The organism is Vibrio kagoshimensis, assembly GCF_050337535.1.
Classification (GTDB): Bacteria; Pseudomonadota; Gammaproteobacteria; order Enterobacterales; family Vibrionaceae; genus Vibrio; species Vibrio gallaecicus.
Genome location: NZ_JAKJSZ010000010.1, coordinates 1 through 57,671, shown reverse-complemented (window position 1 = coordinate 57,671; position 57,671 = coordinate 1). Strand labels below are relative to the sequence as shown.

The following is a 57,671-nucleotide window of genomic DNA, read 5'->3' as shown; positions in this document are numbered from 1 at the left end:
GGCACACGTCACCAGCAACCTTTGACTGTCGATCAAATCTTAGTCGTGACTTTTACTGAAGCGGCTACAGCAGAGTTAAGAGACCGCATCCGCTCTAGAATTCATGATGCCAGAATTGCTTTTGCCCGTGGAGTTAGCCACGACCCTGTTATTGCACCACTATTAGAAGAAGTCTCTAATCACGCTCAAGCGGCATCGATTTTATTGCAAGCTGAGAGGCAGATGGATGAAGCTGCGGTCTACACTATTCATGGTTTTTGTCAGCGAATGCTAACGCAAAATGCTTTTGAGTCTGGCAGCCGTTTTGACAATGAATTTGTCACTGATGAAAGTCACTTGAAAGCGCAAGTGGTCGCTGATTATTGGCGACGTCAGTTCTACCCATTGCCGATGCAATTGGTTGGTGAAGTTCGCAATATTTGGGGATCACCTTCGGCTTTACTGGCTGATGTAAACCGTTATCTGACTGGCTCTCCACTTAAACTTACTGTTGAAGCGATGAGCGGTGACTTGCAAAGCCTACATAATCAGAACCTAGATAAAATCAAAGCCCTGAAAAAGCTATGGTTAGACTCAGAGGCTGACTTCTTAGCGTTAATATCTGGGTCTGATGTTAATAAGCGAAGCTATACCAAAAAGTCACTACCTACTTGGCTTGAAGCTGTTACGGCTTGGGCGAACAGTGAGACCTATGATTATATTGTTCCGGATAAACTCGAAAAGTTCTCGCAAAGTACATTAAATGAAAAAACACCCAAAGGAACGGCACCGCAGCATGCGGTTTTCGAAGCTATCGAGGACTTTTTAGCGAATCCAGCAGACCTTAAAGCACCTCTATTAGCGCATGCCATCCAACATTGTAGAGAAATGTTGGCAAAGGCTAAGCAGCAAAAGCAATGGTTGTCTTTTGATGACTTGTTGACTCAGCTATCTGCTTCAATCGATATGGATGAGCAATCACTGTTAATTGAACGAATTCGAAGCTTATACCCCGTTGCAATGATCGATGAATTCCAAGATACCGATCCACTGCAATACAGTATTTTTAGCCGTATTTATTTAGACAGCCCAGAATGCGGCTTGTTTATGATCGGCGATCCCAAGCAAGCGATCTACGGCTTCCGTGGGGCGGATATTTTTACTTACATCAAAGCTCGTAACCAAGTTAGTGCTCACTACACGTTAGGGACAAACTGGCGCTCAAGTGCTGATATGGTTAGTGCTGTCAATCAGGTGTTCGCAACGCCTGATAGCCCTTTCATTTATGACCAGGATATCCCTTTCTTATCGGTATCAGCTAGCCCTAGTGCTGATAAAAGAAAATGGGTAATGAATGGTAAAACCCAGCAAGCCATGACCTTTTGGTTACAAGAAGCAGAAGATAAGCCACTGCCGAAAGGCGAATATCATAAGGCGATGGCAGAGGCGACTGCGAGTCAAATTCAAACCATTCTTACGGCTTCTCAGCAAGGGCAAGCTTTCTTTGATTCAGGTAAAGAGCTGCATGCTATTGCTGCTGGGGATATTGCGGTACTCGTTCGTACCGGAAGTGAAGGTAGGTTAGTTAAAAACGCATTAGCAGAGCAAGGTATTGCAAGTGTTTATCTGTCAAACAGAGACAGTGTGTTCATTAGCTCTGTCGCGCAAGATATCCAGCGCCTATTACAAGCGGTACTGACCCCTGAAAACGACAGAGCCCTGAGAGCAAGTTTAGCTTCAGAATTATTTGCATTGGATGCGGCATCTCTTGATGAATTGAATAACGATGAAGTCGTATGGGAAAACGTGGTGAATGAATTCCGCGAATACCGCAAGCTTTGGCAAATCCGCGGTGTGCTACCCATGTTGCGTGGTGTTATCAGTAAGCGCCATTTAGCAGAAAGATTGCTAGAAGAAGAAAATGGTGAGCGCTCACTTACCGACTTAATGCACATCGGTGAACTTTTACAGCAAGCAAGGCAGGAGCTTGATAGTGACTATGGTTTACTGCGCTGGTTAGCAGAATCCATTGTTGATGCGCAAAATGGGTTAGGCGGAAATGAAGATGATATACAACGCCTTGAATCAGAAAGAAACCTCGTTCAGATTGTCACGATCCATAAATCTAAAGGATTGGAATATGACTTAGTCTTTTTACCTTTCGTTGCAAGTTACCGCGAAGCAAGCGAAGGTAAATATTATGACCATGAAACCGATGCCACGGTTTTAGATATTACTGGCAGCCCGCAAGCCCTTGCCCAAGCAGATAAAGAGCGTTTAGCTGAAGATTTACGCTTAATATACGTAGCGCTTACTCGTGCTGTTTATGGGTGTTACATCGGTATGGCACCCTTGAGAAAAGGTCGCTCAACGAAAGAGCCGACTGGTGTTCACCTAAGTGCCATGGGGCATTTAGTACAAAATGGTGAAGAGTTAGGCATTGCAGAACTTACGCAAAAACTAGCGGGTTTAGAAACGAATAGTTCAAGTATTGTTTTAGCAGAAGTTCCAACGGCTCATGCTGATGTTTTTAAAGCTAATGAAGAGCAAGCTGAAGCATTAGAAGCCAGAACTTTACAGACCCACATTGATCGCGGGTGGCGAATTACAAGTTACTCAGGATTAGTAAAACAAGGTCATCACAGTGCAAGTCATGATGCGACTATTGAAGTATCAGGGCTCGATGTTGACTCTGCTGAAGAGCAAGATGAGTTGGAGCTTATTGAACCAGAACGATCAATATTTACCTTTCCCAGAGGTGCTCGCCCAGGAACATTTCTGCATACTTTGTTTGAAGAGGTAGAATTCACAGAACCTGCGACTTCAGAACGTAATGAACAGGTCATTTTACAGCTACTTGAATCTGAGCAATATGAAGCCGAATGGTTGCCAATTTTACAAGAACTGGTCGATACCGTTCTTAATACTCCACTTGATGGAAAAGATTTAAAATTATCCAGTAAAGGAGAGTCTCAGCGGTTGGTTGAGATGGAATTCTTGTTGCCGATAGAAGTGCTTAGTTCTTCAGAATTGAATCGGGTAATTCAATATCACGATCCTTTATCGGCTAAAGCTGGGGATTTAGGCTTTCAAACAGTACAAGGAATGCTGAAAGGCTTTATTGATTTAGTCTTTGAGCACCAAGGAAAATATTACGTATTGGACTGGAAATCTAACCATTTAGGTGACGATGTGAGCGTTTATCATGGTGGAGCCTTGAAATCGGCAATGGCTGATCACCGATACGATTTACAATATCAAATTTATGCACTTGCACTTCACCGATATCTTCGAAGTCGAGTGGCTAACTACCGCTACGACACTCATTTTGGAGGTGTGTATTATCTATTTTTGCGTGGTATCGATGGGCAATCACAACAAGGGATATTTTCAGCTAAACCTTCTCTTGAGCTTCTAGATGAAATGGACCAATTGATTGATGGAAAAATCATTGATAGACGAGATGCACTTTTAAATGATGACGAAGCCGGACAAATGGAGCTTTTATAATGACACCTATTGATTTTAATTCGGCTTCATTACTCGACATTTTAAAACTGTTGGCAGGTAAAGGGTCTTTACGTCAGCTGGATTATCAATTCGCACGATTTATAGCTCAGCAAGGATCGCAAGAACTTGGTTTTATCGCTGGAGTAGTCAGTAATGAATTAGGAAAAGGTAATATCTGTGTCCAACTTTACCTTTTTAACTCCAGTAAAGGCTCAGATTCTAAATCAAATTCTTATATCGACTTTGCTCATTTGCTTGGGTTATACGGCGAGGCTGCCTTACAACTTAACCAAAGGTTAATTAATATTGATTGGCTGAGCATCCTAAATGACTCTCATCTTGTTGGGCTTGACAAATCTGAAGATGCTAAGCCTTTGATGTTTGATGGACAAAGGGTTTACTTACACCGTTATTGGAATTATGAGGTTGTTTTAGCCAACACTTTAAACCGCTTGAGTAAACCCGTTGAATTCAGTTTTGAGCAAAATCAGGCTTTAAGCCAAACGTTAGATCGCCTCTTTTCTCGCAGCTATCATTTCTTATTTAATGCCTTAGCTAAAGCGGCAGCAAGTCATAAAAGTACTCAAGTGTTGAGACAGCAACTTGTGTGTGATCATCTTGATGTTGTTGAAGAGTCGTCATTGAACTGGGCTGCGATTGATGAGCAGTTACAAAATGCAACTCAAGTGCCTGATCTGCAAACTCTTGATACTTTAGTACCATTGTCAGTTTGTTTAAATTGGCAAAAAGTGGCAGCGGCGGTGGCATTAAGCCGGAGGTTTACCGTTATTTCTGGTGGTCCTGGTACCGGAAAAACCACAACCGTTGCTAAGCTATTAGCCGCTATGGTTGAGCAAAGCCTAGGTAAAAATAACTGTGAGTTTACAAACTTACCAATCATCAAACTAGTTGCCCCAACAGGAAAAGCAGCAGCTCGCTTGACCGAATCAATTGGTAAAGCTATTGAGCAATTACCGATATCACCTGAAGTTAAAAATAATATTCCTACAGAATCCAGCACCTTGCATCGCCTTTTAGGGGCAATTCCGAACCGTGCTGAGTTCAGGCATAATCGTAATAACCCATTGCATCTTGATATATTAGTGGTTGATGAAGCTTCAATGGTCGATCTATCTATGATGTATAAGCTGGTGGATGCTTTACCTGATCATGCAAGGCTAATATTACTCGGTGATAAAGATCAGCTTGCTTCAGTGGAAGCGGGGGCAATTCTTGGTGATATTTGTTCGTTTACGGAGTCTGGGTATAGCTCGTCACAAGGTGCGTTAATTGCGTCACTGACAGGGTTTGAGGCTCTGAATAAAGTGTCGAAACTCGCTAAACATCCTTCTATTGCTGATAGCTTGTGTATGTTGCAAAAGAGCTATCGATTTGATGCGCGTTCAGGCATTGGTCAGTTAGCTAAAGCCATCAATATGGGAAGCTCTCACCAAGTTGATAAAGTATTTTATGCTGGGTTTGATGACATCGAAAATCACATGTTGTCGAGTGATAGCTATAACTTAATGCTCCGTACATTAGTGACAGAATATGGTCGTTATCTCAATAAAATTGATGAACCATTAGATGTAATACCTTTAAATATTGGTGAAAAAGAACCTGCTACTGATGAATTTAATGTAATACGCAAAGAACAAGAATTAAGAGTAAAAGCACAAGATCAAAAAGCGAAATCCGTTCTCGAATTATTTAGTCAGTGCCGCTTGTTATGTGCTATTCGAGAAGGTGACTTTGGCGTTTCGGGGTTGAACCACCGTATAGAAAAAGCGCTAGCAGCCAGACGATTAATTCAACCTAATAATGATGAGCTTTGGTACCACGGTCGTCCTGTTATGGTGACAAGAAATGATCATGGTCTTGGTCTTTATAATGGTGACATTGGGATCTGTATGCTGGATGCTACAGACGATAGCCGAGAAGGAGAGGCTGCTCGTTTGAAGGTGTACTTTGAATTACCGGATGGCAACGTGAAATCTATTCTACCGAGTCGAGTTCCAGATCATGAAACCGCTTATGCGATGACGATTCATAAATCTCAAGGTAGTGAATTTGATCTGACCTTAATGATTTTACCACCGGAGTTCAGCCCGATTTTAACTCGTGAATTGATTTATACCGGTATTACACGTGCAAAAAGTCGTTTAATGATGTTCAGTGATACTGGAGTTTTGAAGCGTGGTATTAAAGTGAGAACAGAGCGAATGAGTGGGCTGGTTAGCCGCCTTGTGAACTGAGTAATATGGATGATGTATATATGTCTGGGGAAAATATAGCTAAGTAACATATGGCTAAGTAACCATCCCTGGTTACTCACTCGAGCATTTGCTTAGGTTAGTTAACCCGTAAGTGCTCGTGTAAATGATATGTGGTTTATTTTGTACTGATTTTGACAGTTTAAAATAAACTCTTTTAGGTTCTCACTGGCTGGAAAAACACAGTGGACATCTAAGCCTTCTAAAAACTGGTTATCAGCCATATCCCAAAAGCTTTGCAGCGAATTACAAATAATGGTTCTCATAAAATTTGCTCTTTTTGCTTATAGTTATTAACGCTAGCCTTCACTACTACATCTTGAAAACAGTGAGTTAATGTTTTTAGCAATCCGTGCAGTAACAACTTCTTTTTGAGTTGTCTTTTCCTATTATGAGGGAGCACCCTCAAAAACGAGTAAATTCTATACAAACTTGCTTGTGAATGAAAGTGCATAATTTATAAAAAACAAGCCGTAAACGATTACATTGAATACAAAGCTGTCTTAAAAATGAGACTTAGAGTGTTTACTTTATTTTCATGGTATTTCACGAGTAACAATACAGAAGTATTGAAACTATCTAGACGTTTAAAGCTAAGATTTTTGATTTCCTTTGAAAATTGTACAAACCTTGTTTTTCCATTGGTAATTCATCCACTCCTATTTCATAAAAGCCTTGTTCTCTAAACCAATGAAGGCTGTGAGTGGTAAGAACAAATATTTGGTCAATATCATTAGATTTGGATTGATGTTTCATATAATCAAGCAGCAACAGCCCACGGTTACCATCACGATAGTCTGGGTGAATTGCCACACAAGCCATTTCTGCCATATGGTCTGTCGGGTAAGCATAGAGTGCAGCGCAGCCAATAATTAGCCCATCTTTCTCTATGATAGTGAAACGATGTATCTCTTGCTCGAGTTGTTCACGAGAGCGACGGACGAGGATACCTTGATCTTCAAGAGGACGGATTAAATCGAAGATCCCTCCTATGTCATCAATTTGCGCCTGGCGTACTTGCTCGGCACTGGCCATCACGATTTGTGTTCCAATCCCATCTAATGAGAATAGCTCTTGTATTAACGCGCCATCCACTTTGTAGCTGATTAAATGGCATCGAGGTACACCAGCTCGACAAGCGGATACGGCGGCTTTCAAAAAACGTAAAGTACCCGAACTCTGGTCTTCTGTTGGATTTTGAGTTGTGGTGAGTTCTTCTAAAATATGAAGGGCGTCTTTCGGAAATAGCTCGGCAATTGCGTTGCCATTCTCACCTATCACACCTTGTTCTGAACAAAAGCCAATCAGTTTGTCGGCTTTAAGGCGAATGGCGACTTGGGTTGCGACTTCTTCCGAGAGCAAATTAAAGCTTTCACCAGTGACTGAGCTAGCAATAGGACCGAGTAAAACAATGGAACCTTGGCTTAATGTTCGGTTAATGCTTTCGATATCTATTCTACGAATTCGCCCGCTATGACAGTAGTCTGTGCCATCATCGATTCCTAGTGGCTGAGCCGTGACAAAGTTACCACTCATGACATTCAGTTGAGTTCCTGCCATTGGTGTGTTGTTTAGGCTCATTGAGAGGCGAGCGGTGATGGCTAATTGTAGCTGACCTGCAGCTTGCATAACTAACCCTAATGCATGCTCATCAGTAACACGAATGTTATTGTGATAAGGAGTATGGCAGTCTTGCTTTTCTAGGATCTGATTTATCTGAGGGCGAGCGCCGTGAACTAAGACAATCTTAACGCCTAAACTATGAAGTAGGGCAATATCATTGATAATGTTGCCGAAGTTTTTATCTGCAAAGGCCTCGCCACCAAGCATGATGACCATGGTTTTACCTCGGTGAGCATTGACATAGGGGGTGGACTGTCGAAACCCTTTTACTAGCGCAGTACTTCTAATTTTCACAGTTAAAATCCATGTTGCATATTTATTCTTAAATTTAGCATTTATAATTAATTTATGACAAGCTGTTTTTTGGAATAAAGTGCAAAGTTATCAAAACATACTTTATTCTGTATTTTAACTACGTGTAGAATATCGACGGAACGTTCTACTCAGTGCATGACATGTCAGTATCAGTGAAAAAAAATAAGATAAATGAAGTAACCAAAAGCTTATATGATGAAGCGAATAAGCAAGCGCAAGCTAAATCAGCATTCAAGCGAAAACTGCTAGAGAGAAGCTTAATGCTACTGGCTTTAGTAGGGACGATTGCTGTTGCCGCTTTATTTGTGGACGTCATCACTCGAATGAATCAATCAGACACTCCTAAGAATGTGATTTATGGTACTTGGGTTGAGCAAAAAGTGGCTCATTATGCAAAAGATGAATTCGTACTAAGTGAGCGAGGTGTGTCAGTTTCTGGTTCAATTGTAGCCACAGATTTTAAATTTGATGGCAACCACTTTGAATATAATGCTGGCGATAAAACGTATCGTTTTAGAATGATTAATGCTGAAAATACTGAGATGATTTTAGAATCGGATGGTTATTACAACCCATTATTTAAGCTAGAAGGCAGCGAGAATAATGCACTGAGATAAGGTTAACTTATCGTAAAGTCTTACAAACTAAGATTGTGTTATCCAAGGTATTTTGTCATCCTCAAAGGATAGAATTTTTAGGATAACTCTTGTGATTAAAAAACTATTTCCAGCCATAGCGGTTTCTTTTCTTTTTGGCTGTGCACAACCTACCGAACGCGCTCAACAGTATTTAGATGGCGAGTTTCCTCAAACTTTAAATAAAGTTGAACAAGTCGAATCTGGTGTTCCAAGAGACTACACCGCATTTTCAAAGCAAGCGGAAATGGTTGTCAATAAATCCCCTTCAATGGCAAACATCTTCCAACCACTGTACCAGCAGCTAGAAGCATGGGCATTGCAAAGTGGAGACCCTACCGAACTTGCAAATTATGGCGTAGAAGCAGCTCAGTTTGGCGGTGGTGATGATAAAGGTAATGTGCTGTTCACCGGCTATTTCTCTCCTGTTATTGAATTGCGCCATGAACCAGACGCTGAATATCGATTCCCAGTTTACTCTCTCCCGGAATGTAATAAAGAATGCCCAACTCGCGCTGAAATTTATGACGGAGCTTTAGAAGGGCAAGGTTTAGAGTTAGGTTATGCTGCCAATCGAATTGATCCATTTATGATGGAAGTACAAGGCAGTGGTTTCGTTCATTTTGGAGACGACGACACGCTTAAATATTTCGCTTACGCAGGTAAAAACAATAAGGCATACGTCAGTATCGGAAGAGTCTTGATTGAAAGAGGACTCGTACCTCGTGAGAAAATGTCTTTGAAAGCAATTAAAGAGTGGGTGCTCGCGAATGAACCGGAAGTTGTAAAAGAACTACTAGAGCAAAACCCATCTTTTGTCTTTTTCCAGTCAAAAGACGATCTTTCAGTAATGGGCAGTGCGGGAATTCCTCTATTGCCAATGGCGGCGGTAGCGGGTGATCGCTCTATACTTCCAATGGGGACGCCAGTATTGGCTGAAGTGCCACTGTTGAATGCTGATGGTACATGGAGTGGTGCACATCAACTTCGTTTGCTGCTTGTGTTAGATACAGGCGGAGCTGTAAAACAGAATCACCTAGATTTGTACCACGGGATGGGACCTAGAGCTGGGACAGAGGCCGGTCACTACAAACATTTTGGTCGCGTTTGGAAGCTGGGTTTAAATGGTAGTGCGACTGAAGCACCTTGGGCAATGCCCCCTGAGAAAGCTGAATAGTAAAAGGTCCTATGCTTAACCTAGACTTTTAAACCAAGAGTGCGTATAAAACGCACTCTTTCTTTTTCCATCGAATAAAATTGGCGGCAACATGCGTGAATTAACCACTCCAGCTTCAGAAAATTACGACCAACGTTTTGGCGGTACACGACGTTTATACGGTAATAGTGAAGTGGACATTTTACGAGCTGCACATGTCTGTGTAATTGGTATTGGTGGTGTGGGTTCATGGGCGGTTGAAGCATTGGCTCGTACTGGTTTAGGCGAGCTAACGTTGATCGATATGGATGACGTATGTGTGACGAATATTAACCGTCAAATACACGCTATGTCGGGCACTGTTGGTAAAAGTAAAATTGAAGTAATGGCAGAGCGCGTTAAGCTGATTAACCCTGAATGTAAGGTCAACTTAATTGATGACTTTATTGGTCCTGATAACCAAGCTGAGTATCTGTCTAAAGACTTTGATTATGTACTGGATGCGATTGATAGCATGAAGGCAAAAGCTTCTTTGCTTGCTTATTGCCGCAGTAATAAAATCAAGGTGATTACGACCGGCGGAGCTGGTGGTCAAGTTGATCCAACACAGATCAAAATTGCAGATTTAACAAAAACCATTCAAGACCCTTTAGCGAAAAAGCTGAAGGATACTTTACGCCGTCACCATAACTTTCCGAAAAATCCACAGCGTAAATTTGGTATTGATTGCGTATTTTCTACCGAACAATTGAAATACCCTCAAGCTGATGGCAGTGTTTGCGCCGCAAAAGCGACGGCTGAAGGTCCCAAACGTATGGACTGCGCGACTGGTTTTGGTGCAGCAACTGTAGTTACGGCTTCATTCGGATTTGTTGCAGTTTCTCGTATTGTTGAAAGAATTGTTCAGAAGCACAGCTAAAGTTTGTTTGTATTTAATGAATAGCTTTTAAGATGTGGTCTTCTAAAGATGATGTTTTATTTCTATTTTTGATATGAATACTTGATTGATTTGAATAAGAAATGCCATTTGCCTCTTCGTTACATTAGATATTTCGTTTGATTGGATAAAACAATGACTCAATTCCCAGTATCGCCTTTTGGCACTGAAATTACTCATCAAGATATAGCAGAAAAAATGCAGTCTTTTTCTGGGTGGGAAGATAGATATCGCCAAGTAATACAGTGGGGAAAAAAGCTTCCTGTAATGCCTGAAGATTTAAAAAGCGAGCAAGTCACGGTTGCTGGATGTGAAAGCAAAGTTTGGTTAGTCAGCCAAAAAATCTGTGAGCAATGGTTCTTCTGCGCAGATTCAGATGCCCGAATCGTACGAGGCTTAATTGCTTTGGTTATGGCTGCGTTTGATGGACGAACTGCTCATGAAATACAAGCGTTCGATATTGATGGTTACTTTGAAAAGTTAGGTTTAACTACTCACTTGAGCCCATCTCGTGGTAATGGGCTAAAAGCTATCATTGCACAAATCAAAAGCATTGAGCAGATTAAAGGCTCCGCTGTTTAGGTTTCGCCGTAGAACAACCTTATCTGTAAATAAAATCATTCTGGCACAACTTCAATACATCGCTATATCAGTAAAGATAGGGCGATGAATGTCATCATACATCCTACAAAAAACTCTAGAACCTTCCACGCTTTAGGCTTTGAGAATAATGGAGCGAGTAATCTTGCTCCATAACCTAGGCTGAAGAAAAATACGAATGACCCTGTAATCGCCCCTAATGCAAAGTTTAGCTGTTGCCCTTGGTATTGAGTGGATATAGAGCCGAGTAAAACGACGGTATCTAAGTACACATGTGGGTTTAACCAAGTAAAAGCCAAACAAATCATTGCCGTTTTAATTGCAGAGGTTTGTTCTACCTGCTCATTTCCTATCGCGTGAGAAACAGTAACTGCAGATCGAAAGCTCATAAATGCGTAGACAACAAGGAATGCTGCTCCACCGTATCGAGCGAATACTTCAATGTTTGGGTATTGGGTGACAATCGAGCCAAACCCTGCCACCCCAAGCGAAATTAAAATAGCATCAGACAATGCACAGATCAGGCAGATTAAAAAAACGTGGTGCCTTTTTATGCCCTGCTTTAATACAAAGGCATTTTGTGAGCCTATCGCTAAAATGAGTGATAGGCCTAATGTAAAACCTGAAAAGTACGCCAGCATAATCCGTTACTGCCTTTGATAAATTATTTGCTATTTGCTATTTGCTATTTGCTATCGCGATCATTGTTTGTTCAGCCATCGAGAATAGATCGAAGTTCGGACCTTGTATGGACATTTACCCTTAAAGCATATCGACGGCTTTCTCTATTGCAGAAATGAGCTTATTCACATCATCTTCAGTGTTATAGATTCCAAACGAAATTCTTACTGTTCCTGTCACATTCAGCTTATCCATAAGTGGATGAGCACAGTGGTGACCAGCCCTAACCGCAATGCCTTGCTGATCTAGTAGTGTGGCAATATCTTGGTGATGCACTCCATCCATCACAAAGGTAATCACACTTGCCTTTTCTTGGTAGCCGAGCACCTTAATATCATCAATCTTGGATAAAGCTGCATAAGTTTTATTTTGCAGGTGATGGATGTGAGCTTCCACAGATTGCTGGTCAAACTGATTTAACCACCCAATTGCCGTATCTAAAGCAATTGCGCCTGCAACGTTGGGAGTTCCGGCTTCAAATTTTCCTGGCAGTTCAGAGTAAGTGGTTCCTTCGAAAGACACGCGTTCCACCATCTTGCCACCACCATGCCAAGGCGGCATTGAATCCAATAGCTCTAGCTTTCCGTAAAGTACGCCAATACCTGCTGGAGCATATAGTTTATGACCTGAGAATACGTAAAAGTCGGCGTTTAATTCATGAACATTAAGCGTCTCATGAACGATGCCTTGCGCACCATCGACAACGACAATAGCACCAACTTGATGGGCTTTCTTGATGATGCTCTCAACGGGTAACCGAGTACCGGTCACGTTGGTAATATGGGCAACCGCCACTATTTTCGTTTTATGGCTTAACCGTTTCTCGAATTCAGCAAAGTCTAGCAGGCAGTTGTCATCCATTGGTAGTTTCACAACCTTAGCACCCGTTTGCTCTGCCACGATTTGCCAAGGAACGATGTTAGCGTGATGTTCCATTTCGCTGACCAGTATTTCATCGCCCTCTTTTAGAGTGCTTCTCGCATAAGTTTGAGCGATTAGATTCAGAGCTTCAGTTGCTCCTCTTGTCCAAATGATTTCTTTACTCGAATTTGCCCCAAGGTACTCAGCAACATTGTCGCGAGCGGCTTCAAATTGGCTGGTGGCTTGTGCCGTTAAACTGTGGCTACCTCTATGAACATTGGCATTTTGTTTTGAGTAATACTGGCTGATGGCATCAATGACGACTTGGGGTTTTTGAGTCGTGGCTGCACTGTCTAGGTAAACCAAAGATTGTTCATTGATTTTTTGGTTAAGAGCGGGGAATTGAGCTCGTATATTATTGATGTCAAACATGGGCTTACCTAAATATATGGTTCTTTTATTAATGCAGATATGATGCTGAAAAACGTTTTGTTAATACTGCTCGGCTTGCTTAACGCGCTTATACAAAGCTAAGTTCTTGGGAACGTCAATATTATGCTTGGCAGCCGTAGTTAGTAGATAACCAGTAATGAAGTCTATTTCAGTCGGGCGATGATAAAGCATATCTTGTTTCATTGAAGAGTTATTTTGAGCAGTAGCATGGATAACATGATTGATCGTTTCTTGTAATTCACGCTTACTTGTTGGAATACCTTCAGCAGTCATGACTGCTTCTAACTCTGTAATAAGCGGCTGTAACTCTTCTTGATATTTAGCTTCTGCCAGTTGCCCATTTTTTATTTGATTCAGACCCGTTAATGGATTGATAGCGCAGTTAATGGCGAGCTTTTGCCATAAAGCTTCCTGAATGGACTGATTCCATTTTACTTCAGGCAATGCATGATTCAATACATCACAAAGGAAAGAACATTGATCACCCAATGCATTATAACTCCCTAATTGTGTGGAGCCTTGACCTGTATGAAGCACACTTTCAGGACTTGGTTTAAACGCTGCCTGGGTTGTTGTCGCCAATACAATAGGAAAGTGATGAATATCATTGGAGAGCGTGTCTATTGCTCCCATACCGTTATGCATGAACATTAGAATGGTATCAGGGTGCAGAGTTGTAAGAAGGGGAGTGATAGCACTCTCTACTTGCCATGCTTTGACGGTGACGATGATGAGATCACACTGGTTTAGTAATTGACGGTTATTATTCGTGAATACCACTGGCTGCTGCTGATCTAATGTGATTGACAGCTGTGAGTCTGTTTTGCGGCTATAGAGCGCGACATTATGCCCAGCTTGAGAAAGTTTTATTGCCCATAAAGAACCAATAGCGCCAGGACCGACGATACCAATATTCATAGGGATACCTTAGAGAAATGCTTTGGAACTTAAGAATAACGAGGTAAAAAATGAAAGCAATAAAAATGGCACCCGAGGGTGCCATTTAGGAAGTTTTCTTATCAGTTCTATTAGAACTTGTAAGTAACAGCTACGTAGTGACCTGCGCCTGAAGACTCTGGCTCATGACCCCATGGTAGAGCTTCGCCATCTTTAAAGCCGTATACATCGTTGTATAGCTTAAGACCGTAACCTACAGCAAAACGATCTGAGTGCCAGTAGATACCGTTAAACATTGCGCCGCCGCTGCTTGCACGACCGCTGTCTTGGTCATCCATACCAAATTGGTAATCAATGTAACCTTGGTAAGAAATGAATGAACCGTTTTCGAAGAAGAAGAAAGGCTTGAACCAGTTAGTTGAAACTTGAACGCCGTTCCAGTCTTTCATGTTTGAATCGTAAGTACCGTAGAAGTTAAGACCAATTTTGCCTAACCATGGAACCATTACGTCAGAACCAAGACCGATTTTCTGAGTGTTTACGTCAGCGTTACCGCCCCACTCCATAAGAGTAGAAACGTATAGCTCTTGTACTGGACCGAAAGACAGGTCTTTACCTGTTACTGCGTCAAGAGACATACGTGGTGCGAATTTCATGAAGATTTTTTCGCCACCATTCTTGTCGCTACCAGGATCTGAAGCAAGGTTGAATACGTCAACGTAACCGTAAAGATCGAAAGCTCCAGAGCGACCGCCGAATTCCATCTCTAGGTAATCGTGAGAAGACTCTGAGTAGCCTTTTTCATCAATTGCAGCCATAAGGTTGAATTGCATCCACTTGTAATCGTTTTTGTGGATGTCGCCGTCTGAATAATCAGCAGCCATAGCTGGTGCAGAAGCCGCAGCCATTAGGCCAAGAGCTAAAAGTGATTTGCGCATAATGGAACTCTCTATATTTAAAGTAAGTAACCCGCTATCCATGCGTGTTTGATTTTGTCCGAATGCCGAGCATGATAGCGATTTTGTTCTCAATTAAAAGTGAGAAAGAGTGCAAATTAAAATTATTATGGTGACACTCATCACACTAATGATCGAAATGGCGGAACTTTCAAATGCATATGAGTGCTGATGCACCCTTATTTCTATTGAACGTGTGAAGTCTGGTTATTTTATCGTTTCATTGATTGTTTTATATTCAAAGCAAACGATTTGATCAGTTTTTGTGATGCATCTTACGTAAACAACAGAGTCTAGTTGTTGGCTTTTGGAGCTGCCATTTATTGAATTTTTTTAATATCAAAATGTGAAGTTAAGAGTAATAGCTGGGTATGGATGGAAGATAGTGAAAAGTTTATCGAGACAATGTGAGATCTTTCATTGAGGGCAAAAATTATTAAACCCCAACTCGATGATAAATTCAGGGTGGTGAGTTGAAAGTGGGCTACAGAAAGGCAGCATAATCGACAAACGTAGTTATCGATTATGCTATTTAGTTAGTCTTTTTGGTTACGAGCGTCATCGAGCAACTTCGAGAAGAAGTGTCTTAATGAATAAAGCATGATCAAACTAGGAACAACCATTAATGCCGTTAAGATGAAGAAGGTTGACCAGTCATTAAGGTAATCAACAAGCTCTCCACTAAATGATGCTAACGTCGTCCGTCCAAAGTTACCCAAGGAAGCAAGTAGGGCGTATTGAGTTGCCGAGAAGGCTTGTCCTGTCAGAAGTGTTAAAAAGGAAACGAAAGCAACCGTTGAAAATGCAGTGGTAAAGTTATCGACAATTATTGTTGCTAAGAACAAGGTCTCACTTGGACCTGCTTGAGCTATCCAAGCAAACATCAAATTACTACCTGCCATTGCAACACCACCAATCATCAAGCCGCGTACAATGCCAAATTTCACGTTGAAGACGCTACCTAATAACGTAAAGAATATAGTCGCACCCCAACCAATCAATTTTGAGTAATGACCGATTTGTTCATTACTAAAGCCAATTTCTTTATAGAAGGTGATCGACATTCTTCCTAAGAAGGCTTCACCTATCTTAAATAGGAAAACAAATAGCAACAGAGTGATAGCAACTTGAACACCGTTACGCTTAAAGAAATCATAGAAAGGTTCAATAACCGTAACTGTAAACCAAGCTAGAACTTTAGAACCGACAACCTGATTGTGTCGTTGTTGAGCTTGAGCTTGAAGTTCTTCACGCTGAGTTTTAGGTTCACCGACAAGTAAGGTAAACAGCATTAATAGAGCAACAACACCTGCCATGCCGTAATAAACACCATTCCAACCAATAGAGTCAGCATTAATAAATGCAAGGTAACCAGGGAGTGAATAGCCAGTCCACCAACCAATAACCGCCATAGCAGAAGCTTGAGGGAGTTTAGACGGCTCAGATTTAGGGAAACTGTCGATACGATAAGCATCAATTGCAATGTCTTGTGTTGCTGAAGCAATGGCAACGCCTAAGGCAAGCATTGATGTAAGCACAAGGTCATTGGCTGGGTTAACGCCTGCGATAAAAAAGGTACATACAAGTACGAAGCTTTGGCAGAAAAATATCCAACTACGCCTTTGACCTAAAATGGCATGTAAAACTGGCAATTTTACTCGATCAACCAGTGGTGCCCATAAAAAGTTAATGGCGTAGACAGCAAAGACACTGCCGAAATAACCAATAGCAGTTCGAGTTAACCCCGCATCTTTCAACCAGCCAGACATATTGGAACCAATGAGAACCCAAGGGAAGCCGCTCGAGCAGCCCAGCATGAATACCCAAAGTAGTCGCTTATCAAGATAGCTACGGAAAGTTTGCATCCACGATAGGGATGGCGAACCTGATGACATAAAAACGTCCTTGCGAAGAAAAACGCCCTTGACGGATGTTAAGGGCGTTGGAAGCGTTTACTTAAGAAGGGTTACTTTTGTAATGACGATTGGGTCTACTGGAATGTCTGACATTCTGCCAATTCGTTTTGTTGGAATCATGGCCATCTTTTCAACAACATCAAACCCTTCAACTACTTTGCCAAATACAGCATAACCAGGAGGAGACTGTTCAGCATTCAAAAAGCCATTGTCAGAATAGTTGATGAAAAACTGACGAGTTGCTGAGTCTGGATTATTAGTGCGAGCCATAGCAAGCGTAGCGGGTTCGTTTCTTAATCCGTTGTAGCCTTCATTTTTGATGGGCGCATTAGTTGGTAGGCGGTTCATATCTTTATCAAAGCCACCACCTTGTGCCATGAAGCCAGGAATAACTCGGTGAAATTGGCTGCCTACGTAGCTACCATCTTCAACGTAAGTCAAAAAGTTAGTGACGGAAATCGGTGCTTTCTCTTGATTAAGGTCGATTGTGAAATTACCCAATGTAGTTTCTACTGAAACTTTTGGACCCGCCCAAGAAGCGGCACTGAAGGCAAGTAGAGCAATAGTTGATACTAAACGAAGCATTAGAAGCGCTCCTTCATGTAATTTTGTAGTTCTTGGTCATTCGAGATATCAGCTAAAACAAGGTTAATGACATCATTTAGTACCATTGAAATATCGTCGTTTGAAGCACTTAATGTACCTGTGCGAACAGCCGTGCCTTTGAAGGTTTTTACTAGCTTACCTTGAGGCGTTTCAGCGGTTACTTCTAAAGTCACTTTACCATCCATTTGGTTCTCCATAATGGTGTGCTTTACTGTTACCAGCGCTTCTTGAATTTCTAGTACAACTGAGTTTTCACTATTTACACTAGCGCGATAACCTTGTGATTCAAACTGCTGAGCAATTGCATTTTCTAAAGTAATACGCATATTTTGCTGAGCATGGATAGGTTCAATGTTTGAACGACCGCTATCCACTAAAGCCACATACTGAGCAGCACGTACATCTTTGCTGGAAAGTGTGTAAGTCTTATTCTCTACTAGGTTACTTGTACTCAACGACGCTGTCGGGATGACGCTAATTTGCTCTTTTTGAGGTGCAGAGCAAGCCGTAAGAACAACAAGTGATGCAGCCAAAACTAGTTTTTTCATTCTTCTATCCTTTTAAAATACGCATTACAAATGGTATTTGTGATCATTCTTTGATTCAGTCTTCAATGCTATTTATTAAAGTTAGCAGGTTCTCTAGTCGCTTGTAAAATCTCAAACTTCTGGTTCAATTCGAGAGTCTCGACATTTGCTTCACCAAATAGACGAGCTAATTTCACATCGTATCCGAGGTGTCGGTTCCCAATAACAATTAATTTGCCTCCATTACTAAGAACATGCTTTGCATCACAGAACATTTGCCATGCAATGTGATCTGTAATTGCTTGTTGCTGGTGGAATGGAGGGTTACACATTACTAAGTAGGTACTGTTTTTCTTGAAGCCGTCTAAACAGTTGTTTGCGATAAACTGGAAATTGCCTTCTTCTCCCAAATTATCAATGACATTCTGGCGAGCAGACTCGACAGCCATGAAGCTTTCATCAACACAAGTAATTCGAGCCTGAGGGTTTAATTGCCCAGCTTTGACACTGAGTACACCATTACCACATCCTAAATCAATAATGTGGCGAAGCTCCGGATCTTGAGGGATATGTTCAAGCATGTAACGAGCGCCTTGATCTAGGCTTTCACCTGAATAGACATTCGGTAAATTCTTTAGTTTTATGCTTTCCCCATCTACTTCCCACTCATTGTATGGATCAACATCATGGATAGGTTGGCAGTTTGCAGAAGAGAAAATCAGGCGATGCTTCTTCTTAGCTAAAGAAGTAGTAGTTGCACCTAAATATTTTTCAAAAAGATTCAGCGTAGACGTATGGATCTCTTTCACTTTATTAACACCAATAATTGGGCAAGTTTCAGGTAGGGCTTTACGAAGCTGACTCAACTGCCAAATTAGGTGTCGGTTTGTTTTAGGTAACTGCATGAGTACTAAATCAATACCATGTGGAATCTCTTCCATGGTATTAAGGAAAGTCACGCGGTTACATTGATTTCGTTGTAGGTTTTTAAGTGCACCACGCTGAGAAATAAACGAGTCGCTCATCATGGTGACATCATGTTTTTCAGAGAACCAAGCTGAAAGAGCACCAAAGTGATCATTCATAATCAAAATGTGTTTGCCTGGCTCTAGATTTAGCTCTTCTACATGTTGAATTATGTATTCGTCTCCAGCATCCCAAGCTTGAAGCGTTTCATTTGAACGCTTTGGAAAGCGGTGTAAAGCCAGCGTTCTGCTGTTAAAAGTAAATTCAGTTTTCATTCTTTGGGATACTTATATGAGAAATAACAAAGATATTGTCTCAAATGCTGTTTCAACAAGATAGAAAAAACTGGAGGTAACCGCACTCTCTCTGGAATATTTTGTCAGACAGGTTGCATGTTTAGGTTTATACTGGATGTATAAACAATATGAGAGCGCAATAAAGGAATCATGATGATCCAAGAAATTATTGAGACAAAACTGCACAATGAATTTGATCCAACGCATTTAAACGTTGTGAATGAAAGTTATATGCACAATGTTCCGGCTGGTTCTGAAAGTCATTTTAAGGTCGTTGTAGTGAGTGATGCTTTTGAAGGGTTGCGCTTGATTGGTCGCCATAGGGCTGTAAATAAAGCATTATCTGAAGAGCTGGCTAATAATATTCATGCACTATCTATTCATACTTATACTAAAGATGAATGGCAGAAGCAGTTCAGCAGTGTGCCTGATAGCCCAATGTGCATGGGCGGAAGCAAAGCTGAATAAATTGTAAAATGTGTTTGAATAAGAAAGGTGGCTTAGCCGCCTTTTTTAGTTTTCTATCGATAAAAATGCAACATATTTAGCCTGTTTATGTCGAGATAATGAACATTACAAATACCTACAATGAGTAATGTTTTTATTAACAGTGTTTCAACAAGTGTGTGTTAATTTCAAGTTGTGACAGAGTGTTAAACTCCGTATTTAAAACAGGTTATATGACTGGTTCATCTGTGCGGTATGTCAAAAATATAGACATTCAAAGGGCTATATACTTCAATTCCCAGCAAATAAAACCGCTATTCAAGTTATTGGTCATGGCATCAAGTTCCCAAAAAATGGTAGACTACCGCACCTGATAAATCTCAATCCATTTTTGTGATTGGTTTATTAAGAAATTGTTGCGATTTTGATGTTTCAAACACATCGAAACCGGACACTGTAATGTCGTGTCTAAGGGTGAATTAATAACACCCTGAATTTACGCAATTAAAGAATCTTTTTCCCGATAAAGTAGTGCAAGTGCGTATGATTACAATAAAGAAGGGTTTGGATCTTCCTATCGCAGGAACTCCATCCCAGGTGATTAATGATGGTAAGTCCATCACTAAAGTCGCCTTGCTTGGCGAAGAGTACGTTGGTATGCGTCCTACGATGCATGCCCGCGTTGATGATGAAGTGAAGAAAGGCCAAGTTCTTTTTGCTGATAAAAAGAACCCAGGTGTAGTATTTACTTCTCCAGCAAGTGGTAAAGTTATTGAAATTAACCGTGGTGCTAAGCGTGTACTTCAGTCAGTTGTGATTGAAGTGGCAGGCAATGAGCAAATCACGTTCAATAACTATGCAGCTGACCAACTAGCAAGCCTTGACCGTGAAACGGTTAAAGCTCAACTAGTCGAGTCTGGTGCATGGACTGCTTTGCGTACTCGTCCGTTCAGCAAGGTTCCAGCTATTGATTCTGAAACTCAGGCTATCTTCGTAACTGCTATGGATACTAATCCTTTAGCAGCTGAGCCAGAGTTAATCATTAACGAGCAGTCTGATGCTTTCGTTGCTGGTTTAGACCTCCTTTCAACTCTGACTAGCGGTAAAGTTTACGTTTGTAAGAAAGGCACTAGCCTGCCTCGCTCATCTAAGTCAAACGTTGAAGAGCATGTCTTTGATGGCCCACATCCAGCAGGTCTTGCTGGTACTCACATGCATTACCTTTACCCGGTAAATGCAGAAACTGTAGCGTGGAGCATTAACTATCAAGATGTTATCGCATTCGGTAAGTTATTCCTTACTGGTGAGATTTACACTGATCGTGTTGTTTCTCTAGCGGGCCCTGTGGTTAATAATCCACGTCTAGTTCGTACTCAGCTTGGTGCTAGCCTTGAAGAGTTAACAGACAGTGAGTTAATTCCAGGCGAAGTTCGTGTGATCTCTGGCTCTGTACTTTCAGGTACTGAAGCATCAGGTCCACATGCTTTCCTTGGTCGTTACCACCAGCAAGTTTCCGTTCTACGTGAAGGTCGTGATAAAGATCTATTCGGCTGGGCTATGCCTGGTAAGGATAAGTTCTCTGTTACTCGTTCATTCCTTGGTCACCTGTTTAAAGGTCAGTTGTTTAACATGACAACGACAACAAACGGTAGTGATCGCTCAATGGTTCCAATCGGTAACTACGAGCGCGTAATGCCTCTAGATATGGAACCTACATTGCTGCTTCGTGATCTATGTGCTGGCGACGTTGATAGTGCACAAGCACTCGGTGCGTTAGAGCTAGATGAAGACGATTTAGCATTGTGTACCTTTGTATGTCCAGGTAAGTACGAGTACGGTCAACTACTTCGTGAATGCCTAGATACAATTGAGAAGGAAGGGTAATTTTCATGGGCCTTAAAAAGTTTCTTGAGGACATCGAGCATGATTTCGAGCCAGGTGGTAAACACGAGAAGTGGTTTGCGCTTTACGAAGCTGCAGCGACTGTGTTTTACACGCCAGGTCTTGTAACGAAAAAAAGCTCACACGTTCGTGATAGCGTTGATTTAAAACGTATCATGATAATGGTTTGGTTCGCGGTATTCCCTGCAATGTTCTGGGGTATGTACAACGCGGGTGGCCAAGCTATTGCTGCTCTTAACCATATGTATGCAGGCGCGGAATTAGCATCTGTAATCGCTGGTAACTGGCACTACTGGTTAACCGAAATGCTTGGTGCCTCCTTAGGCGCTGATGCAGGTGTTGGCAGTAAAATGCTACTAGGGGCGACCTACTTCCTACCTATCTACGCAACAGTATTTATTGTTGGTGGCTTCTGGGAAGTTCTGTTCTGTATGGTGCGTAAGCATGAAGTTAACGAAGGTTTCTTTGTAACTTCTATCTTATTTGCGCTTATCGTTCCGCCAACACTTCCTCTATGGCAAGCGGCACTAGGTATTACCTTCGGTGTTGTTGTTGCTAAAGAGATCTTCGGTGGTACAGGTCGTAACTTCTTAAACCCTGCACTTGCTGGTCGTGCGTTCCTATTCTTTGCATACCCTGCACAGATCTCTGGTGACGTAGTTTGGACTGCTGCTGATGGTTTCTCTGGTGCAACTGCTCTTAGCCAGTGGGCTCAAGGCGGTGGTAGTGCACTAATGAACGTAACAACAGGTGAAGCAATCACTTGGATGGATGCATTCATTGGTAACATTCCAGGTTCTATTGGTGAAGTATCGACTCTAGCACTTCTAATCGGTGCTGCGATGATCGTCTACATGCGTATCGCTTCATGGCGTATCATTGCTGGTGTAATGATCGGTATGATTGCAGTATCTACGCTATTCAATGTGATTGGTTCTGATACTAACGCATTGTTCAGCATGCCTTGGCACTGGCACCTAGTTCTAGGTGGCTTCGCATTTGGTATGTTCTTTATGGCGACAGACCCAGTATCAGCTTCATTTACTAATAAAGGTAAGTGGTGGTACGGCATCCTAATCGGCGCAATGTGTGTAATGATCCGTGTAGTTAACCCTGCATATCCAGAAGGCATGATGCTTGCGATTCTATTCGCAAACCTATTTGCTCCTCTGTTTGACCACGTTGTAATCGAGAAGAACATTAAGCGGAGACTAGCGCGCTATGGCAAGTAATAACGATAGCATTAAAAAGACGCTGTTTGTTGTTATCGCATTGAGCCTAGTGTGCTCAATCATCGTTTCAACAGCTGCAGTCGTTCTTAAACCTAAGCAACAAGCTAACGCAGTTCTGGATCAGCAAACTAAGATCCTTGAAGTTGCGGGTATTGACCTTGCAGGTGATATTCCAGCGCTTTACGCAGAGAATATCGTACCTCGTTTAGTTGATTTCGCTACTGGTGAATTCATCGACCAAGACGCTGCTAAATACGACCAACGTAAAGCGGCAAAAGATCCTGCACAGTCTATTAAGCTTTCTTCGGAAGAAGACATTGCAAAGATCCTTCGTCGTGCTAACACAGGTACCGTATACCTAGTGAAAGATGGTGCTGAAACTTCTAAAGTTATCATCCCTGTTCACGGTAACGGTCTATGGTCAATGATGTACGCATTCGTTGCGGTAGAAACAGATGGCAACACTGTTTCTGGTATTACTTACTACGAGCAAGGTGAAACTCCTGGGCTTGGTGGTGAAGTAGAAAACCCAACTTGGCGTGCACAATTCGTTGGTAAGAAGTTATTCGACGAAAACCACAAACCTGCTATTAAAGTAGTTAAAGGTGGTGCTCCTGCTGGTTCTGAGCACGGTGTTGACGGTCTTTCTGGTGCAACACTAACAAGTGTTGGTGTTCAAAACACATTTGACTTCTGGTTAGGCGAAATGGGCTTTGGTCCGTTCCTAGCAAAAGTTCGTGACGGAGGTCTGAACTAATGTCTAGTGCAAAAGAGATTAAAAAGAGCATCTTAGCGCCGGTGTTGGACAACAACCCGATCGCGTTACAGGTTCTTGGTGTGTGTTCTGCTCTTGCGGTAACCACTAAACTAGAAACAGCATTTGTTATGACTATCGCGGTAATGTTTGTTACTGCTTTATCTAACTTCTTCGTTTCTTTAATCCGTAACCACATTCCTAACAGCGTGCGTATCATCGTTCAGATGGCAATCATTGCATCATTAGTAATCGTGGTAGACCAAGTACTTAAAGCATACTTATACGACATCTCTAAGCAGCTGTCTGTATTCGTAGGCCTAATCATTACTAACTGTATTGTAATGGGTCGTGCTGAAGCATTTGCTATGAAGTCTGCGCCAATCCCATCTCTAATCGATGGTCTTGGTAACGGTCTTGGTTACGGTTTCGTTCTTATCACTGTTGGTTTCTTCCGTGAGTTGCTAGGTTCTGGCAAGTTATTCGGTATGGAAGTTCTACCACTAGTGAGCAACGGTGGTTGGTATCAGCCAAACGGCTTGATGCTTCTAGCACCTTCTGCATTCTTCCTAATTGGTTTCTTGATTTGGGCAATTCGTGTGTTCAAACCAGAACAAGTAGAAGCGAAGGGGTAAGGTAGTCATGGAACATTATATTAGTCTGCTAGTTAAATCGATTTTCATCGAAAACATGGCGCTTTCTTTCTTCCTAGGTATGTGTACATTCCTAGCGGTATCTAAGAAAGTTAAAACTTCTTTTGGTCTTGGTGTTGCGGTAGTTGTAGTACTTACAATCGCTGTTCCTGTGAACAACCTTGTTTACACACATATCCTAAAAGAAAATGCGCTTGTTGAAGGTGTCGATTTAAGTTTCCTTAACTTCATCGCATTCATCGGTGTTATCGCGGCACTTGTACAAATCCTAGAGATGGTTCTAGACCGTTTCTTCCCACCTTTGTACAACGCACTTGGTATCTTCCTTCCATTGATCACAGTTAACTGTGCAATCTTTGGTGGTGTATCTTTCATGGTAACTCGTGACTACAACTTTGCTGAATCTGTTGTTTACGGCTTCGGTTCTGGTGTGGGTTGGATGTTAGCTATCGTCGCTCTTGCGGGTATCCGTGAGAAGATGAAATATTCAGACGTACCTCCAGGTCTTCGTGGTCTAGGTATTACGTTTATTTCAGTTGGTTTAATGGCGTTAGGCTTTATGTCTTTCTCTGGTGTTCAACTGTAGGGTAAGCACCCAGTAATAAGGAATAACAAATGCAAAGCATTATTCTTGGCGTAGCGATGTTTACCATTATTGTATTGGCTCTAGTACTAGTGATTCTTTTCGCTAAATCTAAGTTAGTACCATCAGGTGACATCACTATTGCTGTAAACGGCGACCCTGAGAAGGCGATCGTTACTCAACCTGGTAGTAAGCTACTTGGTGCTCTTGCTGGTGCAGGCATCTTCGTATCTTCTGCTTGTGGTGGCGGTGGCTCTTGTGGTCAGTGTCGTGTGAAAGTTAAGTCTGGTGGTGGCGATATTCTACCAACAGAACTTGATCACATCACAAAAGGCGAAGCTCGCGAAGGCGAACGTCTTGCATGTCAAGTTGCTATGAAAACTGACATGGAGATTGAACTAGACGAAGATATCTTCGGTGTTAAGAAGTGGGAATGTACAGTTATCTCTAATGATAACGAAGCTACTTTCATCAAAGAACTTGCGCTAGCTATCCCTGAAGGTGAAGAAGTTCCGTTCCGCGCGGGTGGTTATATTCAGATTGAAGCTGAACCACATCACGTGAAATACGCAGATTACGATATTCCTGAGGAATACCGTGGTGACTGGGATAAGTTCAACTTGTTCCGTTACGAGTCTATCGTTAAAGAGCATTCGATCCGTGCTTACTCTATGGCTTCATACCCAGAAGAGAAAGGCATCATCAAGCTTAACGTGCGTATTGCAACTCCGCCACCAAACAACCCTGACGTAGCTCCTGGTGTGATGTCTTCATACATCTGGTCTCTTAAAGAAGGCGACAAATGTACTATTTCTGGTCCATTTGGTGAGTTCTTTGCTAAAGACACAGACAATGAAATGGTATTCATCGGTGGTGGTGCAGGTATGGCGCCAATGCGTTCACATATCTTCGACCAACTTAAGCGTCTTAACTCTACTCGTAAGATGTCTTACTGGTACGGTGCTCGTTCTAAGCGTGAGATGTTCTACATTGAAGATTTCGACGGCCTAGCGGCTGCGAACGAAAACTTCGTGTGGCACTGTGCACTGTCTGATCCTCAACCAGAGGACAACTGGGACGGTTACACAGGTTTCATCCACAACGTATTGTACGAGAACTACCTGAAGGACCATGAAGCTCCTGAAGATTGTGAGTACTACATGTGTGGTCCACCTATGATGAACGCAGCTGTTATCGGCATGCTTAAAGATCTAGGTGTAGAAGATGAAAACATTCTTCTAGATGACTTCGGTGGTTAATCCATTTAAGTGATTGATATTATGGCTGGCTCTCATGAGCCAGCCATTTGTTTTTCTAAGGATTACCTCAGATATTTCGTTCGAATGATTAATGGTTTATATAACAAAAATAGCTTCTTTTGAGCTGAATTTTTATTATATAAATCCCTTAACTATAGCAGGAGTAAGCAAGTGAGAATTTGGCTTGTTGCAGTAGCTTCTTTAATGTTTCTTTCAGGCTGTGAAAAGCCTAGAGAGCAGGTTCATCTTAGTGGTCCAACAATGGGCACTAGCTATAATATTAAATATATTACAGGTGAAGAGTTTCCAGAATCTAAGGATATTCATACAGAAGTCGATCGTTTACTTGAAGAAGTTAATGACCAAATGTCGACTTATCGTCCAGATTCAGAGCTTAGCCGTTTTAATCAATACCAAGGGAACGATGAATTCCCGGTATCAGAAGAAACCGCAATTGTTGTGAAAGAAGCGATACGTTTGAACGGTCTTACTCAAGGTGCATTAGATGTGACAGTTGGTCCATTAGTGAATCTATGGGGGTTTGGTCCAGAGGCTCGCCCTGAAGTTGTCCCTACTGATGAAGAGCTTAGTGCACGTAAAGCTAAAATTGGTATTCACCATTTAAGTGCTACTAAGACGACCTTAACGAAAGATATGCCTAACTTGTATGTTGATTTATCGACTATTGCAAAAGGTTGGGGAGTCGATGTGGTAGCCGATTATATTGAATCTTTAGGTATCCATAACTACATGGTGGAAGTCGGTGGTGAGATTCGCTTAAAAGGTTTAAACCGTGAAGGTGTGGCTTGGCGTATTGCCATTGAAAAGCCAAGTATCGATGAACGCACTATTCAAGAAATTATTGAACCGGGTGATATGGCTGTCGCTACTTCAGGTGATTATCGTAATTACTTTGAACGTGATGGCATTCGTTACTCGCATATCATCAATCCAGAAACGGGCAAACCGATCAACCATAAAGTCGTGTCTGTAACGGTTTTAGCTCCATCTTCAATGACAGCTGATGGCTTGTCCACTGGGCTAATGGTCTTAGGTGAAGATAAAGGTATGGAAATAGCAAACCAGCATGATATTCCAGTATTAATGGTGGTGAAAACTGCTGAAGGTTTTGAAGAGTTGTCTTCAGAAGCTTTTAAATCATATTTAAATAAATAGAGCTTGCTCTAATAATAATTAGCGAGAGAGTTATGAATACATTTTTTATTACATTCGGTGTTTTTCTTGCAGTAATTTGTGCGATGTCAATCGGCTATATTGTGCAGAAAAAAGTAGTGAAGGGCAGTTGCGGTGGTTTAGGTGCAGTTGGTATTGATAAAGTATGCAACTGTCCAGAGCCTTGTGATGCTCGTAAAAAGCGTGAAGCTCGTGAAGCTTATCGAGCTGAAAAGTTAGCAGCCCGTGAAGAGCAAGTCGCTGCTTGGGAAAAAGATCGCATAGCTTAATACGTATAATGATTAAAACTAGGTTGTTTAAATGCTTAATTTCTTAGAATTATAAGCTGCAGACCACTCAATAAAAAAGCTCAAGAAATAATCTTGAGCTTTTTTTGTTTTTATAAGGTTTACTTAACTTTACATATATTGAGCCATTCTTTATTAACAGCTGTTTTTATTGTTTAACCTTAATACCAAAAACTGTGTGTGATATCGTTTCTCACTGACTAACGGTTTGATTTCGACCATTCCCTTTCGCGACATAAAGTCTATCATCGGCTTCTTTAATCTGTTCATTTAACGTAGCTTTTGCGCCTGTAACACCAATGCTAATTGTGACTTTTATAGTTGTGTCACCATGGCTAATTTCAGCGTCTTCAATTGCTTGTCGCATAGCTTCTAACACGGTAATAAATTCATCAAGAGGTTTGCATGATTGAATGCAAAACTCTTCACCACCGAATCGGACAGTGACTTCATCTTTAAAGAATTCTTTAATAATTTTACTGACTTCTACTAAGACGCGGTCTCCACCATCATGTCCATAGGTATCGTTCACTTTTTTAAAGAAGTCGATATCCATCATCGCAACATTACGGTTTTCACACCCTTTGCAACTTTGGTTAAATAAGAATCTACGATTCCATAAACCTGTTAGTGAGTCTTCATTCGCTAATCTGAATAGTTCGTTTGAGGCTTCTTTCATATCGAGTAACTGATGGATTCGACAGAAAAATTCTTCTTGATTGAAGGGTTTATATAGGAAGTCATTTGCGCCAGCTTTTAGGAATCGAGCTGTCATTGTACGGTCATCGCTGCCTGAAAGACCAAGAATCGCGAGCTGGTGGCGGTCATGATGAACACGTATATCTCGGATCATTGATATGCCATCTTTCTTTGGCATATCATGATCAGTTACCACAAAAGTAATATCAGGGTCATTTTGTAGAATGCTTAATGCTTCTTCACCATCGACCGCTTGAACCGTTTGTATATATTGATGTTCAAGAAGTTGAACAACATAGCGCCTCACGACAGAAGAGTCATCAACTACTAAAGCCTTGTGATTTTTATTATTGGTAATACGCTTGATGAGAGGAAGTAAATAGCTAACAGATGCCATGCTATCTTTTAGAATATAATCTAACACTCCTTTGGCTAGCACACTTTCACGAACATCATCATTAAACATTGCTGTCAGTACAATGACTTTATGTTTGTGGCTCAGGACTAAATCAATAATCTCGCCATCTTGACCGTCAGGGAGGCAATAATCGAGCACAGCACACAGAAAATCCGTGTCATGCGCTAAAATTAATTCTGCTTCTTCAATTGATTCAGCCATTGCGACTTCATAACCGTTACTGCTAAGTTGCTGATAGAGGTAATTTCTAAAAGCTCGGCTATCTTCAACGACCAGTATTTTGTTACTCAAAAGCTATCCCTACTTATCGATCAAATACTAATCTAATAATAATATCAGATACTGATATAGCTATAGAAGATAAAATTTTTTGGGCTCTAGTCGAGGTTATTCCCATTTTTTTGTATTAGATGTATACTGTTTATTTATACAGCTTATAAGTGGCAGTTATGGAATTGAATGTTGTGAGGAAGATCATCCATGTTGATATGGATTGCTTTTACGCAGCGGTAGAAATGCGGGATAACCCTGCATATCGAAATCGTCCTCTTGCTGTTGGTGGGCATGAAAAACAACGTGGTGTGTTGAGCACATGCAATTACGAAGCGCGTAAGTTTGGTATTCGCTCTGCTATGCCTACAGGAAAAGCATTAAAACTTTGTCCTCACTTACTTGTTGTTCCCGGAAGAATGCAAGTTTATAAAGAAGTATCGAAAAAGATACGTGAAATATTTACTCGTTATACCTTATTGATTGAACCTTTATCGTTAGATGAAGCTTATCTTGATGTGACTGATTCTCCTTCTTGCTATGGCTCTGCAACATTGATTGCTGAAGCTATTCGACGCGATATTTGGAATGAGCTCAACCTAACGGCTTCGGCAGGTGTTGCCCCTATTAAATTTTTAGCGAAAGTAGCTTCAGATTTGAATAAGCCAAATGGGCAGTTTGTTATACCTCCCCATGAAGTTCAAAATGTTATTGATAATTTACCGTTAGAAAAGATACCTGGAGTGGGTAAGGTAAGTATTGAAAAGCTGAATCAAGCAGGTTTCTATACGTGTAAAGACATTAAAAATAGTGATTACCGTAATTTACTGCTTCAGTTTGGTAGACAAGGTGCATCATTATGGAAGCGAAGCCATGGGATTGATGACCGAGAAATTGTTATTGAAAGAGAACGGAAATCAGTAGGTGTAGAAAGGACTTTCAGCGAAAATATTTCAACGTATGCAGAATGCTGGAGAGTGATTGAAGAGAAGCTGTTCCCAGAGTTAGAACGCCGATTAGAAAAGGCAAGCCCGAGTAAGTCGATCATCAAGCAGGGGGTTAAGTTAAAGTTTGCAGACTTCCAACAAACTACGATTGAACATATTCAAACCTCCCTTGATTTACAGCACTTTAAACAATTGCTTGAAGAGATACTGAAGCGGCAAGAAGGGCGAGAGATTCGTTTACTAGGGTTAAATGTTATGTTGCAACCCAAAGAGCAAATGAAGCAACTTAGCTTTTTCTAACCCATGAAAAGCGTTTACTTCTCATGGGCGTACTTATGCGACTAGATTCTTCCTAAGCGCTGGACTACCTGTAAAGTTTTACTGAAAGGGTACTGTTCTAATTTTCCATATCCCATCATTTTACTGGCTTTCATCTTGGTTGATAAAGGTGTTGCGATTCCACTCAGAAAACGTGCAATGGCTTCATCGGTAATTAACTGTGTCGCATTAGCTAAAAACTCACTTATCCATTGTTGCGCCATTTCTTCATCAATAGGATCGACAATGTGTCTAGGCAAAGAAGCAATTTCCCCACGACAAACTGAGCAGTGCCCACATTGCGTTGGCGCTTTATCATCAGCAAAGTAACTTGCTAGTCGTGAGCTTAAACATGTATCGGCTTCGAAGAAGTTGAGCATTTGAGCTAATCGCTCAACTTCATTGTTTTCTTTTATTTTGAATAATTCGGTTAGTTGTTCTGATTGAGTGTGAATATCTAACGTTGTATTTTTGACTGCGTAGACATCGGTGATTTGTTTACTCTCAAGTTCTATCCAGCCTTGTTCATGGAAATAATCCATGGCGGCGATCACTCGTTGTCGATCTGCTTGAAAGTGATTCCATAGAGTCTCGAAGTCAATTTGGCACCAAACCCGAGCTTGAGGGGAGCATTGGAAGATCGTTTCTACAAAGTCTTTGCGTTCGCCATGGAATTGATTGAGGATTTGGTCCTTAGAACGAATGAACTTAAATCGATAATCCGCAAAAAAGCTGTATTTGGGCTCAATGACACCCGCTAACTCAAGGTAAACTAAAAGAGTTTTTAGTGGTAGCTGTCTAATGTTGGTTTCTCTAGACAGTTGGTTCAACATGGTTTCCCATTGTTGTTCATGCTGGTAAATTTGTTCTAATACCGAGTGAATAGCAATGTTGTCTGGTGTGTCGCCATAGACAAAGTTTTCTAATGTACTGAGACCATTTTTATTAGCAAGTAAAATGCATTCAGAGCGTTCGCCATCTCTTCCTGCTCGACCGATTTCTTGAGAATAGTTTTCGATCGACTTTGGTAAATCGAAGTGAATAACTCGACGGATATTCGATTTATCCACCCCCATACCAAATGCGATAGTGGCAACGATGCAATGAATGTCATCATGCATAAATTGCTTCTGGATGCTGTCCCTTACTTCAGGTTTCAAACCTGCGTGATAAGCAATGGCATTGATACCTACATTTCGTAATTGTTGTGCCACCCCTTCAGCGGTTTGCTGCAAAGTGACATACACAATGGTTGGCAGTTGAGCTGCTTGGTTCACAACATCACATAAGGTTTCAAGTTTTACAGGTTCGGTGCAGGGCTGAATAGATAAGTCTAAGTTTGGTCGGTAAAAGCCCGTAACCACGACGTTCTTTTCATCTATCGAAAACTTAGACTTCATATCTTCGATAACAGAACTGGTTGCCGTTGCCGTTAATAATAATACTTGAGAGATATTGAGCTGACGTTGGTAATGAGGCAGCTTGAGGTAATCTGGTCGAAAGTTATGTCCCCACTCAGAGATACAGTGAGCTTCATCGACAACCAATAGTGAAATAGGAACCTGAGAAATAAACTGACGAAAACGCTCATTCTTAAGACGCTCTACTGAGATCATGAGGATCTTAGTCTCACCATTTCGTACAGCTTGCATCACTTGCTGAGTCGTTTGTCTATCTTGGCTAGATTCAATAGCAGCCGCATTGATTCCTTTACTGTGTAGAAAAGCCAGCTGATCTTTCATTAAAGCCAGTAAAGGGGAGATCACTAAAGTTAAATGAGGTAATTCTAGGGCTGGCAATTGATAGCAAAGAGATTTTCCTGAACCAGTAGGAAAGATAGCCGCAGTTGAGTTGCCTTCCAGCACATTGTCTATGACTTGTTTTTGCCCGTAACGTAGAGAATCAAAGCCAAAGACTTGTTTTAATGTCTGCTCTATCATTTTTATTCCTATTGATTTGCTACCAAGATGAGTATTGGTGTGAAATATTCAAAGTATTGAACGTTTCTTCATGCGTTAATACCTTTATCTACGCTTGTTCCAACCATAATACTTGCACCTGATTGTACCTAATTCTATTCTGTACCCCCTAAAAAAAGCCCAGCAAAACTATGAATAAATCCGATCTTCGACAAATAATATTAAACAAGCTTGAACAGCGCTTACAAGTTGCCTTATCCGCGACTCAGAGAGCCATTGACGCAGCAACCGATGAAGAAACCGTACCAGAGCATAAATACGACACTTTGGCTTTGGAAGCTTCTTATTTGGCTCATGGGCAAGCTATTCGAGTTCAGGAGTGTGAAGACGATATTCGTAGTTACCGAGAATTAGTGTTTCGTGAAAGTGAATCTATCACAATGACGAGTTATCTCGTTGTCGTTGACGAAGACGATAATGAAAAGCATTTTTTTATTGGTCCAAGTGCAGGAGGTTTATCGGTTGATTGGCAAGGGCATGATGTGTCGATATTGACTGTTAACGCTCCCCTTGGTCAGGCATTGATGGGCAAAGAAGCAGGAGATGAGGCTGAATTTAATGTTGCAGGCACCTCGTATATTTATGAGATTTTGTGCATCATTTAAAGGTAGATATGAGAAGCCCCCGTTAGTGCAGTGAAATGGTGACAATTGCCTGTGAACGTTTCTCTGACATTTAGGTATAGAGAATAGGTATGATTAAGATGTTGCCAAACGAGAGTGTGTTATGAAAAGAATTATATTGATCGCATCGGCTTTACTCAGCCACCCGGCTTTAGCCGCTCAGTGCCGTGTTGATTTAAAGAATGAAATACACATTGATGAACAGCAAGTTGAAATTCACCAAACCAATGGTGACACTGCTGTATTTGATGCTGAGAACAACTTATATATTCATGGGGAAAAAATTGAGCTTGATGATAACCAACAAGCCGCAGTAGAAAAATACCGTGAAAGTATGACTGAATATTTACCACGAGCGAAAGCAATCGCTCGTGAAGGTCTGACACTTGCTAATGATGTGATTGATGATATTGCCGCGAGTTTTGACTCACCAGAAGCATTCGATAATGTTAAGCAATCAATGAAAACATTTTTTGCTGATCTTGAAGCTCGATATTACAAAGATGGTGACTTAGTACTTCCTGCGGAAAGTTTCGATTCAATGGCAAGCAATTGGTCTGAAGACCTTGATAAAGCAATGGAAATTTTCAATGAAGAATTTATTACCAGTGCCTTTAATGCGATGTCAGAAAAAATGTCGAAAGAAGGTGGGCTTAACTTGTCTCAATTAACTGAAGATATGGCAGAACTTAAACAAAAAGTTGAGGAACGATTTGCTGAACATTCAAAGCAAGTTGAAAAAGAAACTGAAGAGTTTTGTGATTCTTTAGATGACATGGCAGAACAAGAGCAGCAACTCCATAAATCTATTCCTAACTTAAAAGATTACCAAGTATTCACTATTTAATAGCGCTTGAGTTTGTATATACCAGTCTTATAAATATTGAGTTAAAAAGCACCTTATGGTGCTTTTTTTATGGGTATAGAGTACCAAGAGTGACTGAATGTAAGCTTTAGCTAGGTATTTAGATGTTCTTGTGTGGGGTTATAATGTTGATTTTGTTGTTCTAGTTGGTTTCTATATCTGCTTTTTGGTTATCAATTGGTTAAATCGGTCTGTTAAAGTGGTTTTTTGGGGTTTATGTGATTATCAGCAGTTGAGAAGTTAAGGGTGTTTCAGTATTGTACTACCAAGCTAGTTCACTGATATAAAATGCGGATTATATGAACCAACAAACTTCACACTCAACAAGGGAGCATTTTAGCTCTCGCCTCGGTTTTATTTTAGCGGCAGCCGGAGCGGCAGTCGGTTTAGGGAATATATGGGGGTTTCCTACACAAGCGGCCAGCAACGGCGGTGGCGCATTTTTGCTAGTTTACTTATTTATGATTTTTGTTGTGGCATTTCCTATGCTGGTTGTGGAAATGGCAATCGGTCGTCATGGTCAAGCCAACCCTGTAGACAGTATGCGTTCATTAACAAGTCATCCACTTGGAAAAAAAGTGGGAGCACTTGTGGGTTGGGTTGGATTAAGTGTGCCAAGTGCAGTATTAGCGTTTTACAGCATCGTCGGCGGATGGTTGATTTGCTTTCTTTTTGGAGCGGTAGCTGAGCTTGTTGGCTTTTCTGAAATAGCAGAATGGTTTAAAGGGTTCAGTGTTGAGCGAAACGTCTTTGGAACGGTTGCGTTTTATGTTTTAACTATTCTCATCGTACAAGGCGGCGTAAAACAAGGTATTGAAAAGTGGTCGACTCGATTAATGCCAGCACTATTTGTCTTATTTGGATTACTCTTCATTTATATCATGACTCAACAAGGCTCAATGGAAGGTTTAAAACATTACCTAGTGCCTGATTTTGAAAAAGTCTGGGACAGAAAGCTGATTTTAGCGGCAATGGGACAAGGCTTTTTCTCGTTGACGATAGGCGGTTGTTCAATGTTGATTTACGGATCTTACTTAAGTAAAAAAGAAAACCTTCCAAAGATGGCTTTGAATGTAACCCTTGTAGATACAGCGGTTGCTTTCATTGCTGGTTTGGTAGTAATGCCTGCAATGTTTGTTGCAATGCAAAAAGGGGTTCAAATCTATGCTGAAGATGGCTCTTTACTGAGCTCTGATACTCTAGTGTTCACCGTATTACCTCTTATGTTTGATAGCTTAGGTTTCCTTGGACAAATATTCTCCATTGTTTTCTTTTTACTGCTTACGATTGCAGCATTAACGTCTTCTATTTCTATGCTTGAATGCCCTGTAGCGTTGGTGAGTGAGCGTTTTAATACTAAGAGAACCCCTACAAGTTGGGTATTAGGGGGAGCGATTGCTTTGTTTAGTATTGTGATTGTTTACAACTTTTCTGCGATGTTTGGTCTTGTTGCGATGATTGCAACCCAGTACTTACAACCAATGGCAGCACTTATGTTTTGTTTGTATGGTGGTTGGGTTTGGAACCGAAACTCAAAGATTAAGGAATTGGAGAAAGGTTGCCCTGAATTTCAACAAGGTTGGTTTGGCAAGGTATGGCCGGTCTACGTGAAGTTTGTATGTCCAGTACTCGTTGCAACGGTCATTTGGGCGTCATTTGGATAAGAATATTTTAAGCCAGTTAACTCATTAGCTGACTTAAGCTTTAATGTAAAAAATACTTTGGAAGTTCATTCCTCTCAAGTTCATTGATGAATTTTGATTCCAATAAAATGAGAAAACAAAAAGGCGCGAACCAAATAATGGTTCGCGCCTTTTTTATATAACTCATTTAGGTCGAGGTATGGATAGAAGCTTCAAAAAGAAGCCTCTAGCTATAGATGGAAAGTGAGCTTACTTAATTTCCATGCCTTGAGCTTGTAGGTCTGCGTGATATGAAGAACGTACAAATGGACCACAAGCCGCGTGAGTAAAGCCTAGCTCTAACGCTATTTCTTTTAACTCATCAAACTCAGAAGGCGGCACGTAGCGTTCTACTGGCAAGTGGTGGCGGCTTGGTGCTAAGTACTGACCAAGTGTCAGCATAGTTACACCATGTTCACGTAAATCTTTTAAAACTTGGATGATTTCTTCTTTAGTTTCACCTAGTCCCATCATTACACCAGATTTGGTTGGGATGCTTGGGTGCTGTTCTTTAAACTTTTGAAGTAGTTGTAGTGACCACTTGTAGTTCGCACCTGGGCGAGCTTTACGGTAAAGACGAGGTGCCGTTTCCAAGTTGTGGTTAAATACATCTGGCGGATTGTCTTTTAGTAGATCAAGAGCAACGTCCATTCGACCACGGAAATCTGGTACTAAAGTTTCAATGCGAATGTTTGGATTTTGTTCACGAATTTCACGGTTACAATCAGCGAAGTGCTTTGCTCCACCATCACGAAGGTCATCACGGTCAACTGAAGTAATAACAACGTATTTTAACTTCATGTCTTTGATGGTTTTCGCAAGCTTCTGAGGCTCTTCAGCTTCAGGTGTCACTGGGCGACCATGGGCAACATCACAGAAAGGACAACGACGCGTACAGATGGCACCTAAAATCATGAAGGTTGCCGTTCCGTGGTTAAAACATTCTGCAAGGTTAGGGCACGAAGCTTCTTCACAAACAGAGTGTAAGTTGTTTTCACGCATTGCTGATTTGATTTCTTGAATGCGCTTGCTGTCTGAAGGAAGTTTAATCTTCATCCAAGCTGGCTTACGCAAAACTTCTTTCTGTTCAGCAGGCATATTCTTTACGGGAATTAATGCCATTTTGTCAGCGTCACGATATTTAACGCCTTTTTCCATTTGGATTGGTTTGCTCATGATTTTATGCTTCTGCTGTAATATTGCTGGTGGCTTGAATGTCTACTTGGTCGTAACCTAATAAGGTAACAAGCTCTTGTATGAGTTGCTGCTCTACTAATTCTAGTCGTTCTGGACCACCTAGTTGGCTTACTTGGATCATTTCCATTCCTTGGTAACCGCATGGGTTGATTCGTAGGAAAGGAGAAAGGTCCATATCAACGTTGAGTGCTAACCCATGAAATGAGCAGCCACGGCGGATTCGTAAACCTAGAGAACAAATTTTCTTACCGTCGACATAGACCCCAGGGGCATCTGGTCGCGCGGTTGATTCGATATTGTATGCTTTCAGAGTGTTGATTACGAGGTTCTCAATATGTGTAACGAGATCTCTCACTCCTATTTTTTTTCGGCGGATGTTGATGAGGAAGTAAGCAACAAGCTGACCAGGACCGTGGTATGTCACTTGTCCTCCACGATCACTTTGAATTACAGGAATATCCCCTGCGTTCAATACGTGTTCAGCTTTTCCGGCCTGTCCTTGAGTAAATACAGGGTTGTGTTCAACCAACCAAACTTGGTCTACATCTTCTGCTGTGCGTTCGTCGGTGAACTTATGCATGGCTTTCCATACAGGTTCATAATCCTGGCGACCTAATTTTTTTACGATTAGTTTATTTTGCAAATCAGCACTCCCTCAAGGATTAATAAAGTGAACGCATTATAAACGTGAAACTTGATTCTAACTACAGACGGACTGCAAGGTTTTTCAACTTTCTTTGTATTTATTGAAATTAAAGTTGAATCAACCTCTGATATTTTAGAGCTGTAAATGAAAAAAGCGGCATAAAGCCGCTGTTTTTAGGAACTCTGTAATTACAGAACCATTCTTACTATTTCAATTTCACCCAGTTCTTTATACAGAACTTCAACTTGTTCAATTGAAGTCGCAGTGATATTAACAGAAACAGAGTTATAGTTGCCTTTTGCACTTGGTTTAACTGTTGGGGTGTAGTCACCAGGAGCGTGGCGCTGAATCACTTCTAGTACTAATTCCGTTAGTTCAGGTTTAGCGTAGCCCATAACTTTGTAAGTGAATGAGCAAGGGAACTCTAAGAGATCTTTTAGTTTTGCATCAGAATTGATATTCATGATTAGCTCCAAAATGAAAGACGTTATACTACTTTAGCATAACGCTGATAAAGCGTGTGAGGTCTTGAAGCCTCAGTAATAAGGGCGGAATATTACTGGTAAACTTCATTGAACTCAAGATCAACAAAAGCCGCATTTGGCGGCTTTTGTTTAAATTACTAGAGTGAACTTAAGTAACTTTATTTAGAACAAGCCCTTGAATAGAAGAACTAGGTAGTCCCAAAGGCGGCTAAATAAGCTACCTTGTTCAACGTCTTCTAAAGCTAGTAATGGGTACTCAGCTACATCTTCGCCATCTACTTGGTAGTATAGCTTACCAACTTGCGTACCTTTGCTAATTGGAGCTTCAAGCTCTTTTTCAAGTACAAAACTTGCTTTAAGGTTTTTAGCTTGACCGCGAGGTAGAGTCACAAATGTATCTTCATCGACACCTAGAGCAAGCGTGTCTTTGTTACCCATCCAGATCTTCTCATCAACGAATGTTTCGCCAGCTTTGTGAGGTGCAACTGTTTCGAAGAAACGGAAACCATAGCTAAGCAGCTTTTTGCTTTCTGTTTTACGAGCGTTTGCATTTTTCGTACCCATAACCACTGCAACTAGGCGCATTTTACCTTCAGTAGCAGAGCTTACTAAGCTGTAGCCTGCATTACTTGTATGGCCGGTTTTGATACCGTCAACGTTCATGCTCTTATCCCATAACAAACCATTTCGGTTGTATTGAGTAATGCCGTTGTATGTGTATTTTTTCTCTGAGTAGATACGGTATTCGTCTGGCACATCACGGATTAACGCTTGACCAAGCAAAGCCATATCATAAGGAGTCGAGTATAGGTTATCGTTATCTAGACCGTGAACATTGGCAAAATTCGTATCTTTCATGCCAATTGAACTTGCCCACGCATTCATTAAATCGACAAATGCATCTTCAGAGCCTGCAATGTGTTCAGCCATTGCTACACAAGCATCGTTACCTGATTGAATGATGATACCGCGGTTTAGGTCATCAACTTTTACTGTTGTGCCCACTTCGATGAACATTTTTGATGAATCAGGGAAGTTTTTTGCCCAAGCATTTTCACTGATAACAACATCATCCGTTAGGTTGATGTTGCCACGTTCCAGTTCTTGACCGATTACGTAGCTAGTCATCATCTTAGTTAAGCTAGCTGGGGAAAGCTTAGTGTTCATCTCCTTTTCAGCAAGAATTTTACCTGAATGGTAATCCATTAGAACAAAACCTTTAGCTGCAATTTGAGGCGCATCAGGCGTTACTATTGGTGCTGCGAATGACGATGAAGCTAAAGTTGCAGAAAGGGCAACGGAAGTAGCGAAAATAGATTTAACAATTTTAGTAGTATTAGTCATTTTGAATGCAATTTTTTGGTTAACTGACGGTATCTTACCAGAATCACTCTGTCACACCAGTGAAGGTAATGCCAGAAGTTGTTCTTGATTATTGACGCGCCATAGTTTGTTTTTTGATGAAAGCTGACGGATAGCCGGCTACTTTAACTTGTTCTAGCGTTTCTTGGGTTAGCGCATAGTCATGAAATGGACCTAGCATGAGTCTATGCTTGCCATTTTCCGATTGTACAAAGCTTCCAACTGACAGTTTTTCACTCATATCGATAGCCAAACGTTCAGTTCGTTCTTTATGAGGTGATGTAGCTATTTGAATAATGTATTGCGGTAGAGCTGCTTTCTTCTTTGCATCAGTCGGCATCTCAACAGTAATGACTTCAATTTTAACGTTGGCTGTACCCGTTTTTAATACGTCTAACTTATACGCCGCTGCGTAACTTAGGTCAATGATCCTGCCTTCGTGAAATGGACCTCGGTCATTCACACGTACGATGGTTGTTTTTCCATTATCGGTGTTGGTCACTTTTACATAGCTTGGAATAGGTAAAGTTTTATGAGCTGCTGACATTGAGTACATGTCATAAATCTCACCATTTGAAGTGAGGTGCCCGTGAAATTTCTCACCGTACCAAGACGCTCTACCTTCTTCAGTAAAGCCTTTTGTATCTTTTACTATGATGTAATCACTGCCACGGAGAGTGTAATTTGTATTTCCACCTAGGCTATAAGGTTCATATTTCGGGTGAGCATCTTCTAAGTGTTCGACTGAAATTGGTGCGTCAGGTGCAATATCTGAATCAATCGAGTAGCGACCTGACGGTGCAGAACAACCGTTGATTAAAATGACCAAACCTGAAATTGCCGCCCATTGTTTAGCAGACGATTTTTTTAATAGCATGGATTAAGTTGCCTTTGAAAATGCTTTTCTGTGTGTATGAATTGACATCAACATGCCAAAACCAGCCATTAAGGTAACCATAGAGGTACCTCCGTAACTGACTAATGGTAGTGGAACACCGACTACCGGAAGAATGCCGCTTACCATGCCAATATTTACAAAAATATAAACAAAGAAGCTCAATACAATACTACCTGCCATCATGCGACCAAAAGCGGTTTGTGCCTGGCTAGCAAGAATTAACCCTCGACCAATGATAAATAAGTAGATAGAAAGTAAGAATAAGATCCCAACCATTCCCCATTCTTCAGCAATAACGGCAAAAATAAAGTCGGTATGTCGCTCAGGTAAAAACTCCAATTGTGATTGAGTGCCTTGCAGCCAACCTTTTCCTGAAATTCCTCCAGATCCAATCGCAATTTTACTTTGAATAATGTGATACCCCGCGCCTAGAGGGTCAGATTCAGGGTCAAACAATGTTCTCACACGTACTTTTTGGTATTCCCTCATCAAGAAGAACCATAAAACAGGGACAAATGCCCCTAAAGCCAAGGCGGCACCAGTGATTATTTTCCAGCTAATCCCAGCTAAGAAAATAACGAAGATACCTGACGCTGCGATTAGAATTGATGTACCAAGATCGGGCTGTTTTGCAATTAATATCGTGGGTACAAAAACCATCACTAAAGAGATAGCCAAAGTTTGCAATGTTGGTGGTAAAGCTCGTTTACCGATAAAGCGTGCAAGCATTAAAGGAACGGCAAGTTTGAGGAGTTCAGATGGCTGAAAACGAACAAACCCTAGATTCAACCAGCGCTGTGCTCCTTTTGATGCTTCACCAAAAAATAGAACCCCTAGCAGTAAAATAATGCCACCAGCAAATAAGATAGGAGCAAGAGTTTCATACGTCCGCGGAGGGATTTGAGCCAGTATTAGCATCACGCCTAGAGATAGAGCCATTCGCATGGCTTGGCGGTCCATCATTGCTAAACTTTGACCACTGGCGCTATACATTATTAGTAACGCGAATCCCATTAGAACAAGGATGCCAAGTAACAATGGGAGATCGATATGGAACCGTTCAAATAAAGCTCGGTTTTGCCCTGTTGAAGGATCAAGTTTCATTATTTTGTTGCCTTATCTTTGGCTTTATCTGAGCCAAGAATAATATGGTCGAATATTCGTCTTACCACTGGTCCACCGTTTGAGGAGCCTCCGCCAGCGTTTTCAAGAACGATGGTAACGATCGCTTGTGGATCTTCAAGTGGAGCAAAGCCAGTAAATAAAGCGTGGTCTCGCAGATGTTCTGCTATTTCATCAGCGTTATACTCTTCATCTTCTTTTAGTCCGAAGACTTGCGCTGTGCCGGATTTACCTGCCGTTATGTACGACATTTTTTGGAAAGATCGACGGGCTGTTCCTTTCTTACCATGGTTAACCAGCATCATGCCGTCTTTGGCTATATTCCAGTATGTTTGAGGTACACCTGAAACTGGCGGATAAGTCTCTACTTCTGATAATTGCTGTGTAGTAAATGCCTGGCTATTTTCGATAGTTGAGCGCAATAGGTGAGGGGCAATAACAGTACCATCATTAACGAGTACTGATGTTGCTTTTGCTATTTGCATTGGGGTTGCCGTCCAATAACCCTGCCCTATACCTACAGGGATTGTATCACCTTGATACCAAGGTGTGCGGTGCCTCGCCATTTTCCAATCACGAGTCGGCATATTAGCTTTGCTTTCTTCGTAAATATCAATGCCGGTGTAATCACCGAAACCAAACATCATCATCCAAGAAGATATGCGGTCAATACCCATATCAAAAGCGATTTGGTAAAAGAAAGTATCTACAGATTCTTCAATTGCTTTGCTTATATCAACAACACCGTGCCCCCAGCGTAACCAGTCTCTAAATGGCTTAGTTTTAGAGTTTGGGATTTTCCAGTAGCCTGGATCATTACGAGTCGTTTTAGGAGTAATCACGCCTTCTTGAAGTGCCGCCACTGCGATGAACGGTTTAATCGTTGATGCAGGAGGGTAGATGCCAAGTGTCGCTCTGTTTACTAATGGACGGTTATTGTCAGTTAGCAGGGCATTGTAGTTTTTACTTGAGATACCATGCACAAAAGCATTTGGATCGTAGCTTGGGCTAGAAACCATCGCTAAAACACCGTTATCTTTTGGATCAAGGACAACGGCTGAGCCTCTTCGACCATCTAATAGTTTGTGAACGTAAAGCTGTAAGTCGATATCTAAGTTTAAGACAATATCTTTACCCGGAATCGCAGGGACAAATTTTAAGGTACGAATCACTCGACCACGGCTGTTTACTTCGACTTCTTGATAGCCAGCCGTACCATGTAGCATATCTTCGTAGTAACGCTCGATACCAAGCTTACCGATGTCTCGAGTCGCTTTGTAATTCGCATCTTTTTCTTCCCTCACTAATCGTTGAATATCGCGATCATTGATACGAGAAACATAGCCAATAACGTGTGTCAGTACATCCCCGAATGGATAGAAACGTTTCAAAGTGCCCGTCACTTCTACGCCTGGAAATTTGTGTTGATTAACAGAAAATACGGCCACTTGTTTTTCTGTTAGCTGAGTAAGTAATGGGACAGATTTAAAGCGGCGTGAATAACGTCGTTCTTTAAAGCGTTCAATACGTTCAGGAGTGATATCGAGAAGAGCTTGAAGACGAACGAGTGTTTCGTCCATATTCTTAATTTTTTCAGGGGTGAGTTCTAGGTTAAAAACAGGGCGGTTTTCTGCTAATAAAACCCCATTACGATCGTAAATAAGCCCGCGGTTGGGGGCGATAGGGACAACTTTTATGCGGTTGTCATTTGAGCGCGTTTTATAGTCTTGGTATTGGTTGACTTGGATATTGTACAAGTTGGCAACCAAGGTGCCCATCATGATTACAATGCCTATAAACGCAACAAAAGCACGGCTAGTAAATAGTCGTGCTTCTGCTTTGTAATCACGGATTTGGCTACGTCTGCGTAACATTAAAGCCTATTCTCTGTGATACGGATGATTGGCTGTGATACTCCAAGCTCGGTATAAGCTTTCTGCCATAATAACGCGCACTAAAGGGTGTGGAAGCGTTAGTGCAGAAAGAGACCAGCTTTGATCTGCTGCTGCTTTACATGCAGGAGACAGCCCTTCTGGACCACCAATCAAAATAGACACATCTCGAGCGTCTAATTTCCAGTTTTCAAGTTGTTCTGCAAGTTGTGGAGTGTCCCACTTCTTACCTGGGATATCCAGAGTCACAATGCGGTTGCCTTTAGGTACTGCGGCTAGCATTGCTTCTCCTTCTTTTTGTAAGATACGAGCAATATCCGCATTTTTTCCGCGTTTGCCAGCTGTGATTTCAATTAGCTCAAGTGGCATATCGTGTGGGAAGCGTCGGCGATATTCTTGAAAGCCTTCTTCAACCCATTTGGGCATTTTAGTGCCAACTGCGATTAGCTGTATCTTCAAAACTTAGCCCCAAAGCTTTTCTAGTTGGTATAGCTCACGGTGCTCTGCTTGCATTACGTGAAGCATGCTTGTACCCATGTCTAGTACAACCCACTCACCTTCTTTTTCTCCATCCATACCTAGAGGATCAAGACCTGCTTTCTTCACTTCATCTGCAACGTGCTGTGCAATGGAAGCTACGTGACGTTTTGATGTTCCAGTACAAACGATCATGAAATCTGTAACGCTTGATTTGTCTTCTACGTCGATAGTAACAATAGACTCGGCTTTCATGTCGTCGGCTTTATCAGCAAGAAAATCTTTTAATTCTTCACGTAACACTTGGTGTTCCTTAAATCTTAATACAATGTTGTTTGGATCATACCATGCTTTTAAGCTGGGTATGGTATCGAAGCTGATGGGAGACAAAACTCCACGCTCAACTGATGAATTAGTGGCCAAGGAGAATGTTCGTATTGCGTTTTTGCATACAATTCAGCTTGGGTTAGCAAAACAAACAGTGAGTGTAGCTGTTTATGCGACACCCTTGTGAGCGCTGCGTTATAAAGCGATTTTTTAGATTGCCATATACGGTACTTATCAAATACTTGTCCAATTGGCATCTGTTTCAATTGCTGCTGCATTTGCAAAAGAAGAGTTAGCTCTCTTTGCAGGCTTCGCAGTAAAATCACAGCTTCTACGCCCTCAGCTTCAAGTTGGCGGAGTATACGCTGAGCACGGTTTCCTTTTCCAGAAAGAAGTGCATCTATCCAGTGAAAAGGTGTGAAATGGTTGTGCCTACTGAGAGATTCTTCTAATCGGACAAGAGTGAGCTGACCATCTGGGTATTGAAGCGCTAATTTTTCTAAGCTTTGAGTGAGTGCAAATAGGTTGCCTTCGTGCCATTGTGCCAGCATTTGAGTGGCTTCAGCATCAGGAGATAAACCTATAGCGCGGCACCGAGTCTGAACAAATTGAGGTAGACGCTGGGCATCTGGTGTTAAACAGCTGACCCAATGACCTTGGTTCGATAAGGCTTTAAACCATTTCGCGTTCTCTTGAGCTTTTGTCAGTTTAGTCCCGACCACAATGAGCATAATATCGTCGTGTATATGATCGGATAGTGCGAGTAGCTCTTTTGCAATAGATACATTTACACCAGATTCAGGCAACTCTAACTCAATGATCTGACGGCTGGAAAACAAACTTAGTGCTTGGGTGCAGTCGTATACTTGATTCCAGTCCATGCTGTTATCAATTGCAAACCTATGACGTTCGTCAAAGCCTTGCTGCTTTGCCACTGTTTGGATAGCTTCTCGACTTTCTTGAAGTAGCAGGGGCTCATTCCCAAAGATAAGGTAAACACGGCTAAGTTGTTTATTCAGCTGTTCGGTTAAGCGGTCGGCAAATATACGCATTAATTTCGCCTATTACTGAACTGATTCAGTTGAACTGGGCGTTACTTCAACATTCTTAATGTTGTACTGCTTTTCTAGCTCTTTAACTTGTATCTGTTCAAGTTCTTCTAAGTTCATTTCATTCGCAGCAATGTTAGCTTTTAAGCGTGCCATTTGACGAAGGAGCTGGCTAGCCGCTAATTTACGCATTTCATCTTCAATCATGTCGCGTTCTTCAGATTTAGCTAGGGCTGTTAAAGGGTTATCTAGGTAACTACGAGTCACACTGGTTGAGAATGTTTTTTCACCAAGATCAGGGATCGTCACGCGGTAAGAAGCATTAAATGTCAGCTCTTTTTCTGCCGCTCGGGTATTTTGGTAAAGGGATAAAGTACGCTCGCTAATAGCTTCACTGATCAGATGTAGGTTTGGTGTTGTACTTGATGGTGAAACAATATCTACATCATTCATACGCAGTTGACCTTTGACCATACGAGTGAAGGTACTGTATTGATCGTAGCTAGATACTGAAATCTTATTGAGTTCTTCTGGCACTGAATAGTCGCCACGTAAGTGGAAGCCGCACGCACTAAGCAAACTGGCAGTTAAAACAATAACAGTAACTTTGAATGAAGATAATGAAATCAGGCGCATTATTTTATGGCTCTCATGAAGGTAGAATACTTATTTAAGGACTTTAAAGGTTTAGTGTTCGTTGATTTAAAGCACTTAAATAAGTAGACAGGGCATAAAATACCCTGTCTAGAGACAGCTAAAAATGAATTAAGTTCGTTTTAAACTGTTTAACTAAATTCGCTCAATACGATTAGTTAGCAACGATATTAAGAAGCTTACCTGGTACGAAGATAACTTTACGAATCGTTAAGCCATCTAGGAACTTCTTAGCATTCTCGTCGTTTAGACCAAGCTCACGAACTTGCTCTTCCGTTGCATCAGCTGCAACAGTCAGTTTCGCACGTAGCTTACCGTTGATCATAACAACAATTGTTTTCTCGTCTTCAACTAGCGCTTTCTCATCGAAAGTTGGCCATGTTGCTGAGTCTACGTTTGATTCACCTAAAGCAATCCACATTTCGTAAGAGATGTGTGGAGTCATTGGGTAAAGCATACGAACTACTGCTTTTAGAGCTTCATCAAGGATTGCACGATCTTGTGCTGATTCTTGAGGTGCCTTAGCAAGCTTGTTCATTAACTCCATGATTGCAGCGATTGCCGTGTTAAACGTTTGGCGACGATCGATATCGTCCGTTACTTTAGCAATAGTCTTGTGAACGTCACGACGAAGCGCTTTTTGATCACCAGATAGAGCAGAAGGATCAACAGATTCAGCAGCACCTTTAGAAGAGTGTGCGTGAACCAGTTTCCAAACGCGTTTAAGGAAGCGGTTAGCGCCTTCAACGCCAGACTCTTGCCATTCAAGAGTCATGTCTGCAGGAGAAGCAAACATCATGAATAGACGCACGGTATCTGCACCGTATTTGTCTACCATCTCTTGCGGGTCGATACCGTTGTTTTTCGACTTAGACATTTTGATCATGCCTGAGTGTTCAACATTGCGACCTTCGTTATCAACTGCTGATTCAATGCGACCTTTACCATCGCGTTCAACGGTTACGTCAGTCGGTGCGATCCATTCTTTCGTACCTTTCTCGTTCTCATGGTAGAACGCATCCGCTAGAACCATGCCTTGACATAGTAGTTGTTTGAACGGTTCGTCAGACGTTACGTAACCTGCATCGCGTAGCAACTTGTGGAAGAAGCGAGAGTAAAGCAGGTGCATACATGCGTGCTCGATACCACCAACGTATTGGTCAACTGGTAACCAGTAGTTTGCTTTCTCTGGATCTAGAATGTCGTCAGCTTGTGGTGAACAGTAACGTGCGTAGTACCAAGAAGACTCCATGAACGTATCAAAGGTGTCAGTCTCACGTAGAGCAGGTTCGCCATTGAATGTTGTTTCAGCCCAAGATTTGTCTGCCTTGATTGGGCTAGTTACACCATCCATTACCACGTCTTCTGGAAGAATAACTGGTAGTTGATCCGCAGGTACAGGGTGAACTTCACCATCTTCAGTCGTTACCATTGGGATTGGAGCGCCCCAGTAACGCTGACGAGAAACACCCCAGTCACGTAGGCGGAAGTTTACTGTCTTCTTACCTTTGCCTTCAGCTTCAAGCTTCGCAGCAATTGCATCAAATGCTTCTTGGAACGCAAGACCATCGAATTCACCAGAATCGAACAGTACACCTTTTTCAGTGTAAGCCGCTTCAGAAACGTCTAGTTCAGAACCATCTTCAGGTTTGATTACTGGGATGATATCGATGCCGTACTTAGTTGCGAATTCGTAGTCACGTTGATCGTGAGCTGGAACCGCCATTACCGCACCTGTGCCGTAATCCATAAGAACGAAGTTTGCTACGTAAACAGGAACAACACGACCATTAAGAGGGTGGATAGCTGTTAAGCCAGTATCCATACCTTTCTTTTCCATCGTTGCTAGTTCAGCTTCAGCAACTTTAGTGTTGCGACATTCTTCAACGAATGCTGCAAGCTCAGGGTTGTTTTGAGATGCTTTCTCTGCAAGTGGGTGACCTGCAGCGATACCTACGTAAGAAACACCCATTAATGTATCAGGACGAGTTGTGTACACTTCTAGTGGCGCTTCTTCACCGTTAACAGCGAAAGATAGCTCAACACCTTCAGAGCGACCGATCCAGTTACGCTGCATGGTCTTAACCATTTCAGGCCAACCTTCAAGGTTGTCTAGGTCGTCTAGTAGCTCTTGAGCGTACTCAGTGATTTTAATGAACCACTGTGGAATTTTCTTTTGTTCTACTGGAGTGTCACAACGCCAGCAGCAACCGTCTTCTACTTGCTCGTTTGCAAGTACAGTTTGGTCGTTCGGGCACCAGTTAACAGAAGAAGTCTTCTTGTAAACTAAGCCTTTTTCGTAAAGCTTAGTGAAGAACTCTTGTTCCCAGCGGTAGTATTCAGGTGTACAAGTCGCGAATTCACGTTTCCAGTCGTAACCAAAGCCTAGAAGCTTAAGCTGGTTTTTCATGTACTCAATGTTTTCATAAGTCCATGGTGCTGGAGCTGTCTTGTTTTTTACTGCTGCGTTTTCAGCAGGTAGACCAAACGCATCCCAACCGATAGGTTGCATTACGTTTTTGCCTTGTAGACGTTGGAAGCGAGATACCACATCACCGATCGTGTAGTTACGCACGTGACCCATGTGCAGTCGACCACTTGGGTAAGGGAACATAGAAAGACAGTAGAATTTTTCTTTATTTGGGTCTTCACTTACAACGAAGGTTTCGTTGTTGTCCCAGTGTTGTTGAACCTTTTGTTCAATCTCTTGCGGGTTATATTGTTCTTGCATCGATGGTATCCGGTTATCTTGGAATTTGTGAGTTCGGTTAGAACAGAATCTTACAGATCGACATAGAATACCTAAAGGAACGTAGTACAACAATAGTCAATGCTATGGAGGTGGCTTATGCCTAAGAAAAAAGCGCTTTATGAAGAGTTAATGGACGATGTAATTGAGACACTCAAACATAGCCCAGAAGAGTTTAATAATAAGCTAGAGACATCTAGTCAGCTTGCTAAAGCCGCCAATGACATGACTAAAGATGAAATATCACTCATTTCAGCTTATGTTAAATCGGATCTTAAAGAGTTCTCAGATAACTATGAAGAGAGCAAAAGTGGTCCATTTTATTTGATGATTGCAGATTCAGTTTGGCAGGGTTTACTCGATATTACTGATAAGACTAAAGTTGAATGGGTTGAGCTTTTCCAAGATCTAGAGCATCAAGGCTTGTACCAAAGTGGGGAAGTCATTGGTTTAGGAACGTTAATTTGCGATGAATGCGGGCACCAAACCGACTATAACCATGCGACGCAAATTATTCCATGTACGAAATGTCACTCAACAGCCTTTACTCGAAAAGCTTTAAAGCCTTAGTACTTTAATGCAGAAATGCAGAAATGCAGAAATGCAGAAGCTAAGAGTTCAGATATAAAGCTAAGCTATAGAAACGGCTCCTAGAATTTGGTTTTTACCAGACACTAGGAGCCGTTTTTTATCATTCTATGCAAGGGTTTCTTTTCGACGATTAATAAAAGCAATCACCATACTTAAAGCAACCAAAATATAGAGAGGCCAGGTACCTACTATTCGATAAGGAGTTTGTCCGTCAGTTGAGGTTAACTCCGCTTTTAAGATTGCGGTTTCAAACTGTGGCACTTGTTCTATGATTTTACCTTTGTGATCAGTTACGGCTGTCACACCATTATTGGTAGAGCGTATTAGGGGCTTACCTAGCTCTAAAGCTCTCATCCTTGCAATCTCCATATGTTGCAAGGGACCGATAGAACGACCAAACCACGCGTCATTAGAAAGAGTCAGAATGAAATCTGTGTCATCCGTAATATTTTGTCTGACTTGCTCATTAAATATGATCTCATAACATAAAGCCGGAGCAAGATGGCGACCATTCGCGACTACATTTTGTTGGACAAAATTACCACGGCTAAATGACGACATTGGCAAATTAAAGAATGGTGCTAACGGACGCAAGATATCCTCAAAAGGTACAAACTCTCCAAATGGTAATAAGTGGTGTTTGTGGTAACGTTCGTTTGGATCGTAAGTGTAGTCACCGTAAGGATTCACTCCTAACGATAGAATACTGTTGTAGTATTTACTGTCATCTGACTGATTCAAAACCCCAGTGATGATCGCGCTGTTATTCATTTTAGCTGCGCTATCTAGATTACTTAGAAATGATGGTATTTCTAATTCAAAAGCGGGGATTGCTGCTTCTGGCCAAATGATGATGTCAGCATCCCAATTTTGGCGACTTGCATCTGTATATTTCATTATGGTTGGCCAGCGTTGGCTTGGTAACCATTTCAAATCTTGGTCGACATTACCTTGAATGAGCGCAACAGACGTTGTCTTCTCAGGATTTGGGGTGACCCACTCAACATTCCTGATGCCAAAACCAGTACTTAAAATAACCATTGGGATCAAAAGTAGAGACCACGATTTATTTATGGCGCTGTAAGTAATAGCTGACGCAGAAATAATAATTGCGAGTGTGATTAACTCAACACCGCCAATCGGTGCAAATGAGCCCATCGGTGCATCTATTTGGCTGTACCCCAGCCAGAGCCACGGGAAGCCTGTCATTACCCAACCGCGCAACCAATCGGTAATTAGCCATAAAGCAGGCGCTGCAAGAAAGAAGCGAGATAAATTATTGCTAGGGAAATATCGATTAAGCCCCCAAGAAAATAGCCCGGAGTAAATAGCGAGGTAGCCAACGAGCAGTGCCATTAGGAAAAGGTTGGCGGCAAGTGGCATTCCACCAAAGCCATCAATGCTGACATAAACCCAGCTGATACCAGAAGCGAATTGACCAAATCCCCATGCATAGCCTATCCATAATGCACTTCTTGCACTTTGATTATTTATCAAGAATAAAAGCAAGGCAGGGCTAAGAATAGCAATAGGCCAGATTTGATAGGGAGCGAATGCGAGGGTTGTTAAAGCGCCAACAAAAACGGCCGCAAGCGACCGTAGTAGGCGATGAGTAAATAGTTTAGTCATCTAATTTTCTTGTCTCTTGATACAGAGAATTCGTTATTCTTCGACTGTTGGAAGAGGTTGTTCGTCAGGGATAGTGACTTGGAGTTGGATGACTCGTCGATTATCTGCTGACATAACTTTGAAATGGTAGTGTTCGAGTTCTACTATTTCACCGCGAGTAGGTAAGTGACCAAATGCAGTCATGACCATACCACCCACTGTATCCACTTCATCATCACTGAAGCTCGTATTGAACGTAGAGTTAAACTCTTCAATGGTTGTTAAAGCTTTTACCGAAAAAGTATGCTTACTTAACTTGCGAATATCGAGTTCTTCTTCGTCGTCAAATTCGTCTTCAATTTCACCAACGATTTCTTCGAGGATATCTTCAATGGTTACTAGACCAGAAACACCGCCAAATTCATCGACTACGATAGCCATGTGGTAACGCTCTTCGCGGAATTCTTTCAACAAACGATCTACTCGCTTGCTTTCAGGAACAACCACTGCTTGGCGTATCACTTGCTCTATGTCGAATGGGGCACTGTCTGAGCCTAAATACTTAAGTAGGTCCTTCGCTAATAGAATGCCTTCTACATGGTCTTTGTCTTCACTAATCACTGGGTAGCGGGAGTGTTGAGCATCAGTAAGAAGACCGATTAATGTATCTAGATCATCGGTGCGTTCAACTGTAACCATCTGAGAGCGAGGCAGCATAATATCGCGTACTCGCATCTCGGAGATTTCCATTACACCTTCAAGCATATCTCGGGTGTCATGGTCAATCAGGTCATTAATTTCAGAGTCGCGGATGACATCTACGAGCTCTTGGCGGTCTTTTACTTCACCTTGAAATAGTTGGCCTAGGCGTTCAAAGAAGGACTTTCTACTCGGACCTTCAGATTTTTTACTTCCCTCAGATGAGGGGGGGATACCTTCGTTCATGATTTCTCAAAAAATAACGCTATCAAATGTGTGATAGCACACATAACAACTCAGACTCTTATGATTACCATAAGTTCGATGAGCTATTGTTTCTCTGCAATTTACTTTACTAGAATCAATTTACTTTTCTAGAATATAAGGGTCTTCAAAACCCATATCTTGCATGATTTCTGTTTCGAGTGACTCCATCTCTTCAGCGTCGTCATCATCAATATGATCATAACCTAGCAGATGGAGACTGCCGTGTACAATCATATGCGCCCAGTGTGCTAGCAGAGGCTTATTTTGCTCTTTAGCTTCTTTTTCGACGACCTGCTTACAGATAACAAGATCACCAAGTAGGTCGATTTCAAAACCCGGAGGCGCTTCAAAGGGAAAAGATAACACATTGGTTGGTTTATCTTTTCCACGGTATTCGTGATTTAGCTGGTGGCTTTCTTTAGTATCAACAATACGAACTGTTAGTTCAGCATCAGGTTGAAATGCAGTGATCGTTTTATCTAGCCAAAGTTGTATATCTTTTTCTGTTGGAAGATCTTGTTCATTTTCGACCGCAAGTTGCAGATCTAGTTCAATAGACATTGTGTATCACCTTGTTCCAGCTTTTATCATTTTATTCTGCTTTTGCAGATTTATATTTTGTATCAATCGGTAACGTAACGTCCATGGAAGCTCGTTATTTCATGAACCTTAAGCTCTATAAACTTTAAGGTCCCAAATCACAAAATCCATGAACCACGAATAGATTTATTTATGATTCATGCTAAATCGACGCATTCTCAGTTTTAATCATCAATGAGCTAATCATCTTTAGATCAGTTTATGAACTTGTATCCGATTGAGCGTGTACTGCTTGAGCTTCTACTAGCTTTGCTTCACGTTCTTCACGTCGACGTTTTTCAGTCTCTTTACGTTCTTTTTGATCTTTGGCTTCCCATTTTTCATAAGCGTTGACGATACGAGCAACCACAGGGTGGCGAACGACGTCTTCAGACATGAAGAAGTTAAAGCTAATGTCATCCACTTCACTAAGCACTTCAGTCGCGTGGCGCAGACCTGACTTAGCGCCGCGAGGTAAGTCAATTTGAGTGATATCACCCGTGATTACCGCGCGTGAGTTAAAACCGATACGGGTTAAGAACATTTTCATCTGTTCTACCGTGGTGTTCTGGCTCTCATCAAGAATGATAAATGCATCATTTAATGTTCGACCACGCATGTAAGCCAATGGTGCAACTTCAATCACGTTACGTTCAATCAGCTTCTCAACACGCTCGAAGCCAAGCATCTCAAAGAGAGCATCGTAAAGTGGACGTAAATATGGGTCTACTTTTTGGCTTAAATCACCCGGTAGAAAGCCAAGTTTCTCTCCGGCTTCAACAGCAGGGCGAGTCAGTAAAATTCGACGAACTTCTTGACGTTCAAGTGCATCGACAGCTGCTGCAACGGCTAGGTAAGTTTTACCTGTACCAGCAGGACCAATACCAAAGGTGATGTCATGGGTGACCATGTTCATTAAGTATTGTGCTTGATTTGGCGTACGAGGTTTGATCACGCCTTTTTTAGTCTTAATGGTTACTTCTTTACCGTAGTCAATTTCAGACTCGGCGTGTTGCTCCAAAATGCCAGACTCAGTGACTGCCAGATGCACTTGTTCTGGTTCGATATCGATTATGTTGCCTTTAATTGGAGCTGTTTCAACATAGAGGTGTTTGATGATGTCTAAAGCTGCGGCTGTGGTGTGAGGCTTACCAACAATCGTGAAGAAGTTGCTACGGTAATTAATCTCAACACCAAGACGACGCTCAAGGTGCTTGATGTTGTCGTCGAATGGTCCGCATAAACTTGCCAAGCGCTTGTTGTCTGCTGGCTCTAGATTTATCTCTAAGGTAACGATTTTATTGCTCAAATTAGCCTCTCATTTTGTGCCACTCACTCTTAAATAAAAAAAAGAGCAAGAAGCCCGATTTAGACCGGGCTTCTGATGGTGATATCCCTATTTCTAAGATGGTCACTTAGTTAGGTAATTTCAAGCTTTGTGTTTGCGCTTTGTGCTCAAACAGTTGTATTGCCTATGGCGTAAATGTCGCTACACCTAGCTCGTCTTCGCGTTTTGTTTTTTCCATCATTTCTGCTGGAGTCATTACAACGCGTAGACCCATGTCTTTTTCTGTACGAACTAACTCACCGCGCAGCGAGTTTGTGTATACCTCTGTGATCTTCACATCTACGAATTGACCGATAAGATCAGCAGAACCTTCGAAGTTCACAACACGGCTGTTTTCTGTACGACCACGAAGCTCCATTAGGTTCTTTCTTGATGGACCTTCAACAAGAATACGCTGCTCTGTGTCTAGCATTAGACGAGAGAAACGCATAGCTTGTGTGTTTACTGTCTGTTGCAGTTCCCACAGGCGATCTTTTTTCTCTTGTGCAGGAACATCACACGGGTAATCTGCTGCTGGCGTGCCAGGGCGAGGAGAGAAAACAAAGCTGAAGCTCATATCGAAATCAACTTCTTTAATTAGCTTCATTGTATCTTGGAAATCTTGCTTAGATTCACCTGGGAAACCAACAATAAAATCCGAGCTGATTTGAATACCAGGACGAGCTTTACGCAGTTTACGAATAATTGATTTGTATTCGATTGCAGTGTGAGGACGCTTCATCATAGTAAGAATGCGGTCACTACCACTTTGTACTGGTAGGTGAAGGAAGCTCACTAGTTCCGGTGTGTCTTTGTAAACTTCAATGATGTCGTCACCAAACTCAAGCGGGTGGCTTGTCGTGAAACGAATGCGGTCGATGCCATCGATAGAAGCAACGAGACGAAGAAGTTCTGCGAATGTACAGATATCACCTTCGTGTGTTGGACCGCGGTATGCGTTTACGTTCTGACCCAGTAGGTTAACTTCACGTACACCTTGTTCTGCTAACTGAGCAACTTCAAAGAGTACATCATCCATTGGACGGCTAACTTCTTCACCACGAGTGTACGGTACAACGCAGTAAGTGCAGTACTTAGAACAACCTTCCATGATAGAAACGAACGCAGTTGCGCCGTCCGCTTTTGGTTCTGGAAGGTTATCGAACTTCTCAATCTCAGGGAAAGAAATATCCATTACTGGCTTTTCATTAGACAGTGATGATTTAATCATTTCTGGCAGGCGGTGTAGAGTTTGTGGACCAAAGATAACGTCTACGTATGGTGCACGTTGACGGATGTGATCACCTTCTTGAGTAGCAACACAGCCACCCACACCGATTACCACACCTTCTTTTTTATCTTTTAGTGTTTTCCAACGACCAAGTTGGTGGAATACTTTCTCTTGTGCTTTTTCGCGGATAGAACAAGTATTCAGGAGTAGTACGTCTGCTTCTTCAGGTACTTCAGTTAGCTCATAGCCATTTGCAGCGTTAAGCAGGTCGGCCATTTTTGATGAATCGTATTCATTCATCTGACAGCCCCAAGTTTTAATTAGCAGTTTCTTACTCATTTTTTGTTCGCTCGATCGTTAGTTTAATTTAAGGGAGCAAATCGCCCAGTGTATATCCGCTTAGCCTTACTGTAATCTTCGTGTATTTCTTTGTCACAGCTGGCTGCTCAGCGGCAAGCGGCGTATTGTACTGGTTTAAAAACCTACTGACTAGTGATTGGCTCAAATCTATTTAACGTCAGGCTAGGTAAGGGCTTTGACCATATGCAGGATAAGGTTTTGGGTTACAATTTGGTTATGAGAACGTACAATTAAAAACAGTTAATAAATCAAATTGATAAAGTACCAATATGAATACTTATGACATTGTAGTAGTTGGTGGTGGCATGGTTGGCGCTGCAACCGCAATAGGCTTTGCTAAACAGGGTATGAAGGTTGCTGTAGTTGATGGTTTGTCTCCTAAGCCTTTTGAAGCATCACAACCAATGGATATTCGAGTGTCGGCTATCTCGCAAGCGTCTGTCGACTTACTCAATGAATTAGGCGCATGGGACGCGATAGAGTCAATGCGGGTATGTTCGTATAGTCGTTTAGAGACTTGGGAACATCCAGAGTGTCGTACACGGTTTGATGCTGAGTCCTTAGAATTACCACGTCTAGGCTATATTGTAGAAAATCGGCTTATTCAATTAGGTTTATGGGCTGAGTTTAGCGCCTACGATAATTTGGAACTATTGTGTCCTGAAAAACTGGATACGATTGAATTTGGTGAAATCAACATAGTTAAGCTTCAATCAGGCGCTCGGTTGTCAGCGAAGTGGGTAGTTGGTGCAGATGGTGCAAACTCAGCCGTTCGACAGCAAGCCGGAATTGGCATTACGGCTTGGGACTATCGACAACATTGCATGCTAATCAATGTTGCAACAGAGTTACCCCAACAAGATATTACTTGGCAGCAATTTACCTCTTCTGGACCTCGTTCTTTTCTTCCCCTTCCTTCTCTAATAGCTTCTGATAAGTTGCAAGGGCAAGGTTCTTTGGTTTGGTATGACTCGCCGTCAAGAATTCGCCAGCTTTCTAATATGGGTAAAGAGCAATTGAGATCTGAAATTAAGTCTCATTTTCCACCTGAACTTGGTGACATTAAAGTTCTTCAGTCTGGCTCTTTCCCTCTTACTCGTCGTCATGCTCAGCAATACTCAAAAAATAACTGCATTTTGGTAGGAGATTCTGCTCATACTATTAACCCATTAGCAGGGCAGGGCGTGAATTTAGGCTTTAAGGATGTGTCTGTATTATTAGAAGCCAGCCAAGAGAAGGGTGGTTTATCTGATTTAGTGGCACGGCGGTATCAAGCCCGTCGTCGTGGAGATAATCTACTGATGCAAGGTGGAATGGATTTCTTCTATAAGACCTTTAGTAATGATATAGGACCATTAAAATTCGTGAGGAACGCTGCGTTAAAGGTGGCGGAGCAGTCAGGACCTATTAAAGATAAGGTATTAAAATATGCCTTAGGTCTTTAAAGCTTAATTAATAAAAGTTGTTTGAGATACTGTAAGGAGAGCGCTTTGCTCTCCTTTTTCATACGCATCAGCCTGAGATACAAACAGGAGCATCAAGAGTGAGTGAAGACTGGGTGTAACAAAGAGCGCCTGATTCTTTATCGATCTTAAATGACGTTAAATTGTTTGATTGCTGGTTAGCTGCAACAAGCCAATTACCATCTTGAGTAATCAAGAAATCTCGTGGAAACTCCCCTTCAGTAGAGTAGCTACCTATAAAATCAAGTTTATGACTCAGTGCGCATATTTTAAAGCAACTAATCTCTGATTGATGCCTGTTTGAAACATACAAAAACTTTCCGTCCGGTGAGAGTTTTATCGCCGCTACTGCTTCACCTTTTGCCGCCTGTTGCAGTGAGTCTATTTCTTGTATCTGGTTCCAAGAACCATATTCTTTGCTCAGAACTAAGATTGTTTCAGATAATTCGCAAGCTACATAACATGTAGTTTCTGCATCATTGAATGTTAAATGCCTAGGACCACTGCCTGGAGGGACGTTAATTATCTGGGTTGGTTGATTTAAAATCTCATCTTGTTCTTCATCGAAGCAATAAAAACAAATCTGATCAGCACCTAAATCAACGGTTGCAAACTGAGATTCAGATTCTAAAAAAACACATTGGTGAGCGTGTGATCTTGTTTGCCTATCTGGATGTGGTCCCTTCCCACTAGATGAGAGAGTTAATAGTTTTTTATCGATACTGCCATTGATCTTAAGACTAAATATATCGAATGATCCGGATGAGTATTGCGATGTGATTATATATTTTCTATCCGAAGATATCGCAATATGGCATGGATGATCACCAGAAATAGCTTTAGAGTTTACTTTCGTTGAAGAGAGTGCCTCAGGAATATGCAGCAGTTTTGGACTCGATTGCTGGTCAACTTCAGAAATGGCATATAAGCCTAGGTTAGTAGAAAGTACAAAAGAGGGGTTTCTGCAGGCTACCGCTAATTCAAGATCAGAAAGTGTACCTGTTTTTAAATCAAGTACTACTTGGTAGATACCTTTACTCTTACTTGGGGAGTCTGTGTAACATCCGATATTTAGGGGGATACTTTTCATAGTGCTCACTCTTTTGTATGTGAACGTTATTGTCTACTAAAAAGTAATAGTTGATGAGCAAAAAAATATGAATTATTAGTGATATGTATTACAGATTTACTAGATACCAGATAGAAGAAAACCCAGCTAAAAGCTGGGTTTCTAATAATGGTGCGGTCGGAGAGACTTGAACTCTCACACCTCTCGGCGCCAGAACCTAAATCTGGTGCGTCTACCAATTCCGCCACGACCGCAGCAAAGCTTTCCTCTAACCTAAGCAAAGAGCCTAGCGAAGAGTATATAGTTAAGAAGACTTATGG

The 57,671-nt window shown here is 41.6% G+C and carries 51 protein-coding genes and 1 tRNA gene (1 of these 52 running past the window's edge); 21 read left to right on the top strand and 31 right to left on the bottom strand.

The genetic code is table 11. From position 1 onward, the window contains the following. A protein-coding gene (recB, locus tag L4C37_RS11275) for an exodeoxyribonuclease V subunit beta (RefSeq protein WP_429768626.1) crosses the window boundary here: on the top strand, positions 1-3,489 show its 3' portion. Its footprint begins 270 nt before the window's first position; 3,489 of the gene's 3,759 nt are visible here — the last part of the coding sequence; its start codon lies off the left edge, out of view; the stop codon is at positions 3,487-3,489. Then, complete coding sequence (gene recD / locus L4C37_RS11270; protein WP_429768625.1) at positions 3,489-5,744, top strand: exodeoxyribonuclease V subunit alpha; 2,256 nt, start codon at positions 3,489-3,491, stop codon at positions 5,742-5,744. The genes recB and recD overlap by 1 nt, the downstream gene beginning before the upstream one ends. Positions 5,745-5,845: 101 nt before the next feature. On the opposite strand, the gene L4C37_RS11265 is transcribed toward recD, so the two are convergent. Continuing rightward, on the bottom strand, positions 5,846-6,028 hold the full coding sequence (locus tag L4C37_RS11265) for a hypothetical protein (RefSeq protein ID WP_137374904.1): 183 nt from the start codon (positions 6,026-6,028) through the stop codon (positions 5,846-5,848). A gap of 313 nt (positions 6,029-6,341) precedes the next feature. After that, a complete protein-coding gene (gene argA, locus L4C37_RS11260) occupies positions 6,342-7,679 on the bottom strand; it encodes an amino-acid N-acetyltransferase (RefSeq protein WP_137374903.1) in 1,338 nt (445 codons plus the stop codon). Positions 7,680-7,840: 161 nt separating this feature from the next. Here argA and L4C37_RS11255 point away from each other — a divergent pair, with 161 nt between their 5' ends. The 4 genes from L4C37_RS11255 to csdE all read left to right on the top strand — a co-directional run bounded on the left by L4C37_RS11255 (position 7,841) and on the right by csdE (position 11,010). Continuing rightward, a complete protein-coding gene (locus L4C37_RS11255; RefSeq protein WP_429768624.1) occupies positions 7,841-8,317 on the top strand; it encodes a DUF2850 domain-containing protein in 477 nt (158 codons plus the stop codon). Positions 8,318-8,399: 82 nt separating this feature from the next. Further along, entirely contained in the window at positions 8,400-9,512 is a 1,113-nt protein-coding gene (gene mltA / locus L4C37_RS11250; protein WP_429768684.1) for a murein transglycosylase A, read from the top strand. Positions 9,513-9,603: 91 nt separating this feature from the next. Further along, the gene (gene tcdA, locus L4C37_RS11245; RefSeq protein ID WP_137374901.1) at positions 9,604-10,410 is read left to right on the top strand and encodes a tRNA cyclic N6-threonylcarbamoyladenosine(37) synthase TcdA; all 807 of its coding nucleotides are present in this window, start codon (positions 9,604-9,606) and stop codon (positions 10,408-10,410) included. A 153-nt stretch (positions 10,411-10,563) separates the two neighbouring features. Further along, the gene (gene csdE / locus L4C37_RS11240; protein WP_429768623.1) at positions 10,564-11,010 is read left to right on the top strand and encodes a cysteine desulfurase sulfur acceptor subunit CsdE; all 447 of its coding nucleotides are present in this window, start codon (positions 10,564-10,566) and stop codon (positions 11,008-11,010) included. A 62-nt stretch (positions 11,011-11,072) separates the two neighbouring features. Here the strand turns inward: csdE and L4C37_RS11235 are convergent, their stop codons facing one another. From L4C37_RS11235 to L4C37_RS11200, 8 genes are all read right to left on the bottom strand, one after another. Further along, positions 11,073-11,669 carry a LysE/ArgO family amino acid transporter gene (locus tag L4C37_RS11235; RefSeq protein WP_429768622.1) on the bottom strand — a complete coding sequence of 199 codons (597 nt, stop codon included), beginning with the start codon at positions 11,667-11,669 and terminating at the stop codon, positions 11,073-11,075. A 121-nt stretch (positions 11,670-11,790) separates the two neighbouring features. After that, positions 11,791-13,002 carry a cysteine desulfurase CsdA gene (gene csdA, locus L4C37_RS11230; protein WP_429768621.1) on the bottom strand — a complete coding sequence of 404 codons (1,212 nt, stop codon included), beginning with the start codon at positions 13,000-13,002 and terminating at the stop codon, positions 11,791-11,793. Positions 13,003-13,062: 60 nt separating this feature from the next. Beyond that, positions 13,063-13,941, bottom strand: a complete 879-nt coding sequence (gene panE, locus L4C37_RS11225; protein WP_273297548.1) for a 2-dehydropantoate 2-reductase — start codon at positions 13,939-13,941, stop codon at positions 13,063-13,065. Between the two features lie 110 nt (positions 13,942-14,051). Beyond that, positions 14,052-14,858, bottom strand: a complete 807-nt coding sequence (locus tag L4C37_RS11220; protein WP_171736340.1) for a nucleoside-specific channel-forming Tsx family protein — start codon at positions 14,856-14,858, stop codon at positions 14,052-14,054. 554 nt (positions 14,859-15,412) lie between these two features. Then, a complete protein-coding gene (locus tag L4C37_RS11215; RefSeq protein WP_273294876.1) occupies positions 15,413-16,771 on the bottom strand; it encodes an AmpG family muropeptide MFS transporter in 1,359 nt (452 codons plus the stop codon). Positions 16,772-16,828: 57 nt separating this feature from the next. Beyond that, entirely contained in the window at positions 16,829-17,377 is a 549-nt protein-coding gene (locus L4C37_RS11210; protein ID WP_429768619.1) for a peptidylprolyl isomerase, read from the bottom strand. Next, positions 17,377-17,946 carry a YajG family lipoprotein gene (locus L4C37_RS11205; protein WP_137374893.1) on the bottom strand — a complete coding sequence of 190 codons (570 nt, stop codon included), beginning with the start codon at positions 17,944-17,946 and terminating at the stop codon, positions 17,377-17,379. The genes L4C37_RS11210 and L4C37_RS11205 overlap by 1 nt, the downstream gene beginning before the upstream one ends. A 68-nt stretch (positions 17,947-18,014) precedes the next feature. Beyond that, entirely contained in the window at positions 18,015-19,166 is a 1,152-nt protein-coding gene (locus L4C37_RS11200) for a methyltransferase (RefSeq protein WP_137374892.1), read from the bottom strand. Positions 19,167-19,340: 174 nt separating this feature from the next. On the opposite strand from L4C37_RS11200, the gene bolA reads away from it, so the two are divergent. From bolA to nqrM, 9 genes are all read left to right on the top strand, one after another. Beyond that, entirely contained in the window at positions 19,341-19,655 is a 315-nt protein-coding gene (gene bolA, locus L4C37_RS11195) for a transcriptional regulator BolA (protein WP_273294873.1), read from the top strand. A gap of 522 nt (positions 19,656-20,177) precedes the next feature. Beyond that, positions 20,178-21,518 (top strand): Na(+)-translocating NADH-quinone reductase subunit A, encoded by a 1,341-nt coding sequence (locus L4C37_RS11190; RefSeq protein WP_137375002.1) that lies wholly within the window; start codon positions 20,178-20,180, stop codon positions 21,516-21,518. Between the two features lie 5 nt (positions 21,519-21,523). Then, positions 21,524-22,768: an NADH:ubiquinone reductase (Na(+)-transporting) subunit B gene (locus L4C37_RS11185; protein WP_137374891.1), complete on the top strand. Its 1,245-nt coding sequence runs from the start codon at positions 21,524-21,526 to the stop codon at positions 22,766-22,768. After that, positions 22,758-23,525 (top strand): Na(+)-translocating NADH-quinone reductase subunit C, encoded by a 768-nt coding sequence (locus L4C37_RS11180; protein WP_273294870.1) that lies wholly within the window; start codon positions 22,758-22,760, stop codon positions 23,523-23,525. The genes L4C37_RS11185 and L4C37_RS11180 overlap by 11 nt, the downstream gene beginning before the upstream one ends. Further along, entirely contained in the window at positions 23,525-24,157 is a 633-nt protein-coding gene (locus L4C37_RS11175; RefSeq protein WP_008223083.1) for an NADH:ubiquinone reductase (Na(+)-transporting) subunit D, read from the top strand. Before L4C37_RS11180 ends, L4C37_RS11175 begins: the two co-directional genes overlap by 1 nt. A 7-nt stretch (positions 24,158-24,164) precedes the next feature. Further along, positions 24,165-24,761, top strand: coding sequence for an NADH:ubiquinone reductase (Na(+)-transporting) subunit E (gene nqrE, locus L4C37_RS11170; protein ID WP_032551424.1), 597 nt, complete (start codon positions 24,165-24,167; stop codon positions 24,759-24,761). 29 nt (positions 24,762-24,790) lie between these two features. Beyond that, positions 24,791-26,017, top strand: coding sequence for an NADH:ubiquinone reductase (Na(+)-transporting) subunit F (gene nqrF / locus L4C37_RS11165; protein WP_009848376.1), 1,227 nt, complete (start codon positions 24,791-24,793; stop codon positions 26,015-26,017). Between the two features lie 171 nt (positions 26,018-26,188). Continuing rightward, on the top strand, positions 26,189-27,193 hold the full coding sequence (locus tag L4C37_RS11160; protein ID WP_372266133.1) for an FAD:protein FMN transferase: 1,005 nt from the start codon (positions 26,189-26,191) through the stop codon (positions 27,191-27,193). Between the two features lie 32 nt (positions 27,194-27,225). After that, positions 27,226-27,480 (top strand): (Na+)-NQR maturation NqrM, encoded by a 255-nt coding sequence (nqrM, locus tag L4C37_RS11155; protein ID WP_429768617.1) that lies wholly within the window; start codon positions 27,226-27,228, stop codon positions 27,478-27,480. A gap of 211 nt (positions 27,481-27,691) precedes the next feature. Here the strand turns inward: nqrM and L4C37_RS11150 are convergent, their stop codons facing one another. After that, entirely contained in the window at positions 27,692-28,906 is a 1,215-nt protein-coding gene (locus L4C37_RS11150) for a GGDEF domain-containing response regulator (protein ID WP_137374887.1), read from the bottom strand. Between the two features lie 158 nt (positions 28,907-29,064). Here L4C37_RS11150 and dinB point away from each other — a divergent pair, with 158 nt between their 5' ends. Then, complete coding sequence (dinB, locus tag L4C37_RS11145; RefSeq protein WP_429768616.1) at positions 29,065-30,132, top strand: DNA polymerase IV; 1,068 nt, start codon at positions 29,065-29,067, stop codon at positions 30,130-30,132. A gap of 41 nt (positions 30,133-30,173) precedes the next feature. Here the strand turns inward: dinB and L4C37_RS11140 are convergent, their stop codons facing one another. Then, the gene (locus tag L4C37_RS11140) at positions 30,174-32,090 is read right to left on the bottom strand and encodes a RecQ family ATP-dependent DNA helicase (RefSeq protein ID WP_429768615.1); all 1,917 of its coding nucleotides are present in this window, start codon (positions 32,088-32,090) and stop codon (positions 30,174-30,176) included. A gap of 170 nt (positions 32,091-32,260) precedes the next feature. Here L4C37_RS11140 and L4C37_RS11135 point away from each other — a divergent pair, with 170 nt between their 5' ends. The 3 genes from L4C37_RS11135 (at position 32,261) to L4C37_RS11125 (ending at position 35,281) form a co-directional block, all read left to right on the top strand. Next, positions 32,261-32,734, top strand: a complete 474-nt coding sequence (locus L4C37_RS11135; RefSeq protein WP_137374884.1) for a GreA/GreB family elongation factor — start codon at positions 32,261-32,263, stop codon at positions 32,732-32,734. A 121-nt stretch (positions 32,735-32,855) separates the two neighbouring features. Beyond that, a complete protein-coding gene (locus L4C37_RS11130) occupies positions 32,856-33,599 on the top strand; it encodes a YggN family protein (RefSeq protein WP_372266136.1) in 744 nt (247 codons plus the stop codon). A 317-nt stretch (positions 33,600-33,916) separates the two neighbouring features. Continuing rightward, positions 33,917-35,281: a sodium-dependent transporter gene (locus L4C37_RS11125; RefSeq protein ID WP_429768614.1), complete on the top strand. Its 1,365-nt coding sequence runs from the start codon at positions 33,917-33,919 to the stop codon at positions 35,279-35,281. Positions 35,282-35,509: 228 nt separating this feature from the next. Here L4C37_RS11125 and lipA read toward each other — a convergent pair whose 3' ends face one another. The 12 genes from lipA to leuS form a co-directional block, all read right to left on the bottom strand. After that, the gene (gene lipA / locus L4C37_RS11120) at positions 35,510-36,475 is read right to left on the bottom strand and encodes a lipoyl synthase (RefSeq protein WP_137374881.1); all 966 of its coding nucleotides are present in this window, start codon (positions 36,473-36,475) and stop codon (positions 35,510-35,512) included. A gap of 4 nt (positions 36,476-36,479) precedes the next feature. After that, positions 36,480-37,139: a lipoyl(octanoyl) transferase LipB gene (gene lipB, locus L4C37_RS11115; RefSeq protein ID WP_429768613.1), complete on the bottom strand. Its 660-nt coding sequence runs from the start codon at positions 37,137-37,139 to the stop codon at positions 36,480-36,482. A 191-nt stretch (positions 37,140-37,330) separates the two neighbouring features. Then, positions 37,331-37,609: a DUF493 family protein YbeD gene (gene ybeD, locus L4C37_RS11110; protein ID WP_137375001.1), complete on the bottom strand. Its 279-nt coding sequence runs from the start codon at positions 37,607-37,609 to the stop codon at positions 37,331-37,333. A 180-nt stretch (positions 37,610-37,789) separates the two neighbouring features. Further along, positions 37,790-38,971, bottom strand: a complete 1,182-nt coding sequence (locus L4C37_RS11105) for a serine hydrolase (protein ID WP_137374879.1) — start codon at positions 38,969-38,971, stop codon at positions 37,790-37,792. A gap of 88 nt (positions 38,972-39,059) precedes the next feature. Next, positions 39,060-39,866, bottom strand: coding sequence for a septal ring lytic transglycosylase RlpA family protein (locus L4C37_RS11100; RefSeq protein WP_429768612.1), 807 nt, complete (start codon positions 39,864-39,866; stop codon positions 39,060-39,062). Between the two features lie 3 nt (positions 39,867-39,869). Beyond that, the gene (rodA, locus tag L4C37_RS11095; RefSeq protein ID WP_429768611.1) at positions 39,870-40,991 is read right to left on the bottom strand and encodes a rod shape-determining protein RodA; all 1,122 of its coding nucleotides are present in this window, start codon (positions 40,989-40,991) and stop codon (positions 39,870-39,872) included. Next, entirely contained in the window at positions 40,991-42,883 is a 1,893-nt protein-coding gene (gene mrdA, locus L4C37_RS11090) for a penicillin-binding protein 2 (RefSeq protein ID WP_429768610.1), read from the bottom strand. The genes rodA and mrdA overlap by 1 nt, the downstream gene beginning before the upstream one ends. A 6-nt stretch (positions 42,884-42,889) precedes the next feature. After that, the gene (gene rlmH, locus L4C37_RS11085; protein WP_137374875.1) at positions 42,890-43,360 is read right to left on the bottom strand and encodes a 23S rRNA (pseudouridine(1915)-N(3))-methyltransferase RlmH; all 471 of its coding nucleotides are present in this window, start codon (positions 43,358-43,360) and stop codon (positions 42,890-42,892) included. Between the two features lie 3 nt (positions 43,361-43,363). Beyond that, a complete protein-coding gene (gene rsfS, locus L4C37_RS11080; protein WP_429768609.1) occupies positions 43,364-43,681 on the bottom strand; it encodes a ribosome silencing factor in 318 nt (105 codons plus the stop codon). 50 nt (positions 43,682-43,731) lie between these two features. Next, positions 43,732-44,757: a DNA polymerase III subunit delta gene (gene holA, locus L4C37_RS11075; protein ID WP_429768608.1), complete on the bottom strand. Its 1,026-nt coding sequence runs from the start codon at positions 44,755-44,757 to the stop codon at positions 43,732-43,734. Between the two features lie 12 nt (positions 44,758-44,769). Continuing rightward, positions 44,770-45,390 carry an LPS-assembly lipoprotein LptE gene (locus tag L4C37_RS11070; protein WP_273295475.1) on the bottom strand — a complete coding sequence of 207 codons (621 nt, stop codon included), beginning with the start codon at positions 45,388-45,390 and terminating at the stop codon, positions 44,770-44,772. A 172-nt stretch (positions 45,391-45,562) separates the two neighbouring features. Then, positions 45,563-48,139, bottom strand: a complete 2,577-nt coding sequence (gene leuS / locus L4C37_RS11065; protein ID WP_137374871.1) for a leucine--tRNA ligase — start codon at positions 48,137-48,139, stop codon at positions 45,563-45,565. Positions 48,140-48,256: 117 nt separating this feature from the next. On the opposite strand from leuS, the gene L4C37_RS11060 reads away from it, so the two are divergent. Further along, the gene (locus L4C37_RS11060; protein ID WP_429768607.1) at positions 48,257-48,727 is read left to right on the top strand and encodes a zinc ribbon-containing protein; all 471 of its coding nucleotides are present in this window, start codon (positions 48,257-48,259) and stop codon (positions 48,725-48,727) included. Between the two features lie 126 nt (positions 48,728-48,853). Here L4C37_RS11060 and lnt read toward each other — a convergent pair whose 3' ends face one another. The 5 genes from lnt to miaB form a co-directional block, all read right to left on the bottom strand. After that, positions 48,854-50,377 carry an apolipoprotein N-acyltransferase gene (gene lnt, locus L4C37_RS11055; protein ID WP_429768605.1) on the bottom strand — a complete coding sequence of 508 codons (1,524 nt, stop codon included), beginning with the start codon at positions 50,375-50,377 and terminating at the stop codon, positions 48,854-48,856. 33 nt (positions 50,378-50,410) lie between these two features. Continuing rightward, positions 50,411-51,301, bottom strand: a complete 891-nt coding sequence (gene corC, locus L4C37_RS11050) for a CNNM family magnesium/cobalt transport protein CorC (RefSeq protein WP_137374868.1) — start codon at positions 51,299-51,301, stop codon at positions 50,411-50,413. 120 nt (positions 51,302-51,421) lie between these two features. Continuing rightward, a complete protein-coding gene (ybeY, locus tag L4C37_RS11045; protein WP_137374867.1) occupies positions 51,422-51,883 on the bottom strand; it encodes an rRNA maturation RNase YbeY in 462 nt (153 codons plus the stop codon). A 238-nt stretch (positions 51,884-52,121) separates the two neighbouring features. Beyond that, entirely contained in the window at positions 52,122-53,210 is a 1,089-nt protein-coding gene (locus tag L4C37_RS11040; protein ID WP_273296160.1) for a PhoH family protein, read from the bottom strand. Positions 53,211-53,373: 163 nt separating this feature from the next. Beyond that, positions 53,374-54,798 (bottom strand): tRNA (N6-isopentenyl adenosine(37)-C2)-methylthiotransferase MiaB, encoded by a 1,425-nt coding sequence (gene miaB, locus L4C37_RS11035; protein WP_137374865.1) that lies wholly within the window; start codon positions 54,796-54,798, stop codon positions 53,374-53,376. Between the two features lie 290 nt (positions 54,799-55,088). On the opposite strand from miaB, the gene L4C37_RS11030 reads away from it, so the two are divergent. Beyond that, entirely contained in the window at positions 55,089-56,264 is a 1,176-nt protein-coding gene (locus L4C37_RS11030; RefSeq protein WP_273297544.1) for a 2-octaprenyl-3-methyl-6-methoxy-1,4-benzoquinol hydroxylase, read from the top strand. Positions 56,265-56,331: 67 nt separating this feature from the next. On the opposite strand, the gene L4C37_RS11025 is transcribed toward L4C37_RS11030, so the two are convergent. Both L4C37_RS11025 and L4C37_RS11020 read right to left on the bottom strand, forming a co-directional pair. Further along, positions 56,332-57,372 carry a lactonase family protein gene (locus L4C37_RS11025; RefSeq protein WP_372266146.1) on the bottom strand — a complete coding sequence of 347 codons (1,041 nt, stop codon included), beginning with the start codon at positions 57,370-57,372 and terminating at the stop codon, positions 56,332-56,334. A 148-nt stretch (positions 57,373-57,520) separates the two neighbouring features. Beyond that, positions 57,521-57,605, bottom strand: a tRNA-Leu gene (locus L4C37_RS11020). Positions 57,606-57,671 lie beyond the last annotated feature (66 nt).

Coding starts and splice junctions, on each gene's coding strand:
- recD (WP_429768625.1), top strand. CDS start 3,489: ATGACACCTATTGATTTTAATTCGGCTTCATTACTCGACATTTTAAAA.
- L4C37_RS11265 (WP_137374904.1), bottom strand. CDS start 6,028: ATGAGAACCATTATTTGTAATTCGCTGCAAAGCTTTTGGGATATGGCT.
- L4C37_RS11255 (WP_429768624.1), top strand. CDS start 7,841: ATGTCAGTATCAGTGAAAAAAAATAAGATAAATGAAGTAACCAAAAGC.
- tcdA (WP_137374901.1), top strand. CDS start 9,604: ATGCGTGAATTAACCACTCCAGCTTCAGAAAATTACGACCAACGTTTT.
- csdE (WP_429768623.1), top strand. CDS start 10,564: ATGACTCAATTCCCAGTATCGCCTTTTGGCACTGAAATTACTCATCAA.
- L4C37_RS11235 (WP_429768622.1), bottom strand. CDS start 11,669: ATGCTGGCGTACTTTTCAGGTTTTACATTAGGCCTATCACTCATTTTA.
- csdA (WP_429768621.1), bottom strand. CDS start 13,002: ATGTTTGACATCAATAATATACGAGCTCAATTCCCCGCTCTTAACCAA.
- panE (WP_273297548.1), bottom strand. CDS start 13,941: ATGAATATTGGTATCGTCGGTCCTGGCGCTATTGGTTCTTTATGGGCA.
- L4C37_RS11220 (WP_171736340.1), bottom strand. CDS start 14,858: ATGCGCAAATCACTTTTAGCTCTTGGCCTAATGGCTGCGGCTTCTGCA.
- L4C37_RS11215 (WP_273294876.1), bottom strand. CDS start 16,771: ATGTCATCAGGTTCGCCATCCCTATCGTGGATGCAAACTTTCCGTAGC.
- L4C37_RS11210 (WP_429768619.1), bottom strand. CDS start 17,377: ATGCTTCGTTTAGTATCAACTATTGCTCTACTTGCCTTCAGTGCCGCT.
- L4C37_RS11205 (WP_137374893.1), bottom strand. CDS start 17,946: ATGAAAAAACTAGTTTTGGCTGCATCACTTGTTGTTCTTACGGCTTGC.
- L4C37_RS11200 (WP_137374892.1), bottom strand. CDS start 19,166: ATGAAAACTGAATTTACTTTTAACAGCAGAACGCTGGCTTTACACCGC.
- bolA (WP_273294873.1), top strand. CDS start 19,341: ATGATCCAAGAAATTATTGAGACAAAACTGCACAATGAATTTGATCCA.
- L4C37_RS11190 (WP_137375002.1), top strand. CDS start 20,178: ATGATTACAATAAAGAAGGGTTTGGATCTTCCTATCGCAGGAACTCCA.
- L4C37_RS11185 (WP_137374891.1), top strand. CDS start 21,524: ATGGGCCTTAAAAAGTTTCTTGAGGACATCGAGCATGATTTCGAGCCA.
- L4C37_RS11180 (WP_273294870.1), top strand. CDS start 22,758: ATGGCAAGTAATAACGATAGCATTAAAAAGACGCTGTTTGTTGTTATC.
- L4C37_RS11175 (WP_008223083.1), top strand. CDS start 23,525: ATGTCTAGTGCAAAAGAGATTAAAAAGAGCATCTTAGCGCCGGTGTTG.
- nqrE (WP_032551424.1), top strand. CDS start 24,165: ATGGAACATTATATTAGTCTGCTAGTTAAATCGATTTTCATCGAAAAC.
- nqrF (WP_009848376.1), top strand. CDS start 24,791: ATGCAAAGCATTATTCTTGGCGTAGCGATGTTTACCATTATTGTATTG.
- nqrM (WP_429768617.1), top strand. CDS start 27,226: ATGAATACATTTTTTATTACATTCGGTGTTTTTCTTGCAGTAATTTGT.
- dinB (WP_429768616.1), top strand. CDS start 29,065: ATGGAATTGAATGTTGTGAGGAAGATCATCCATGTTGATATGGATTGC.
- L4C37_RS11140 (WP_429768615.1), bottom strand. CDS start 32,090: ATGATAGAGCAGACATTAAAACAAGTCTTTGGCTTTGATTCTCTACGT.
- L4C37_RS11135 (WP_137374884.1), top strand. CDS start 32,261: ATGAATAAATCCGATCTTCGACAAATAATATTAAACAAGCTTGAACAG.
- L4C37_RS11130 (WP_372266136.1), top strand. CDS start 32,856: ATGAAAAGAATTATATTGATCGCATCGGCTTTACTCAGCCACCCGGCT.
- L4C37_RS11125 (WP_429768614.1), top strand. CDS start 33,917: ATGAACCAACAAACTTCACACTCAACAAGGGAGCATTTTAGCTCTCGC.
- lipA (WP_137374881.1), bottom strand. CDS start 36,475: ATGAGCAAACCAATCCAAATGGAAAAAGGCGTTAAATATCGTGACGCT.
- L4C37_RS11105 (WP_137374879.1), bottom strand. CDS start 38,971: ATGACTAATACTACTAAAATTGTTAAATCTATTTTCGCTACTTCCGTT.
- L4C37_RS11100 (WP_429768612.1), bottom strand. CDS start 39,866: ATGCTATTAAAAAAATCGTCTGCTAAACAATGGGCGGCAATTTCAGGT.
- rodA (WP_429768611.1), bottom strand. CDS start 40,991: ATGAAACTTGATCCTTCAACAGGGCAAAACCGAGCTTTATTTGAACGG.
- mrdA (WP_429768610.1), bottom strand. CDS start 42,883: ATGTTACGCAGACGTAGCCAAATCCGTGATTACAAAGCAGAAGCACGA.
- holA (WP_429768608.1), bottom strand. CDS start 44,757: ATGCGTATATTTGCCGACCGCTTAACCGAACAGCTGAATAAACAACTT.
- L4C37_RS11070 (WP_273295475.1), bottom strand. CDS start 45,390: ATGCGCCTGATTTCATTATCTTCATTCAAAGTTACTGTTATTGTTTTA.
- leuS (WP_137374871.1), bottom strand. CDS start 48,139: ATGCAAGAACAATATAACCCGCAAGAGATTGAACAAAAGGTTCAACAA.
- L4C37_RS11060 (WP_429768607.1), top strand. CDS start 48,257: ATGCCTAAGAAAAAAGCGCTTTATGAAGAGTTAATGGACGATGTAATT.
- lnt (WP_429768605.1), bottom strand. CDS start 50,377: ATGACTAAACTATTTACTCATCGCCTACTACGGTCGCTTGCGGCCGTT.
- corC (WP_137374868.1), bottom strand. CDS start 51,301: ATGAACGAAGGTATCCCCCCCTCATCTGAGGGAAGTAAAAAATCTGAA.
- ybeY (WP_137374867.1), bottom strand. CDS start 51,883: ATGTCTATTGAACTAGATCTGCAACTTGCGGTCGAAAATGAACAAGAT.
- miaB (WP_137374865.1), bottom strand. CDS start 54,798: ATGAGTAAGAAACTGCTAATTAAAACTTGGGGCTGTCAGATGAATGAA.
- L4C37_RS11030 (WP_273297544.1), top strand. CDS start 55,089: ATGAATACTTATGACATTGTAGTAGTTGGTGGTGGCATGGTTGGCGCT.
- L4C37_RS11025 (WP_372266146.1), bottom strand. CDS start 57,372: ATGAAAAGTATCCCCCTAAATATCGGATGTTACACAGACTCCCCAAGT.